Annotated in this window: 59 protein-coding genes, 5 tRNA genes and 1 riboswitch (2 of these 65 running past the window's edge); of the genes, 12 read left to right on the top strand and 52 right to left on the bottom strand. The window is 44.0% G+C overall.

The features are described 5' to 3' along the window. The 12 genes from yhcZ to MHI44_RS16570 form a co-directional block, all read right to left on the bottom strand. A protein-coding gene (gene yhcZ / locus MHI44_RS16625) for a two-component system response regulator YhcZ (RefSeq protein ID WP_015252479.1) crosses the window boundary here: on the bottom strand, positions 1-613 show its 5' portion. Its footprint begins 35 nt before the window's first position; the window shows 613 of its 648 coding nt (coding positions 1-613); the start codon lies at positions 611-613; its stop codon lies off the left edge, out of view. After that, positions 610-1,749 carry a two-component system sensor histidine kinase YhcY gene (yhcY, locus tag MHI44_RS16620; RefSeq protein WP_032721229.1) on the bottom strand — a complete coding sequence of 380 codons (1,140 nt, stop codon included), beginning with the start codon at positions 1,747-1,749 and terminating at the stop codon, positions 610-612. The genes yhcZ and yhcY overlap by 4 nt, the downstream gene beginning before the upstream one ends. A gap of 148 nt (positions 1,750-1,897) precedes the next feature. After that, positions 1,898-3,643 carry a phosphoglucomutase gene (gene pgcA, locus MHI44_RS16615; protein WP_339202453.1) on the bottom strand — a complete coding sequence of 582 codons (1,746 nt, stop codon included), beginning with the start codon at positions 3,641-3,643 and terminating at the stop codon, positions 1,898-1,900. A 129-nt stretch (positions 3,644-3,772) separates the two neighbouring features. After that, positions 3,773-5,440 (bottom strand): glycerol-3-phosphate dehydrogenase, encoded by a 1,668-nt coding sequence (gene glpD / locus MHI44_RS16610; protein WP_339202451.1) that lies wholly within the window; start codon positions 5,438-5,440, stop codon positions 3,773-3,775. Positions 5,441-5,580: 140 nt separating this feature from the next. Beyond that, positions 5,581-7,071 (bottom strand): glycerol kinase GlpK, encoded by a 1,491-nt coding sequence (gene glpK, locus MHI44_RS16605; protein ID WP_077670555.1) that lies wholly within the window; start codon positions 7,069-7,071, stop codon positions 5,581-5,583. 18 nt (positions 7,072-7,089) lie between these two features. Next, positions 7,090-7,914, bottom strand: coding sequence for a glycerol uptake facilitator protein GlpF (gene glpF, locus MHI44_RS16600; protein WP_003233386.1), 825 nt, complete (start codon positions 7,912-7,914; stop codon positions 7,090-7,092). A gap of 178 nt (positions 7,915-8,092) precedes the next feature. Continuing rightward, positions 8,093-8,671, bottom strand: a complete 579-nt coding sequence (gene glpP, locus MHI44_RS16595) for a glycerol uptake operon antiterminator GlpP (protein ID WP_003233388.1) — start codon at positions 8,669-8,671, stop codon at positions 8,093-8,095. Between the two features lie 27 nt (positions 8,672-8,698). Further along, complete coding sequence (locus MHI44_RS16590; protein WP_339202449.1) at positions 8,699-10,051, bottom strand: aspartate aminotransferase family protein; 1,353 nt, start codon at positions 10,049-10,051, stop codon at positions 8,699-8,701. 417 nt (positions 10,052-10,468) lie between these two features. Beyond that, complete coding sequence (locus MHI44_RS16585; protein WP_015383195.1) at positions 10,469-12,010, bottom strand: bifunctional GNAT family N-acetyltransferase/carbon-nitrogen hydrolase family protein; 1,542 nt, start codon at positions 12,008-12,010, stop codon at positions 10,469-10,471. Positions 12,011-12,025: 15 nt separating this feature from the next. Next, positions 12,026-12,688 (bottom strand): HAD family hydrolase, encoded by a 663-nt coding sequence (locus tag MHI44_RS16580; protein WP_339202448.1) that lies wholly within the window; start codon positions 12,686-12,688, stop codon positions 12,026-12,028. Between the two features lie 127 nt (positions 12,689-12,815). Further along, a complete protein-coding gene (locus MHI44_RS16575) occupies positions 12,816-13,238 on the bottom strand; it encodes a CBS domain-containing protein (RefSeq protein WP_003245462.1) in 423 nt (140 codons plus the stop codon). A gap of 136 nt (positions 13,239-13,374) precedes the next feature. Continuing rightward, on the bottom strand, positions 13,375-13,770 hold the full coding sequence (locus tag MHI44_RS16570) for a YhcU family protein (protein WP_317679989.1): 396 nt from the start codon (positions 13,768-13,770) through the stop codon (positions 13,375-13,377). 110 nt (positions 13,771-13,880) lie between these two features. Between MHI44_RS16570 and MHI44_RS16565 the strand changes: the two genes are divergently transcribed. Then, entirely contained in the window at positions 13,881-14,789 is a 909-nt protein-coding gene (locus tag MHI44_RS16565) for an RluA family pseudouridine synthase (RefSeq protein WP_339202445.1), read from the top strand. A gap of 29 nt (positions 14,790-14,818) precedes the next feature. Here the strand turns inward: MHI44_RS16565 and srtA are convergent, their stop codons facing one another. Continuing rightward, positions 14,819-15,418, bottom strand: a complete 600-nt coding sequence (gene srtA / locus MHI44_RS16560; RefSeq protein ID WP_131227256.1) for a sortase SrtA — start codon at positions 15,416-15,418, stop codon at positions 14,819-14,821. After that, positions 15,415-19,068, bottom strand: coding sequence for an endonuclease YhcR (yhcR, locus tag MHI44_RS16555; RefSeq protein ID WP_339203569.1), 3,654 nt, complete (start codon positions 19,066-19,068; stop codon positions 15,415-15,417). Before yhcR ends, srtA begins: the two co-directional genes overlap by 4 nt. An 82-nt stretch (positions 19,069-19,150) precedes the next feature. On the opposite strand from yhcR, the gene MHI44_RS16550 reads away from it, so the two are divergent. Next, the gene (locus MHI44_RS16550; RefSeq protein WP_009966881.1) at positions 19,151-19,804 is read left to right on the top strand and encodes a spore coat protein; all 654 of its coding nucleotides are present in this window, start codon (positions 19,151-19,153) and stop codon (positions 19,802-19,804) included. Here MHI44_RS16550 and MHI44_RS16545 read toward each other — a convergent pair. Together MHI44_RS16545 and MHI44_RS16540 are read right to left on the bottom strand one after the other, a co-directional pair. Beyond that, positions 19,736-20,704 (bottom strand): hypothetical protein, encoded by a 969-nt coding sequence (locus tag MHI44_RS16545; protein ID WP_003245770.1) that lies wholly within the window; start codon positions 20,702-20,704, stop codon positions 19,736-19,738. The genes MHI44_RS16550 and MHI44_RS16545 overlap by 69 nt on opposite strands. 120 nt (positions 20,705-20,824) lie before the next feature. Further along, a complete protein-coding gene (locus MHI44_RS16540; protein WP_015252489.1) occupies positions 20,825-21,394 on the bottom strand; it encodes a YhcN/YlaJ family sporulation lipoprotein in 570 nt (189 codons plus the stop codon). Positions 21,395-21,543: 149 nt separating this feature from the next. Between MHI44_RS16540 and MHI44_RS16535 the strand changes: the two genes are divergently transcribed. Next, positions 21,544-21,990 carry a hypothetical protein gene (locus MHI44_RS16535; RefSeq protein WP_015252490.1) on the top strand — a complete coding sequence of 149 codons (447 nt, stop codon included), beginning with the start codon at positions 21,544-21,546 and terminating at the stop codon, positions 21,988-21,990. Between the two features lie 39 nt (positions 21,991-22,029). Here the strand turns inward: MHI44_RS16535 and tcyP are convergent, their stop codons facing one another. After that, positions 22,030-23,421 (bottom strand): L-cystine transporter TcyP, encoded by a 1,392-nt coding sequence (tcyP, locus tag MHI44_RS16530; protein ID WP_003244685.1) that lies wholly within the window; start codon positions 23,419-23,421, stop codon positions 22,030-22,032. Positions 23,422-23,592: 171 nt separating this feature from the next. Here tcyP and dgcK point away from each other — a divergent pair, with 171 nt between their 5' ends. Next, positions 23,593-24,672 carry a diguanylate cyclase DgcK gene (gene dgcK / locus MHI44_RS16525; RefSeq protein ID WP_015252491.1) on the top strand — a complete coding sequence of 360 codons (1,080 nt, stop codon included), beginning with the start codon at positions 23,593-23,595 and terminating at the stop codon, positions 24,670-24,672. 2 nt (positions 24,673-24,674) lie between these two features. Here the strand turns inward: dgcK and MHI44_RS16520 are convergent, their stop codons facing one another. Further along, positions 24,675-25,505 (bottom strand): MetQ/NlpA family ABC transporter substrate-binding protein, encoded by an 831-nt coding sequence (locus tag MHI44_RS16520; protein WP_339202442.1) that lies wholly within the window; start codon positions 25,503-25,505, stop codon positions 24,675-24,677. A gap of 435 nt (positions 25,506-25,940) precedes the next feature. Between MHI44_RS16520 and cspB the strand changes: the two genes are divergently transcribed. Beyond that, complete coding sequence (gene cspB / locus MHI44_RS16515; RefSeq protein ID WP_003224086.1) at positions 25,941-26,144, top strand: cold shock-like protein CspB; 204 nt, start codon at positions 25,941-25,943, stop codon at positions 26,142-26,144. A 91-nt stretch (positions 26,145-26,235) separates the two neighbouring features. Here the strand turns inward: cspB and MHI44_RS16510 are convergent, their stop codons facing one another. The 19 genes from MHI44_RS16510 to queG form a co-directional block, all read right to left on the bottom strand. Next, positions 26,236-27,177 (bottom strand): ABC transporter permease, encoded by a 942-nt coding sequence (locus MHI44_RS16510; protein ID WP_003233421.1) that lies wholly within the window; start codon positions 27,175-27,177, stop codon positions 26,236-26,238. After that, positions 27,170-28,087: an ABC transporter ATP-binding protein gene (locus MHI44_RS16505; RefSeq protein WP_144482651.1), complete on the bottom strand. Its 918-nt coding sequence runs from the start codon at positions 28,085-28,087 to the stop codon at positions 27,170-27,172. Before MHI44_RS16505 ends, MHI44_RS16510 begins: the two co-directional genes overlap by 8 nt. 16 nt (positions 28,088-28,103) lie before the next feature. Then, positions 28,104-28,802, bottom strand: a complete 699-nt coding sequence (locus MHI44_RS16500; RefSeq protein ID WP_144482640.1) for an ABC transporter ATP-binding protein — start codon at positions 28,800-28,802, stop codon at positions 28,104-28,106. A gap of 1 nt (position 28,803) precedes the next feature. Continuing rightward, positions 28,804-29,169, bottom strand: coding sequence for a GntR family transcriptional regulator (locus MHI44_RS16495; RefSeq protein WP_003233424.1), 366 nt, complete (start codon positions 29,167-29,169; stop codon positions 28,804-28,806). A 2-nt stretch (positions 29,170-29,171) separates the two neighbouring features. Next, positions 29,172-29,933, bottom strand: a complete 762-nt coding sequence (locus MHI44_RS16490; protein WP_003245465.1) for a hypothetical protein — start codon at positions 29,931-29,933, stop codon at positions 29,172-29,174. A 4-nt stretch (positions 29,934-29,937) separates the two neighbouring features. Beyond that, positions 29,938-30,093, bottom strand: a complete 156-nt coding sequence (locus MHI44_RS16485; protein ID WP_003233426.1) for a hypothetical protein — start codon at positions 30,091-30,093, stop codon at positions 29,938-29,940. Further along, complete coding sequence (locus MHI44_RS16480) at positions 30,093-30,467, bottom strand: hypothetical protein (protein WP_003233427.1); 375 nt, start codon at positions 30,465-30,467, stop codon at positions 30,093-30,095. The genes MHI44_RS16485 and MHI44_RS16480 overlap by 1 nt, the downstream gene beginning before the upstream one ends. A gap of 12 nt (positions 30,468-30,479) precedes the next feature. Next, a complete protein-coding gene (locus MHI44_RS16475; RefSeq protein ID WP_015252498.1) occupies positions 30,480-31,010 on the bottom strand; it encodes an NAD(P)H-dependent oxidoreductase in 531 nt (176 codons plus the stop codon). Between the two features lie 22 nt (positions 31,011-31,032). After that, positions 31,033-32,631 carry an MFS transporter gene (locus MHI44_RS16470; protein ID WP_003233429.1) on the bottom strand — a complete coding sequence of 533 codons (1,599 nt, stop codon included), beginning with the start codon at positions 32,629-32,631 and terminating at the stop codon, positions 31,033-31,035. 40 nt (positions 32,632-32,671) lie between these two features. Beyond that, entirely contained in the window at positions 32,672-33,337 is a 666-nt protein-coding gene (locus tag MHI44_RS16465) for an HlyD family efflux transporter periplasmic adaptor subunit (RefSeq protein WP_014476241.1), read from the bottom strand. A 35-nt stretch (positions 33,338-33,372) separates the two neighbouring features. Beyond that, entirely contained in the window at positions 33,373-33,837 is a 465-nt protein-coding gene (locus MHI44_RS16460) for a MarR family transcriptional regulator (protein ID WP_003233431.1), read from the bottom strand. Between the two features lie 159 nt (positions 33,838-33,996). Next, positions 33,997-35,175 carry a sporulation protein YhbH gene (gene yhbH / locus MHI44_RS16455; protein ID WP_003233432.1) on the bottom strand — a complete coding sequence of 393 codons (1,179 nt, stop codon included), beginning with the start codon at positions 35,173-35,175 and terminating at the stop codon, positions 33,997-33,999. Positions 35,176-35,354: 179 nt separating this feature from the next. Then, a complete protein-coding gene (prkA, locus tag MHI44_RS16450) occupies positions 35,355-37,250 on the bottom strand; it encodes a serine/threonine protein kinase PrkA (RefSeq protein ID WP_003233433.1) in 1,896 nt (631 codons plus the stop codon). Between the two features lie 349 nt (positions 37,251-37,599). Continuing rightward, the gene (locus MHI44_RS16445) at positions 37,600-38,307 is read right to left on the bottom strand and encodes a polymer-forming cytoskeletal protein (RefSeq protein ID WP_041851047.1); all 708 of its coding nucleotides are present in this window, start codon (positions 38,305-38,307) and stop codon (positions 37,600-37,602) included. Between the two features lie 11 nt (positions 38,308-38,318). Further along, entirely contained in the window at positions 38,319-39,032 is a 714-nt protein-coding gene (locus MHI44_RS16440; protein WP_339202439.1) for a polymer-forming cytoskeletal protein, read from the bottom strand. Continuing rightward, positions 39,023-39,664, bottom strand: a complete 642-nt coding sequence (locus tag MHI44_RS16435) for a YhbD family protein (protein WP_033883013.1) — start codon at positions 39,662-39,664, stop codon at positions 39,023-39,025. The genes MHI44_RS16440 and MHI44_RS16435 overlap by 10 nt, the downstream gene beginning before the upstream one ends. A 125-nt stretch (positions 39,665-39,789) precedes the next feature. Beyond that, positions 39,790-40,272: a tRNA (uridine(34)/cytosine(34)/5-carboxymethylaminomethyluridine(34)-2'-O)-methyltransferase TrmL gene (gene trmL / locus MHI44_RS16430; RefSeq protein ID WP_010886453.1), complete on the bottom strand. Its 483-nt coding sequence runs from the start codon at positions 40,270-40,272 to the stop codon at positions 39,790-39,792. A gap of 37 nt (positions 40,273-40,309) precedes the next feature. Next, a complete protein-coding gene (locus MHI44_RS16425; RefSeq protein WP_339202438.1) occupies positions 40,310-41,245 on the bottom strand; it encodes an amidase domain-containing protein in 936 nt (311 codons plus the stop codon). A gap of 66 nt (positions 41,246-41,311) precedes the next feature. Then, on the bottom strand, positions 41,312-42,472 hold the full coding sequence (gene queG, locus MHI44_RS16420; protein ID WP_046160365.1) for a tRNA epoxyqueuosine(34) reductase QueG: 1,161 nt from the start codon (positions 42,470-42,472) through the stop codon (positions 41,312-41,314). An 82-nt stretch (positions 42,473-42,554) separates the two neighbouring features. Between queG and MHI44_RS16415 the strand changes: the two genes are divergently transcribed. Further along, positions 42,555-43,178: a B3/4 domain-containing protein gene (locus MHI44_RS16415; protein ID WP_052720005.1), complete on the top strand. Its 624-nt coding sequence runs from the start codon at positions 42,555-42,557 to the stop codon at positions 43,176-43,178. Positions 43,179-43,268: 90 nt separating this feature from the next. On the opposite strand, the gene MHI44_RS16410 is transcribed toward MHI44_RS16415, so the two are convergent. After that, positions 43,269-43,342 (bottom strand) — tRNA-Gly (locus MHI44_RS16410). A 193-nt stretch (positions 43,343-43,535) separates the two neighbouring features. Here MHI44_RS16410 and MHI44_RS16405 point away from each other — a divergent pair. Together MHI44_RS16405 and MHI44_RS16400 are read left to right on the top strand one after the other, a co-directional pair. After that, positions 43,536-43,736 carry a helix-turn-helix transcriptional regulator gene (locus MHI44_RS16405; RefSeq protein ID WP_009966860.1) on the top strand — a complete coding sequence of 67 codons (201 nt, stop codon included), beginning with the start codon at positions 43,536-43,538 and terminating at the stop codon, positions 43,734-43,736. A 1-nt stretch (position 43,737) separates the two neighbouring features. After that, entirely contained in the window at positions 43,738-44,211 is a 474-nt protein-coding gene (locus MHI44_RS16400; protein ID WP_339202436.1) for a hypothetical protein, read from the top strand. 17 nt (positions 44,212-44,228) lie between these two features. Here MHI44_RS16400 and rpsN read toward each other — a convergent pair whose 3' ends face one another. The 6 genes from rpsN to MHI44_RS16370 all read right to left on the bottom strand — a co-directional run bounded on the left by rpsN (position 44,229) and on the right by MHI44_RS16370 (position 49,013). Then, entirely contained in the window at positions 44,229-44,498 is a 270-nt protein-coding gene (rpsN, locus tag MHI44_RS16395; RefSeq protein WP_003233455.1) for a 30S ribosomal protein S14, read from the bottom strand. Positions 44,499-44,609: 111 nt separating this feature from the next. Next, positions 44,610-45,146 carry a hypothetical protein gene (locus MHI44_RS16390; RefSeq protein WP_339202435.1) on the bottom strand — a complete coding sequence of 179 codons (537 nt, stop codon included), beginning with the start codon at positions 45,144-45,146 and terminating at the stop codon, positions 44,610-44,612. Positions 45,147-45,249: 103 nt separating this feature from the next. Continuing rightward, a complete protein-coding gene (gene ssuD, locus MHI44_RS16385; RefSeq protein WP_003245787.1) occupies positions 45,250-46,380 on the bottom strand; it encodes an FMNH2-dependent alkanesulfonate monooxygenase in 1,131 nt (376 codons plus the stop codon). A gap of 22 nt (positions 46,381-46,402) precedes the next feature. Beyond that, positions 46,403-47,233, bottom strand: coding sequence for an ABC transporter permease (locus tag MHI44_RS16380; protein ID WP_010886451.1), 831 nt, complete (start codon positions 47,231-47,233; stop codon positions 46,403-46,405). Further along, positions 47,230-48,228 carry an aliphatic sulfonate ABC transporter substrate-binding protein gene (locus MHI44_RS16375; protein WP_003245431.1) on the bottom strand — a complete coding sequence of 333 codons (999 nt, stop codon included), beginning with the start codon at positions 48,226-48,228 and terminating at the stop codon, positions 47,230-47,232. The genes MHI44_RS16380 and MHI44_RS16375 overlap by 4 nt, the downstream gene beginning before the upstream one ends. Before the next feature lie 17 nt (positions 48,229-48,245). Further along, positions 48,246-49,013, bottom strand: coding sequence for an ABC transporter ATP-binding protein (locus tag MHI44_RS16370; protein ID WP_076457945.1), 768 nt, complete (start codon positions 49,011-49,013; stop codon positions 48,246-48,248). 406 nt (positions 49,014-49,419) lie between these two features. Here MHI44_RS16370 and katA point away from each other — a divergent pair, with 406 nt between their 5' ends. Continuing rightward, positions 49,420-50,871, top strand: a complete 1,452-nt coding sequence (gene katA, locus MHI44_RS16365; protein WP_014476225.1) for a catalase KatA — start codon at positions 49,420-49,422, stop codon at positions 50,869-50,871. A gap of 26 nt (positions 50,872-50,897) precedes the next feature. On the opposite strand, the gene senS is transcribed toward katA, so the two are convergent. Continuing rightward, positions 50,898-51,095 (bottom strand): transcriptional regulator SenS, encoded by a 198-nt coding sequence (gene senS / locus MHI44_RS16360; protein ID WP_003245192.1) that lies wholly within the window; start codon positions 51,093-51,095, stop codon positions 50,898-50,900. 250 nt (positions 51,096-51,345) lie between these two features. Between senS and MHI44_RS16355 the strand changes: the two genes are divergently transcribed. Continuing rightward, a complete protein-coding gene (locus MHI44_RS16355) occupies positions 51,346-52,701 on the top strand; it encodes an FAD-binding oxidoreductase (protein WP_339202433.1) in 1,356 nt (451 codons plus the stop codon). Between the two features lie 37 nt (positions 52,702-52,738). On the opposite strand, the gene thiC is transcribed toward MHI44_RS16355, so the two are convergent. Both thiC and MHI44_RS16345 read right to left on the bottom strand, forming a co-directional pair. Continuing rightward, positions 52,739-54,511, bottom strand: a complete 1,773-nt coding sequence (gene thiC, locus MHI44_RS16350) for a phosphomethylpyrimidine synthase ThiC (protein WP_003233473.1) — start codon at positions 54,509-54,511, stop codon at positions 52,739-52,741. Positions 54,512-54,643: 132 nt separating this feature from the next. Further along, a riboswitch (TPP riboswitch) is annotated at positions 54,644-54,751 on the bottom strand. Between the two features lie 69 nt (positions 54,752-54,820). Further along, a complete protein-coding gene (locus MHI44_RS16345; RefSeq protein ID WP_015715544.1) occupies positions 54,821-55,513 on the bottom strand; it encodes a Type 1 glutamine amidotransferase-like domain-containing protein in 693 nt (230 codons plus the stop codon). Between the two features lie 41 nt (positions 55,514-55,554). Here MHI44_RS16345 and MHI44_RS16340 point away from each other — a divergent pair, with 41 nt between their 5' ends. Next, on the top strand, positions 55,555-55,827 hold the full coding sequence (locus MHI44_RS16340; protein WP_010886449.1) for a spore coat protein: 273 nt from the start codon (positions 55,555-55,557) through the stop codon (positions 55,825-55,827). An 84-nt stretch (positions 55,828-55,911) separates the two neighbouring features. Here MHI44_RS16340 and MHI44_RS16335 read toward each other — a convergent pair whose 3' ends face one another. Further along, positions 55,912-56,115: a hypothetical protein gene (locus MHI44_RS16335; RefSeq protein ID WP_003233478.1), complete on the bottom strand. Its 204-nt coding sequence runs from the start codon at positions 56,113-56,115 to the stop codon at positions 55,912-55,914. Between the two features lie 141 nt (positions 56,116-56,256). Here MHI44_RS16335 and spo0M point away from each other — a divergent pair, with 141 nt between their 5' ends. After that, positions 56,257-57,033 (top strand): sporulation control protein Spo0M, encoded by a 777-nt coding sequence (gene spo0M / locus MHI44_RS16330; RefSeq protein ID WP_003233481.1) that lies wholly within the window; start codon positions 56,257-56,259, stop codon positions 57,031-57,033. A 78-nt stretch (positions 57,034-57,111) separates the two neighbouring features. Here spo0M and MHI44_RS16325 read toward each other — a convergent pair. From MHI44_RS16325 to MHI44_RS16310, 4 genes are all read right to left on the bottom strand, one after another. Beyond that, positions 57,112-57,193, bottom strand: a tRNA-Leu gene (locus MHI44_RS16325). Positions 57,194-57,458: 265 nt separating this feature from the next. Then, a tRNA-Leu gene (locus MHI44_RS16320) sits at positions 57,459-57,547 on the bottom strand. 7 nt (positions 57,548-57,554) lie between these two features. Then, positions 57,555-57,625 (bottom strand) — tRNA-Cys (locus MHI44_RS16315). A 5-nt stretch (positions 57,626-57,630) separates the two neighbouring features. Further along, positions 57,631-57,671 (bottom strand) — tRNA-Gly (locus MHI44_RS16310); it runs 34 nt beyond the window's last position.

Raw genomic sequence — 57,671 nt, 5'->3', positions numbered from 1 at the left:
CTGCGAAAAGCGCTGCTTGCGTGCGGTCGGCCACTTCAAGTTTTGCTAAAAGATTCGATACATGGGTTTTTACTGTTTTTTCTGAAATAAACAAGGCTGCTGCGATTTCTTTATTGCTTTTCCCGTTTGCTATTTCAGTCAGAACGTCTTTTTCCCTTCTTGTTAATTGATAGTATTTTTCTTTTTCCGGGTCGTGCTGATTTTTCATATGTGTCAGCACATGGGGCATAATAGCTGTAGAAAGCTTGTATTCGCCAGCATGCACTTGTCTTAGTGTTTTCACCAATTCCTCGGGCTCCGTATCCTTTAATTGATACGCCTTCGCGCCTGCCTGAAGCGCGGGGATGACGTGCTCCTGATCAGAGTAGCTCGTCAGCACAATGATATTCGTATCCGGAAATTGCTGTATTGCTTTTTTAATGGCTTGAATGCCGTCCATCTCGGGCATAGACAAATCCATTAGCACAAGATCCGGCTTTGTCTCTTCGATGACACGGAGAGCTTCTAATCCAGTTGCAGCTTCTCCGACGACTTCAATATCATCCTGGGTGGCAAAGAAAAAACGCAGACCCTTTCTGACAACATGATGATCATCAGCAATGACAATTTTCATACCGCCCCTCCTTTTCGGCTTGTTAGCGGAAGCCTGATGGACAGCTTTGTTCCTGTTCCAAGCGCTGACTCAATCCAAAACTTAGCTCCGGCTTTTTCCGCTCGTTCTTTCATACCCTTGATGCCAAGTGAAGGCAGATCGGCATGCGCTTCATAGCGAAATCCTGCCCCATGATCGATGATATCCAGCTCCGCATGGCACAAAGAAGCAGTCAGACTAACATACGCCGTATCCGTTCCGGCATGCTTTTTGCAGTTATTTAAAGCTTCCTGTACGACACGCCATAGCATATGCTCCTGCTCATCAGTCAGAACAGGACAGCCTTTTTGTGTAAAAATGATCTTCAATCCAATGAGCGCACCATAGCTTTTAATGGCTTCAGCCAGCCCTTTTTCCAATCCTCCGGGGCGAAGCTGCCAAATTAACGCTTTCATTTCTGCGAGCGCGTCCTGTGATAGGTTTTGGATGAAATCAATCATCTGCTGTAAATTTTCATCTTTTGTTAGTGTCTTCGCAGCTTTGGCAGTTAAACTGACGGAAAATAGCATTTGATTGACTGAATCGTGAAGCTCCTGAGCGAGGCGGTTACGCTCCATTAAAAGAGCATTTTTTTGTTGATATTCAGAAAGCCTCATACGCTGGATTGCCGTTCCGATCTGAAAGGCGACAGACTCGAGTAAATGCAGCTCTTCCTCATCAAACATGGTTTTTCCGGCCGCCGCTACATTTAACAATCCGAATCTTCTGTCCCCGTCTTCTAAAGGCACAGTTGCATGATGCGTAATCCCTTCTGTGTCAAAACAATGCAGGTTTTCTGCTGATTCGATGCGTTTGCAGTTCATGATATTTGCAGCCTTTCTAAGCCCTCCGTTATTGAATTTCGTCAGGCAGTAACACTCCCCTTCGCACATCAGCACTTTTTCCTTGCGGCTTAAAGCCGGGGGCAGATAAGCGTCGGCCGCTAACGTATAAGACCCATCTTCTTCGATCAGAAAAATCCATCCGGATTGAAGATTTGTCAGACTCAGCAACTCTTTTAAAACCTCATCCAGTGTTGCTTTGATATCGTGCCCTTGATTTAAGGTTTCCGCAATCGTTTTCAGCGTTTTTAATTTTTCCATCCTCGTTTTGCTCACGTTTCTCACTCCGGCATTGATCTTGTATTTAAGATTATACCAGTTTTTTGTATTTCATTACTTCACTTGTAGGATGATTTTCTTTCAGACTTTTGGATGAGAAAGAGAAAAAGCCGGATCATTTACAATGACCCAGCTCATACTTGAATTATTTTGCTGTTGACTCAACAATTTCATCCACCGTCTTCATTACACCTTCAGAAAGGGAGGCAAGACGCTGTTCACTGTCTTCCAAAGATGACCCTTTTACGGCGAAATAAAATTTCACCTTCGGCTCAGTTCCTGAAGGACGAAGACAGAACCAAGACCCGTCTTCCAGGAAGTATTTCAATACATTTGATTTTGGCAAGTCGATGGCTTCTTCTTTGCTTTCAGTCAGAAGCGTCCGTTTGCTTACAGCGTAATCTTCTGCTGTGACAACCTGTTTGCCCGCCATTTTCTGCGGCGGATTTTGTCTGAAGGAAGCAAGAATCGCTTCAATTTGCTCTGCTCCTTGTTTGCCTTTCAGCGTCAGGGATTTCAGCCCTTCACGATAAAAACCATACTCGTTAAAGAGATTGATGAGCGCCTCATACAAAGACATTCCCTGTTTTTTATAGAACGCGCAAACTTCAACTGCCAAAAGCGCAGCCTGAATGGCGTCCTTATCGCGGGCAAAATCCCCGATTAAATAACCGTAGCTCTCTTCATAACCGAATTGGAAGGTATACTGGCCTGATGCTTCGTATTCCTTGATCTTTTCACCGATAAACTTAAAGCCTGTCAGCGTATCAATCGTATCAAGGCCGAATGAAGAAGCTACAGCACGGCCGATTTCGCTTGTGACGATCGTTTTGAGAACAACACCGTTATCAGGCAGGATGCCTTGTTTTTTCTTTTCAGAAAGCAGGTAATGAAGCAGCAGCGCTCCGGTTTGGTTTCCTGTCAGCACTGTATATTTGCCTTGATCGTTTTTCACCGCGATGCCGAGGCGGTCAGCATCAGGATCTGTCGCGATGAGAATATCTGCATTCTGCTCCTCCCCAAGCTTAATGGCATATTCGAATGCCGCATGCTCTTCCGGGTTTGGCGATGTAACAGTGGAGAAGTTTGAATCCGGCAGTTCCTGTTCTTTGACAACCGTTACATTTTTGTAGCCGAGTGCTTCAAGTCCGCGTCTGACCGGTTTATTTGCAGTTCCATGCAGCGGTGTGAAAACAACCTTTACATCTACTTCTTCTGATAATTCAGGATGTACAGAAATGGACGCCAGTTTTTCTGTATAAACTTTATCAATATCTTCACCGATGATTTTGATTAAGCCTTTTTCTTTTAACTTATTTTCTTCGTCCACTGTGATCGTCAGCTCATTTTCAATCGCGTTTACCTGCTCAATGACGATGTCCGCTTCCTTTGGAGGCAGCTGGCCGCCATCATCCCCGTATACTTTGTAGCCGTTATATTCAGGCGGGTTATGGCTTGCCGTTACCACAATTCCCCCATAAGCGTTCAGCTGTCTGACAGCGAATGACAGCTCTGGCGTCGGGCGAAGCTCATCAAACACGTATGTTTGGATGCCTTGTGTCGCAAGTGTTTTTGCCGCTTCCATCGCGAACTCCGGAGATTTATGGCGGGAATCATAAGCAATGACAACGCCCCGTTTTTTCGCTTCCTCACCTTGCTTCGAGATGTATGCCGCAAACCCGGCCGATGCTTTGCGCACAGTGTAAATATTCATCCGATTTGTCCCGGCGCCGATTTCCCCGCGCATTCCGCCGGTACCGAATTCAAGGTCTTTATAGAAACAGTCCTCAAGGGCCTGTTCATCTCCCTCTAATTCAATAAGGCGCTCTTTTAATTCCGGATCTAAATGTTCTGTCTGTTTCCAGCGTTCATAGCTCTTTCTCCAAGTCATATTCGTCCTCCTATGTATCAGCTTATGCCATTATTTTATATGAAGCGGGTGCCTCTGTCACTTGATAACCTGAGATCTGGCCCTTTCCACGTAAAAAGAAATAACGGGCTGCAGACAGCCCGTTATGATTTATTGCTCAAGCGGTACGACCGCATCGTGTAAAAGCTTGTTGAGGTTTTCTGTATGTTTGTTTTTCGCCTGCTCATCCCATTGGAATCGCTCGCTCATAAAATCAATAACGGCATCTTTATATGTTCTTACCCAATTGATATCAAAAAATAAACGTCCCGTTCTGCGGACAAAGAAGTCAGCAGGAGTTGCAGTCATCTCTTCTTCTATACTGTATTCTGCCTCAGCAAGAATATGAACCGGAATGTTGCGTTTCGCGGCCTCATCTTTCAGCGCTTCTACCCGGTCAAAGACGCGATCTACGTTAGAGCCGTATCTGATCGCCAGCTGTTTTGCGTCTTTTTCTGATAAACCGGCTGCAATTCCTTCTTTTGTTTTCGCGGTAACGAAGGACATAAGATTTTTCGAACCGCCGACGTGCCCGCCAGAGATTGGCATGTTTTTCGTTTTACATGGTCCAAAATTCTTTTCGCCCTCTTCTTTTAAGCGATCACGGACAAGATCAACGATGTGCTCCGCCATTTTTCTGTATCCAGTCAGTTTTCCGCCGGCAATGGTGATCAGGCCTGAGTCAGATGTCCAAATCTCGTCTTTCCGTGAAATTTCAGAAGGATCTTTGCCTTCTTCATGAATCAGCGGACGCAGCCCCGCCCAGCTGGATTCGATGTCATTCGCAGTGATATTCAGTTCCGGGAACATGTAATTGATTGATTTGATGACATAATCACGATCCTCCGTTGTCATCCGCGGATGCTCCAGCGCCTCTTTGTAAACAGTGTCTGTTGTTCCCACGTATGTTTTGCCTTCACGAGGAATCGCAAATACCATCCGGCCATCAGGTGTATCGAAATATACAGCCTGTTTCAGCGGAAAGACAGACTGGTCAAATACAAGGTGAATGCCTTTTGTATGCTGCAAATGCTTTCCGTTTTTCGAATGGTCTTTTTCTCTGAGCTGATCGACCCAAGGGCCTGTAGCATTGACAATTTTTTTCGCATACACTTTATATTCTTTCTTTGTCAGCACATCTTCAATTAATACGCCGACGGCTTTGCCTTTTTCGTAAAGAAGCTCCTTCACTTTGGAGTAATTCACAGGCTCTGCCCCGAATTTCACCGCTTCCTTCATGACTTCGATGGTCAGTCTCGCATCGTCAGTGCGGTATTCCACATAGTACCCGCCGCCTTTTAAGCCGTCTTTTTTTACCAAAGGTTCTTTTTGCAGCGTTTCTTTTGCTGAAAGCATGCTTCTTCGTTCTGACTTTTTCACACCTGCAAGGAAGTCATAAACCCTTAACCCGATTGATGTTGTAAATGAACCGAATGTGCCGCCTTTATGAAACGGAAGCAGCATCCATTCCGGTGTAGTGACATGCGGGCCGTTTTCATACACAATCGCCCGCTCTTTTCCTACCTCAGCGACCATTTTCACTTCAAATTGTTTTAAATAGCGCAAGCCGCCATGTACCAGCTTCGTTGATCGGCTTGATGTTCCCGCCGCAAAGTCCTGCATTTCGCTTAGTGCGACCTTCATTCCCCTTGATGCCGCGTCAAGAGCTGTTCCGGCTCCTGTAATTCCTCCTCCGATAATAAATAGGTCATATGTTTTTTTCGTCATGTCTGTCAGCATGCGATCTCTTTCAAGACTTGAAAATTGATGTTTCATCATTACGTCTCCTCCTTGTTGTCACGGTAAATAGAAAAAGAGACCACAACAGCCAAAGTGCATGCTTACACTTTGGTGCTGTGGTCTCTCCTCATCTCAGGACCGTTCTTATTAACTTGTAACCATTATACCATAGTATTACTTTATTTAAAAGCCATAGCTGCTTTCACGGCTTTTTGCCAGCCTTTATACAGCTCATTTCGTTTTTCTTCTTCTAATTCAGGCTCAAACCGTTTATCCAGATTCCACTGGTTCGCGATTTCAGAACGGTCCTTCCAGAATCCCACAGCGATACCCGCCAAATAAGCCGCGCCAAGTGCAGTCGTTTCATTAATTTCCGGGCGCTCCACAGGAACATTCAACAGGTCTCCTTGGAACTGCATTAGGAAATTGTTTTTCACAGCTCCTCCGTCTACACGAAGCGTCTTTAATGAAATGTTTGAATCTGCTTCCATTGCGTCAAGCACATCTTTGGTCTGATAAGCCAATGACTCCAGTGTCGCACGGATAAAGTGCTCTTTTGTTGTCCCTCTTGTCAGGCCGAAAACCGAACCGCGCACATCGCTGTCCCAGTAAGGCGTTCCCAGTCCGACAAAGGCCGGAACGACATATACGCCGTCAGTTGAATCCACTTTCTCTGCATAAGCTTCGCTAAGCGAAGAGTCCTGGAACATTCTCAATCCGTCTCTAAGCCACTGGATGGCAGAGCCTGCGACAAAAATGCTTCCTTCTAACGCATAGTTCACTTTTCCGTCAATGCCCCAAGCGATTGTTGTCAAAAGCCCATGTTCGGACTTAATTGCTTTTTCCCCGGTATTCATCAGCATGAAACATCCTGTGCCGTATGTGTTTTTCCCCATGCCTTCTTCAAAGCATGCCTGGCCGAACAATGCGGACTGCTGGTCGCCTGCCGCTCCAGCAATCGGGATATTTTTTCCGAAGAAGTGATAATCAACAGTCTCCGCATACACATGAGAGGACGGCTTCACTTCAGGGAGCATGGATTTCGGTACGCCTAGAATGTCGAGCAGTTCATCGTCCCATTTTAAATCGTAAATATTAAACATCAGTGTTCTTGAGGCATTGGAGTAATCGGTCACATGCGCTTTTCCGCCTGACATTTTCCAAATGAGCCACGTATCAATCGTTCCAAACAGCAGCTCGCCTTTTTCCGCTTTTTCTCTCGCGCCTTCCACATTGTCTAAAATCCACTTCACCTTCGTGCCGGAGAAGTATGGATCGATTAAAAGCCCAGTTTTTTCTCTGAATTTATCATTATATCCTTTTTCACGAAGTTCCTCACAAATGCCGGACGTCTGTCTGGACTGCCAAACGATTGCATTATAGACAGGACTTCCTGTATCTTTATCCCACACAACCGTCGTCTCGCGCTGGTTCGTGATGCCGATGCCGGCAATTTGAGAAGCGCTGATTCCTGATTCAGAGATGACTGAGGCGATAACCGCGAGGACAGAGCCCCAAATTTCATTGGCATTATGCTCAACCCAGCCAGGATGCGGGAAGTATTGTGTAAATTCCTTTTGAGCAGAGTGGACAATTTTGCCTTCTTTATTAAACAGAATCGCTCTTGAACTTGTCGTCCCCTGATCTAAGGATAAAATGTACGTTTCCATAAGATGTCTCCCCTTTGATTAAATATATTTAGAATTTGATAATGTTTTAGCAGAATGTGATTTCGTATAAACATAGAGTCCTAACAATACCACAACCAATATAACGCTTACAATCCAGAAGCTGCTTGTGATGTGCCCTTTAAATGCAGCGTTGTAAAATACACCGCCGAATGATCCGCCTAAAATCGGGCCGACTACCGGAACCCATGCGTATTTCCAGTTTGATGAGCCCTTCCCCGGAATCGGAAGAAAAGCGTGGGCTATCCGCGGACCTAAGTCACGTGCAGGATTGATAGCATAGCCGGTGGTGCCTCCCAGAGAAATACCGATTGCTACAATGAGGAAACCGACGATTAAAGGATTAAGTCCTTCTGTAAATTGATTTGCCCCAATAGCCAAGATTCCAAGCACAAGGACAAATGTCCCAATCACTTCGCTTAAAACGTTTGCAAATGTATGCGGAATGCTGGGCCCTGTTGAGAAAACACCCAGCTTGGCAGCGGGATCATCCGTTGACTTCCAGTGCGGGAGGTAATGCAGATAAATAATCACCGCACCGATGATCGCTCCGATCATTTGCGCCGCAATATAAACCGGAACCTCTTTCCAAGGAAAATCTCCTACAAATGCAAGCGCTATCGTTAGCGCCGGATTCAAATGGGCACCGCTGATGCCGCCAACCGCGTATGCCGCCATCGCAACACCCAATCCCCATCCAAATACAACAACAATCCAGCCAGACTGGAATGAAAGCGATTTCTTTAAATTGACACCTGCACAAACACCTGCACCAAAAATGATAAGCAGCATCGTACCGATGACTTCTCCCCAAAATGCTGTCATAGCACATTCCTCCTAAAGTCACGATTAAAAAGCATGATAGAGAAGAAGAGAATAAAAAAACCACAACAAACCGCTTTACGGGTGCATAAACATTTGCCGTAAAGAGCTGCTGTGGTCTCCGAGTTCTCCATCACAATGTATTAACCTAGTGCAATTGTATCAGTGCATGAAAGCGGTGTCAATCACTTTCCGTCAAAAAGTTTTCATATTTTTTCCACAATTTGGTATTAGATGTTGTGACAGCTACAGCCCCCGCTTTCAATGCCTGCTCTACATCCTCTTCCGTACGGATGAACCCCCCGGCAAAGATGGGAATCCCTGTTTTCTCTTTTATTTCCTGAATGAGTGACGGAACGATGCCGGGAAGCACTTCGATGAAGTCAGGCTTATGCTTGCCGATAAACTCCATGCTTTTCTCCATCGCGCTTGTATCAAGCAAAAACAGGCGCTGAATGGCATAAATTTTCTTCTGCTTCGCTTTGGCAATCACGTTCGATCTTGTGGAAATAATCCCAGCGGGCTTGATATCCTGACATATAAATTCCGCACCGTATTCGTCATGCTTAATCCCTTGAATGAGATCGACGTGCACCATCATGTTCTTTCCGTGCTTTTGCGCTTCTTTGATCACGCCCTTCAGCTGGCCGAGATGAATATCAAGAATAACACCGTAAGAGAACGAACTGTTCAAAAACTCATCAAATTGCTTCATATTGCGAATAGCCGGTAAAATCGGCTGGTTGTGAAAACTCATCATGTGCTCCTTTAATAAATCACTTTTATATTATATCGTTTGAAAGCTTTCTTTCACCGTTTTCACGATAAAGGAAAGGTCCTCTTCTGTCAGGCAAAATGGCGGCGCAAGCTGGATGACGTTGTTGTAGCCGGCAACTGTATCGCCGTTTTTGCCGATGATCAGCCCTTTTTCTTTGCACGCCGCAACCACTTGGTTTACTTTGGCGGCATCAGCCGGCTCTTTAGTCAATTTATCTTTGACGAGTTCGATTCCGATCAGCAGCCCTTTTCCTCTAACATCCCCGACTGCCGGGTGTTCTCTCAGAGCTTGAAGCTCACCTAAAAGCTTTGCTCCAAGATCGCGGGATCGCTGAATCAGCTGTTCGTCCTCCATAATTTGCAGGTTTTTTAACGCCAAGGCACAGGCAGCCGGGCTTCCGCCGAACGTGTTCACGTGGCGGAAACGGTCATAAGTAGCTTCCCCCTGATACGCTTCGAAAATGTCCCGTTTCACAGCAGTCGCTGACAATGGCAGATACGCGCTTGTGATTCCCTTTGCCATCGTAATGATATCAGGCTTCACACCGTAGTGCATAAACCCGAACGGCTCACCTGTTCGTCCAAACCCGCAGATCACTTCATCGCAAATCAAAAGGGCTCCGTGGCGCCGGCAAATGTCCTCCACCTTTTTCATATATCCGTCCGGCGGCATTAGGATGCCCCCGCCTGTAATGATGGGCTCCATAATGACCCCGGCAATCGTTTCGCTTAATTCCCATGTCATGATGCGGTCGATTTCATTTGCGCTTTCAAGCGTGTCTGCATCATCAGGATTCCGGTATATATCTGGCGGAGCTGCATGCAGAAATCCTTGGCTCAAAGGCTCGTATTTATATTTCCGCTGCGCCTGTCCGGTAGCTGAGAGCGCTCCCAATGTATTGCCGTGGTATGCCCGATATCTTGAGATGAATTTATAACGGCTGTGGTCGCCGTTTTGCAGATGGTACTGGCGGGCAATTTTAAAAGCAGTTTCGTTTGCTTCCGATCCGCTGTTGGAAAAAAAAATAACATAATCGCCGCCAAGCCATTCATTCAGCTTTTCCGCCAGTTGAATTGCGGGTGCGTGACTTTGCGTTAACGGGTAGTAAGGCAGCTCCTTTAGTTGCTCATAGGCAGCCTCCGCAAGCTCCTTTCTGCCGTAACCAATGTTGACGCACCACAAACCGGACATCGCATCCAAATAGCGGCGTCCGTCTGTGTCGGTTACCCAGGCCCCCTCGGCCTTCTGGGCTATCAGGCTGTCCGCTTGATGCGCTCCCTTCATGGCATGCCACACAAATTGCTCATCTTTTTGCTTTAATCCCTTATTTTGCTGAATGTTTTCCATCCCCATCATCTCCATTTCATTAGCGTTCTCTATAATGCCAATTCAATTGAAACAGACCTTCTCTTTATGTGATGTCTTGGTGATGATTTCCCTGCCTTCAATATAAAGCCAGACCGGGTCAGAGTCAATAAACCGCGTAAATAATAAAACATCCCCTTTCTCAAGAAGAAAGAGGATGCAGCTTCCAAAGCAAAACAGGCAAAGTGACAATGCTCAGCATCGTACTGATAAAGGTCGCACTCAAAACAACTTGGACAGCCATTGCAATAGCAATGTGAAGCCTAGCCGTTTTCTGTATGATATAGGAAATGGCGAAAATACAGAAACTCTATAAGGCACCTCCACTATACCTACTTTTATTTTAAAGATAGCACCTAAACAATTCCGCTTTTGTTTTAAAAAACCCGCCAATTCAGGCAGGTTTTTTGGGAATTATTTTTTATATTGAATATGATAAATATCACGCCGTCTGTCTTTTAGCTGGCGCACTGTACCGTTTTGGCGCTGTCTTCTGAGAATTTCCAGGTCAACATCGCCGATGACGACCATTTCAATATTCGGGTTTGTTTCGCCGACAATGCCGTCACGAGCGAATTCAAAATCAGACGGGGCAAAGATGCCTGACTGGGCGTATTGGATATCCATGTTTTCCGTTTGCGGAAGGTTTCCGACCGTTCCAGAGATAACCGTATAAATTTGATTTTCAACCGCTCTAGCCTGCGAACAGTATCTGACACGCAGATAGCCTTGACGATCTTCTGTACAAAATGGCGTAAAGATGATTTTGGCTCCTTTATCAGCCGCAATCCGGGCAAGCTCAGGAAATTCAATGTCATAACAGATCTGGATCGCGATTTTCCCGCAGTCCGTATCAAACACGCGAACCTGGTCTCCTGCGCTGATCCCCCACCATTTGCGTTCATTCGGCGTAATATGGAGTTTGTATTGCTTCTCGATCGTTCCGTCCCGTCTGAACAGGTAAGCGATATTATAGATCTTGCCTTCCTCTTCGACGAAATGAGATCCGCCGATAATGTTGACGTTATACTTCACAGCCAAGTCAGTAAACAGGCTGATGTAATCTTCTGTATACTCGGTAATTCTCTGCACCGCCAAGCTCGGTGACCGTTCCTCAAGGAAGGACATCAGCTGGGTTGTGAAAATTTCCGGGAACACCGCAAAATCAGATCTTGCGTCGGAAGCAACATCGACATAGTATTCTACTTGATTCGCAAATTCCTCAAAGGAATAAATTTTCTTCATTTCGTATTGGATCACACAAATTCTAACAGGGAACGCCGATTTATAATAGCGTTTTGTCTGCTGCGGTAGATAATCCACATTATTCCATTCCATCAGCGTCGCATACTTGATCGAAGCTGTATCATCCGGGAGATAGTTCGGGTTAATTCGCATAAGGGTAAAGCCGTTCATCAGCTGAAAAGAAAGAACCGGATCGTAAATTTGGTGGCGTGTCACCTGTTCAACATACTCTCTCGCTGTCATTTCCTCTGCATATTTGTGATAGTTTGGAATCCGTCCGCCTATGATGATGCTTTTCAGGTTTAAGCGTCTGGCTAAGTCCTTTCTCGCCTCGTACAAACGGTGGCCGATCTTCATTCGTCTGTATTTCGGGTGCACCATCACTTCAATTCCGTACATATTCAAGCCGTCAGGATTATGGTTGGTGATATAACCGTCATCTGTAATGTCCTGCCACGTATGGCGGTCATCATATTCATCAAAGTTAATCAGGAGACTTGAGCACGAACCGATAATTTCACCCTCGAATTCTGCACAAAACTGCCCATCTGGAAAATGCTCCAAATGGCTGATTAAATGCTCCCGCTTCCAAGGCTCCATCCCCGGAAAGCAGTCCTTTTGAAGATCGATAATCTTGTCGATGTCTTTCTCTTCGATATTGCGGATAACCATTTTCTTTTCAAACCGGGTCAAATCTAATTTCTCAGACAACCTACTCGCTCCTTTCTAGTTTTGTGAGTTCAGATGATCAAGCAATAGGGCGAGCTCCATCTCCGCCATTGATTCAAGCCTGTGATCATAGTCTTCAAACATCAAGGTGCCCGTTACTTTATTCGGGACAATGACACACTTCATTCCTGCGCGTTTCGCAGCAATCGAACCATTGACAGAATCCTCAAACGCGAGACATTCTGCTGGCGATACCCCGAGGTTCTTTGCCGCCAATAAATAGAGCTCAGGATTCGGCTTCACCTCTTCCACATCATCAGCCGTTTGAATAACTTCAAAATCATCAAACAGGCCGATTTGCTTCAAATAGCCGGAAACCCATTTATAATCAGAGCTGGAGGCAAGGCCTATTTTTAAGCCTAAATCCTTTGCCGCATTCAAATACGCTTCGACACCAGGTCTCGCTTTTTCTGTTTCCATGCGTTTGGCGAACCGCTCTCTTCTCAATTTTGTGAGCTCTTCATGGTTCAGCTTTTTCCCGATCTGCTCTTCTAAATAGTCAAAAGGCCGGAAACCCGCAGCAGTTCCGATGACCTTTCCCCAGACAGATAGCGGCAGCACTGAGCCGTGCTCTTCAAATATTTCCTGAAGAACCTCATATTCGTGTGTTTCTGTATCTAGAATAAGCCCGTCAAAATCAAAAATTAACGCTTTAATCACTGGGTACAACTCCTTTAGTACGAATTGAGACATATGTATACACTCAACTATACCCCGAAACAAGTCTGCTTTCAAAAAGTAAGGTTTTATGTGAAGAAAGAGCCTGCACACTGCAAGCTCTTTCTTATTAATGAATGTTTTGGTGAGAAATGTTTGTCAGCGCTGATCCCGCAGACTCGTTCGACATCTGATTGACTGCCAGGTCTCCAAGCGCAACGATCCCGACTAGATTGTTTTGATCTACAATAGGAAGGCGGCGGATTTGGTGCTGGGCCATCAGCTGCGACGCGTCTTCCAGACTCATATTAGGGTTTCCTGATACGAGTTCTGTTGACATCACTTCTGAAACGGGTGTCTGGCCATCACGGCCCTGAGCTGTAGTTCTTAATGCAATGTCACGGTCAGTCAGCATTCCTTTTAAAACACCTTGCTCTACAACGGGGATCGCCCCGACGTTATGCTGTTTCATTAGAGAAGCCGCTTCCTGAATCGTTTGATTCGGAGAAACGGTTGCCACCTGCGTTGTCATTGTATCTTTAACTGAACTCATTGTCAGCACCCCTTTCAATCATTAGTATGTTCAGACACGAGCCGTTTAAAAAGGGAGTTAGAGGAAAGGTTTTATGATATGATTTCTCTGATACAAAAAGAGCTTTTCTAAAAATAGAAAAGCCCTTGCCGCATGATTATATCAGCCTTCTTTGACCGAAAAAGGCTTTGTTAGTCTTCTTTTGAAAGTCAGAAAAAGCAAACGGAAAATAAATCCCAAAATCATTCAGCATCTTGCTGTTTTTTTCAAAAATCGCCTGATCACTCAAATCAGAGTGCGGCGAAGGCTTGGTCAGGATAATATGTATCATTTGCAGACAAGCCATAATTTGAAATGCTTCTTTTAATGTTCCTTGGTAATAATGGTTATTTAAAGACAGAATACCTTTCTTTTTAAAGCGCTGAATGTCCAGTTCGGAGAAATAAAGAGGAAATACATCATGGATCAACTCCATAGACAGCTCCTTGATAAAGCTCTCCTGTTCTGCAGTTGCTGCGTTCACAATTCTCACGTCAATCACCTTTCTTGCCATCGAATATCCTAAGTCTTACTCAAGAATAGCACAGAAAAAAACGCGAAAGCTAAGGTAAGTGTTTCCTATGAGAAACAGCAGCCTTCCGCTTCGAAAAGGAGCCATTTAACATGAACCAAAAAGGCAGAGGGCTTGAGATCCTCATCAATGAAAAACAGGACGGCCAATGGCTGTTTTCCGTACTCAAAACAGCGCTCAAAGCTTCTAAACCAGTGATACAAGACTGGATGTCCCATCAACAGATAAAGGTCAATCACGAATCCGTCTTAAACAATATGATTGTAAAAAAGGGAGACCGTGTGTTCATTGATCTTCAGGAAATTGAAGCATCTTCGGTCATTCCGGAGTATGGCGAGCTTGATATTTTATATGAGGACAATCACATGCTCATCGTCAATAAACCCGCTGGCATAGCGACGCATCCGAATGAGGATGGGCAAACCGGCACACTGGCTAATTTGATCGCGTATCATTATCAGATAAATGGCGAAACATGTAAGGTGCGCCACGTCCATCGTCTTGATCAGGATACATCTGGCGCTATCGTTTTTGCCAAGCATCGTTTGGCACACGCCATCTTAGACCAGCAGTTAGAGAAAAAGACGCTGAAGCGTACGTATACCGCCATCGCTGAAGGTAAGCTACGGACGAAAAAAGGGACAATTAATTCACCAATCGGCAGAGACCGCTCACACCCGACAAGACGCCGGGTTTCACCAGGCGGGCAAACTGCCGTCACTCATTTCAAGGTAATGGCCAGCAATGCGAAAGAACGGCTGTCGCTCGTTGAATTAGAGCTGGAAACAGGCAGAACACACCAAATCCGTGTTCATCTGGCGAGCCTCGGCCATCCGTTGACAGGAGACTCGCTTTACGGAGGCGGGAGCAAGCTGCTAAACAGGCAGGCACTGCACGCCAATAAAGTACAAGCGGTTCACCCGATAACAGACGAGCTCATAGTTGCTGAAGCCCCTTTCCCTGCTGATATGAAAAACCTTTGCCGCACATATTTTTTATGAAGAAAAGCCGCAGGCACCGCCTCGGCTTTTTAAGTCACTCGTTTTCCATATATAATATAGCGCTTCGGGGCATTTCCGACATATGAAAACGGATAACAGGTCGTCAGAATAAGCTCTTCCTTTTCATGCTGGAGCGTGATAATAGATGTGTCATCCTTATCGACAATTTTTGTTTTTACAATTTCATATGTGAATTCTCCATATGACAGGAGAATGCGGAGCCGATCCCCCTTTTCCAGCTCTCCCGTCCGGCGAAACACGGTATCCCGATGCCCCGACAGCACAATTTGTCCGTTTTCATCAGGATAATAGCTGTCCTTGTAATGCCCGACACCTTTTTCTAAATCATCAGCATCGGTGCCCTCCACGATCGGAAGCTCTGCATTGATTTTCGGTATTTCCAAAATGCCGCTCGCTTGGCCGGTCTCAGGCTTAAATGATGCTTTGTTCTTTGCTTGATCTGTGCTATTTTTCGTCCCCAAAGGTTCCTGCGGCGGCTTTTTAGCCGCCAGTTTTGCTTCTTTTAGTGTCTGTTCCGTTTTCATATTCGTATCAATCAATTTAAAGCCTCCATAGCCTGCGATCACTAGGCCGGCAGCAATGATGAATAGTGGAATAACTTTTTTCACGTTCTGGAGGCGCTCCTTTTTCTTCTGACATATAGATAAGTTCCTGACAATGTCACCGCCGCACCGATTACCATAAAGTTATAGTAGCCCGCTGACGTATCCGGAAGCTGATGATCAGACCCGCTTTCCGCAGTCTCGGTTTGTAACGGCAATGTGCTGATGCTATTAGCAGTATCAGCGGTTTTTGTGTTGTTGATTGGTATTTCATTGAATCTCGAAATGGCTGAAGGCGGAAGCTGATGAACCGGTGCTGTTCCCGGAGTTTCTTTTATATCAGGCAAATCTTCATCTGGCCTTGGATCCTCTTTAATCGGATCCTCCGTCCCCGGATCATCTCCAGGCTCTTCCGTAATCGGGTCTTCTGTTACAGGGTCTTCAATATCACTGGCTTCAGCAAGCTTAATTCTTCCCTCTTTTGTATACGCAATTGGCTCATCAAAACTCTTCACGTACTCAACTGTCGCTTCCAAATCCTCAGGCCCAGTCACCGGATTTTTTCCCAGCAGTCCGATTGGCTGATATTTGGTTCCTGTCGCCGTCGCCATAAAGTTGTTGACAGTCAATGTATATGTGGCATCGGGCTGGATCTCGGTGCCATCTGCCATTTTCATATCAACTGCTTTTCCGGTTTCTTTATCCCACGTATACGTAAACCCGCTGATGCTGTAGTCAGGCCCAAAAACCGGCGAGATTTGAGCATTGATAATCTCTCTTAAATCTTTTCCTTTAATCTCAAGCTTCGTTAACACATTTCCAAATGGCTGAATATTGTAAAGATCTCCCCACGTAATCGGGCCCTTCTTCAGCGCTTCACGTATGCCGCCGCCATTCATAAGGGCAAAATCCGTTTTCATGGCAGCTCTCATACCATCCGCAATCAGGTTTCCAAGAGGTGTATCGCCGTCATTTGAATACCCCCCTTCCATATCAACATCGGCTTCGCCGATTACCTCGCTGATAATCGGTTCCGCAATTGTTTCGTATTTCTTTAAAATGGCTGACGCGCTGACATCCGGTTCAATTTTACTTTGATCAACATATACGATTTCCGCGGACTTTTTGGCAATGTCTTTTGTCGTTTTATCGATCTCTACATCAACGACACCTATCGCTTTTCCATATTCAAACGCTTGAACAATCAGTTTTCCATTCACTTCACCGTTAACAACCTGATGATTATGCGCGGCAAAAATCACGTCAATTTCAGAATCTGTTTTGTTTGCAAGATCAGCAGACTCACCGGTAATGGCGTTGCCGTTTTGTTCAGCTGACATATGTGCGAGAACCGCGATGGCCTTCACGCCTTTTTTCTTCAGCTCTTTGGCCGCCTTATTCACCGCTGTTGCTTCATCTGTAAACTCGATATTTTTTATTCCTTCAGGCATAACCATGCCAGCTGCCGACTGTGTGACAACCCCGATAAAAGCAACGGGTACGCCCTCCACATTTATGATGTCATAAGCCGGCAAAAAGGGCTCTCCAGTTGATTTCATTTTACAATTGGCACATACAAGGGGAAAGTTCTGTCCATCATATCCGCTTGTGCCTTTCGGATGATCACCGCCATTTAAGATCCTCAGAAGTTCATCCGTGCCTTCATCAAATTCATGGTTTCCCACGGTTCCGACATCAAATCCGATGTCCTCCATCAGTTCTACAGTCGGTTCATCTTGAAGAAGAGAGGAAACTGGAGAGCTTCCGCCGATCATATCTCCCGCGTGCACAATCAGCGAGTTTTTCTTTTCAGCCTTTTTTTCTTTTAAATATGCGGCGGCATAATCCATGCGTCCAAACGTGCCGTCTGCAATTCCATTTCCATCAAGATCAAGCTCATATTGCTGATCGATTTTGCCATGCAAATCATTCATGCTGAGAATTCTAAGCGGCACATGTTCTTGAGGTGCCGTTTGCCTTTTTTTATATCCCGCGCTCTCCGCTTCACTTGCTGAAGCGAAGAAAATTCTGTTTTCCACAGCTACCTTCTTCCAGTCAGCTGGCTGCACATATGTTTTATTCGACGAGTCCCCCACATATCTTGTTAGGCCTTTCCCTTGCTCTCTGGCTCTGAATTCAAACGGCATTTCCATGAGCGGATCGTTTTCATTCCAAATTCCTTTTTGGTCTTTTTTTGCAGCGGCTACTGCGGCCTGAAACTGCTGATAATCCTCTTCATTGTCAACCGGCCAAATAAAATACGTCGGAGCATAGCCATTTTTTACAAGCTCTAAGTTTACGTTGGAACCTGATTCGGTTATGACTTGTCCGAGCAATCTGCCATAGCTGTCCTTGGCTTCACTCCCAACCTTGACAGTAATTTTATCACCCGGGGACAGAACCGTTTTTAGATAGTCAGATGCTTTTTTGCCAAATCTTAATTGATTTTCATCTGCGTCATTTTTTGGTGTGTGATATGTTTCGGGTGTATCTACATTTACAAACCGGATTTTTGTCGTTCCATGCACCGGAGATTTGAGATGAATGGTATCGCCGTCAACTACCCGGTCAACAATCCCTTCATATTCTCCCTCCGCAGACGGAGGTGCAGGCTGCTCTTCAAGCAGCTTCAGGTCAGCCGATTTTCGCGGAAGCAGCTGAAAGGTTTGGTATCTGCTTAACACACCGGTAAATTCATACCATTTGCCCTCATCAAGCTCGTCTATCACCCCTGTTTCATTCATAACCCGGAGCGTCATTGCATGATGGTCGTCATCAATCATTGTTACATTGTAACCGCCGCCGGCAGGAGAACTTGGAATTGAGGAAACAAAAGCGGTTAGTTTCACAAGGCGTCCTTCATACTGATCACCTAGGCTGCCGTTAATAAGTTCATTGATTGTTAAGTGTTTGGGGGCGGGGAGGGATTGATTTGACTGGTTGATTTTGATGCCTGATGAGCTTGGAACGATTTCTTTCAGCCCCTGGTAAGACATGATTTTCCCTGTCACCGTGACATCCATACCCTCTTTTAATTCGGGAAATTGTTCAGGGGATGGCGAATAAATGTTAATGCCTCCGGTTTCATCTTGCAAAAAGGTCGACAGCTTCCCGCCTCCGATTGCGTTTTGATCAGCTGTAATGATCCCTTTTATCGTTACTTCTTCATTCAGCCTTCCCCGTGCTTCATTTATGGTCACTTGCTGTTCAGCCGGCGGAGTTTTCGTGTCATCGGTTACGTTCATCGACTGAACGTTTTTAAGTCCTGTCGTGTTAAAGTAATTTTCAAGCTTTCCTTGAACCGTTATCTTTTTCCCAAGAAGAAGCGGATTGGTTTGCAGCCCAAATTGGCTTCTGAAGGCGGAGGGGATTTGCACAGGAAGGATGTGTTCGGGCGATGTCTCGTTTTTACGGTCTGCCAGCGCAACATTATAATCATTTGAAAAAGGGCTTGTCAGCTTATAATGCTGTGGGGAAACAGCCTGGCCGACTGCATATCCTTCGACAAGCGCCTGTCCTTCTTTTTGCTGTATTGCCTTCTCAATCGATATAGGCTGTTGCGGTTCAGCTGCCTTTACAGCTTCGAACGTGTACATTACATTTAAGAACATCAATGCCGTGATCAACACAATATGCAGAATACGCCTCATCATATTTCCTCCCTTATACACATAATGACAACGATTTTGTCTGCTTATCATTTCGACAGACAGCATATAAATCCTTTCAGGCTTCTGCATAATACACGGCAGACTGACACAAAATACAGCTGATCTGAAAAAAAAGGAGGAATTCGGTTTGGATCAGTTCAATCAGCAGCAACAATCCCAAATGAACAAAGGTATTCCTGGCAAACCGCATAAAAACCACGGCGGACATGAAATGTTTGATATGCATGAGGTGCTTTCCGGAACACTTACTGTGCTAGATCAGTTTATGATGCTGAGACAATTCTGTAAGGATCAAGAATTACTAAACATCCTTGATCGTCAACATCAATTCATTACATCTCAATACAATATAACTGCAGAATGCTTCAAAACAGGAAGCGAACCTTCACAAAAAACAGCAACTTATATGATGAAGGAGGACAACCAGACTGTTTACGGCATGCAGCCGTCACAGCCTAAAAAACCTGTTCAATCCATGAATGATATTGATGACAGCATCATCAGCCGACAAATGCTTTGCGCGATTAAAGCACAAGCTTCTATGCTGACGATGGCGTCTCTGGAAATGACAAATCCGGCCGTAAGACGCGTACTGTCTGCGCAAATTCAGGAGTATGTTGAAATGGCATTTGAAATTTTCCTATACCAAAACAAACACGGCTATTACCAGGTTCCTCAGCTTGATGCGCAGGATATGGAACAGCTGAGAAATTCATTCGCCCCTGCCCAAGGACAAATGCCTCCGACACAAGGCGGAATGGGTCAGCAAGGACTTCACTAATAACAAAGGCATTGGATAGATACTATCCAATGCCGCACTGTTTTTTTCGAATTTTTTCTTAAAATCTTTTTCAAATTGATCAAGACTTTCCTTTGTTGCTGATTTAAACCCTTTTTCAAAGTCCCCTTTTTTTGCTGTTTCCTTAATCATTTCTGAAATAATGTCTTTCCCATATTTGTCCGTCAGCTCATCGATCATATAAAAGCTTTGCAAATAGACATCAGTATCATATTCGGCTCTGGCTTCCTGCCAGTCTCGATCAGTCTGCAAACGGTCAAAGGGCACGACAGAAAACGTGATCGGATCTATGAGCAATTCATAGTTCGCAATCCACTCGCTTAACCCTTCATGAAACCATAACGGAAACTCATCGGGATCCGTCTCAAGCTCCTTCAATTTCTGGTGAAACGCATGGTGCGAGTATTCATGAATCAACAATCTCTGGTACAAATAAACCGCTACCTCGTCCCCTTCTAACAGTTTCTTTTTCTCTTCAGGCAACAATCCGATCAGCTGCTCCCGTTCAGAATAAAAACCAACTACATCCAATAAACCGGAGTAAGCCTCCATCTGTTTTTCATTAGGAAAAAAAATAATGTCAATAGGCTTTTGATTCGAATATCCAATCATAATCTGATTAATACTGACCGCATATTCAAGCGTTTCTTTCGTCAATGGCAGTAAGGACTTTTCCTTAGAAGTGTAATAAATATCGGCCTGTTTGAATGACTCTTTCTTCATGTGCTTCGTCACTTGTTCTTTTGTTATTCCAGATGCCTGACCTGGAAAAGACAGGATATACATCGCGCTTGATACGATGGCTGAGCTTACAGCCAGCATCACAAGGACTCCGCACAGGAATAGAGCGGATGCCGCACGCTTTCCTATGCCATCCCGCAAACGTCTCCCTCCCTGAGCCGGTCCGTCTTGTACCTTTTTATTTTTACTCTATGCAGCCTGAGTTCGCAGTGTGTCATTAACGCAAAGAAAAAGCCGCACAAATTGTGCGGCTTTTTTTATTTATTCAGCGTTAGGGAATACGCGCTGTACAGTTTGTGTAAATTCATCAAATAATCCGGCGATTGGGTCACCATTTTGAATACGTTTTCCATATCCTTGCATACGCTCTACAAAATCAGGGTTAGCTGAAACGTAAACATTATCAATGTTTTTGTCAGTAGATCTTACCTTTTTGGCTATTTTTTTCTTCAGATTGTTTTCTACTGCACCTTTATTTCCATTGGTTAAAACGACTGCAACGTAGGCTTGATTTCCAGCCACAATGATATCGGCATGCTTTACTTCTTTTAGGTCTGTTACTTTATCAGCTGCTTCATCAGCAACCTCAAGTTTTCGGTCGTTTTTATTATCGTCATTTACACGATTGTTATTGACATTATCATTAACATTATTGTCAACGTTATCCCGATTGTTTACATTCCGCATATCGTCATTGGCCGGATTTCGATAATTTACGTTTCTTACATCATTATTATCACGTCTGCCCTCACCTTGGTCGGCTACACCGCAGCCAGTCATAAGCAAAGGGATAAGAAGCATAGACGCAAGGACTTGTTTTTTTCCAAACATGTGAATTCCTCCTTTATCACTTTACTTATAGGTTTTTCTAACTGGGTTTAATTATGCATGCAAATCTGGAGGAAATGCTTTCCCGGGAAATATAACGGTTAATTTGTCTAACGAGGGGGAAAATATGAATACACTGCAAAGGAGGGATCATGTTGTTCAACCAGCGAAGAGGAATCAGCCCCGCAGCATTGATCATAGGATCAACTATGCTTATTGCTGCATTATCACCTCAGATCCGCCAAAGAATCAGCGGGTTTATCACAGGACAAATGAACAGACGAAATTCAGAAAATAACACGTTTGATGCTTCTAATGTAGGAAACATGGTCAAACAAGCATTTAGCAGAAGCAGCGGTGATAACCAAGACCGTTCGCAACATCAAAGCCAGCGGCAAAATGGCCGTCAGCACCAGCACGCAGGACAGCAGCAACCACAGCATCAGCATACACAGTCTCAAACTAGGCAAACTGAGACACCCGCGAAAAAAAGACAGCCGCATTATGCTGAACCCATTCATTTTGAACAAAGCGCAATGAATGTCATGGACGACAACACGATGATGGAAATGCTGGAGGACTTAGAACCCGGCCGTTAAAAAAACGTGTAATCCTGTTGGATTACACGTTTTCATATGTTACGCTTCTTCAGCTTCAATCACTCTGGATTGATCATGAAATGCCCCTTGATCAATTTCCTTTGTGACCTTACTTGTAATAAGACCGGATGTCATGCTTCCGCTGACATTCAAAGCAGTACGCCCCATGTCGATTAACGGTTCAATTGAGATTAACAAACCGGCGAGCGCGACAGGCATGTTTAATGATGATAAAACAAGAAGCGCCGCGAATGTCGCTCCGCCGCCGACTCCGGCAACCCCGAAGGAGCTGATGGCAACGACTGCGATAACAGTGATAATAAACACCGGGTCAAATGGATTTTGGCCGACAGTCGGAGCAATCATCATCGCCAGCATCGCAGGATAAATGCCGGCACATCCATTTTGGCCGATCGAAAGACCGAACGAACCGGCAAAGTTTGCGATTCCCTCCGGTACACCCATGCTTCTCTGTGTTTTAATATTCAGCGGTAAAGCACCTGCGCTAGACCTTGACGTAAATGCAAATACAAGTACAGGCACCGCTTTTTTCAAATAAATCACCGGATTCAAGCCGCTGAACGTCAGCAGCAGCAAATGAATGATAAACATAGTGATTAACGCGGCATATGATGCAATCACGAACATGCCCAGTTTTAGAATGCTGTCAAGATCACTCGTTGCAATTGTTTTTGTCATGATGGCCAGCACCCCATAAGGCGTCAGTCTCAAAATGAGTGTGACAACACGCATGACAATGGCATAAACGGCATCAACCAGTTTTTTAAATGTTTCTGCCTGTTCCGGCTGTTTGTGTTTTACGCCGAGGAATGCCACTCCAAGGAAAGCGGCAAAAATAACGACAGCGATCGTTGAAGTCGGTCTAGCTCCCGTAAAATCTAAAAACGGGTTTCCAGGCAGCAGTTCAACAATCTGCTGCGGCAGCGTTTTCGCTGTCATATCCTCTGATTTCTGCTGAAGCTCCTGTCCCCGTGAAAGCTCTGTACTTCCTTGGTCAACCTGAATCGCCTGCAGATCAAATGAAAGCGCGGACGCGATACCGACAGCTGCAGCAACTGCTGTTGTTGCTACTAAAATCCCGATAATCAAACCGCTGATTTTCCCAAGATTTTTTGTCAGCTTCAGCTTTGTAAATGCGCCGAGAATCGAAATAAAGACGAGCGGCATGACAACCATCTGAAGCAATTTGACATATCCGCCCCCGGCAATATTAAACCAGTCGGCTGTTTGAATGACTATATTTGAAGTCGGGCCGTAAATCAGCTGAAGCGCAAATCCGAATACAATTCCCAGCCCCAGCGCAGTAAATACACGTTTAGAGAAGGAAACATGTTTTTTCTGCATAACAAAGAGCCCTAAGATAAGTAAAAATAAAATAAATACATGTAATACAACCAGTAAAGTCTCCAAAGCAGGTAAACTCTCCCTTCAAATTTTCTCATTTACTATATTACACTAATTCCGATGGGTCAAGTGCGAATTATTTTAACTTATCAATTCAAGTAAAAAAACCTTATATAATGCCTTTTTTGTTCTTTTCTTTCCCTTCCATCTTTAGTACCTTATATAAGGGTGATAATATTGCTGAAAGAACTGTTTGTAAATTTGACCATTTTAATCACATTTAATTATCTCTTCACCCACCTGTTTAAAGAAAGGCTAGTACATAAAAAAGACAGCATATCCTTTCAAGCTGTTAAGGGACTGGCCTGCGGTTTACTCGGGGTTATTCTGATGGTTTTTGGATTTACCTATCAGCATTCAATTATTGATCTTCGAAATATCCCTATTATGATTGCCGCTCTTTATGGAGGCTGGGTTTCAACGGCAACGGCCCTGGCCATGATCACTGCAGGCCGCTTGCTGATTACAATGAACACATCTGCACTATACTCGGTTATTATCATTTGTATCGCTGCCATCCCGTCACTCATTGTTTCTAGAAGAAAAAAAGTTCAACTAAAACATGCTTTCTATCTTTTAATAATCACAAATAGCTTGATCTCCTTTTCCTTTTATTTTCTTATAGATTTACATTCATACGAACTTCATTTGTATTTTTGGATCATATCAATAGCGGGCGGCATGCTCAGTTTATATATTATTGATCATGAAACAAATGCACATCTTCTTTTTAAACAATATAAGTTTCAGGCGCACTTTGACTTTTTAACAGGCGTGTATAACCGAAGAAAGTTTGAAGAAACCACAAAAGCTCTGTATCAGCAGGCGGCCGATACCCCGCATTTTCAATTTGCACTGATTTATATGGATATCGATCATTTTAAGACCATCAATGACCAATATGGCCATCATGAAGGAGATCAGGTGCTCAAAGAGCTGGGGTTACGTCTGAAGCAGAGCATCCGAAATACTGATCCTGCCGCTCGGATCGGCGGTGAAGAATTTGCCGTGCTCCTGCCGAACTGTTCTCTTGATAAAGCAGCCCGGATCGCTGAACGGATCAGGAGCACTGTAAGTGATGCACCGATTGTATTAACAAACGGCGACGAGCTTTCAGTTACGATATCACTAGGGGCCGCTCATTACCCCAATAATACGGAACAGCCAGGATCCTTGCCCATTCTTGCCGATCAAATGCTTTACAAAGCGAAAGAAACGGGACGGAACAGAGTGTGTTTTTCAGAAAAAAAAGAATGAATTCAATGTTCGAATTCATTCTTCCAATCTGAAAGACGTTTCAAAGGCAGAAAAGCCGGGACAAGATCTCCCTGATATTCTTTTTCTATAAATGCCGCTGTATCATCTGCTTGATAAAGCTCAAGAATAGTTTGCAGCGCTTCCCGATCTTGATCCTCCGCTCTGACAACAATCAAATTCATCTCTTCCTCAGACATGAGTCCGCCGCTCTTTAGGGTATGCTTTTTCGGGTTCAGGCCCGCTTTATTTGCTTCTGATGGTTTCATGACAAACACGTCGGCACCGCTCACTGCACCCTGTTGCCGGACAGCTTTTAATTTCAGGTGTCTCGGATTATCTTTAATCATATCAACTGAACCTGTTCCGTTAAATCCGTTTTTCAGCGTTAGCAAACCCGCTTCCTGGAGCACTGTAAGCGCCCCGCCAAAATCGAACGCTTTATCCGGAACAGAAACGACAGCTCCTCGCGGTATATCTTGGATTCGGTCATATCGTTTTGAATAAATGCCCATGGGCGTTATGTATGTCGTCCCGAGCGGCGTCAAATTAAGTTTGTATTTTTGGGTGAACGACTGAAAATATGAAATGGTTTGAAAGGCGTTGGCATCAATTTCTTTGTTAGCAAGTGCGATATCAGACTCCGCATAATCAGAAAAAGGGATCAGCTGAATATCCAGCCCTGCCTCTTCAGCCTTTTGAGCAATATAGTTCCATATTGCCCCGTCAGACTCAGCAATCCCGATTTTTATCGATTCATGTTCTGCAGACGGTGAACATGCAGTAAATGAATCGAGAAGAACAAGGACGAAACTGCATATAAGCCACTTTTTCATTGTGACCATACTCCTATCTATGTATTAGAGCATGCAAGCAATATCAGACATAAAAATCATACGCTCTCTTAGTTGATAAACGTTGTCATTTGTAATATTGATTAACTTTTACCTTACTCATATCCAATAAGGTTGTCAATTCCTATTACTTATCTTCCCAAAATGAAAGAATACTAAGGCAAACGTATGATCACATATCGAGAAAGCAGATGAATTTCCGCAAATAAATATCAAATTGAAAAATAAATATGGTATTTTCCGAAAAAAATTTCAATAAGCAGTTGTTTTTTCCGAAGATTACTGGTAGAGTAAAGGTAATTATTTTTGTTCGAACTATCTTTAAGAAGAAAGTTTTGTAAGAGTTTTCGTCTTGAAAGTTTGTTAAGAGCAAGAATAGTGAATTTAAGCGTTATGATCGCTTTAGGAGGAAATTTCATGTTAGAAGGTAAAGTAAAATGGTTCAACTCTGAAAAAGGTTTCGGATTCATCGAAGTAGAAGGTCAAGACGATGTATTCGTTCATTTCTCTGCTATTCAAGGCGAAGGCTTCAAAACTTTAGAAGAAGGCCAAGCTGTTTCTTTTGAAATCGTTGAAGGAAACCGCGGACCACAAGCTGCTAACGTTACTAAAGAAGCGTAAGCATAAATTGATATGAAAAACTGCAGGTGCAAACCTGCAGTTTTTATTTTGACAAAAAAGCTGTTTTGCATAAGCAAAACAGCTTTCTTTATTAGTTTGCAATATCCCGCTTCATGAAGATTCCGAAAGCAAGCAACAGGAAGATGATAAAGTAGATCGCTAGCATGACGAGAGAAAACGTCATAGTCATCCCTTTTATTAACGGTGTGCCATCCACATACTGAGTCAAGTCGACATTAGCAAACAATATATATTTTGCCCAGTCAAATTTCGCTGCAATAAATGCAGTTGCAGTCGTACCGGCAACCAACAAGAAGATGGAAAAACCAACCGCAAGAGAGCTGTTTCTGAATACCGCAGACAGCATAAACGCCATCGTCGCCACCATTAAAGCCGAGACGGATTCAGAAAGATACGTTGTGGCCAAATGCCCCATCATGTTTTGCTCAATGACATGGCCATCCTTATAGATTAAATGAATGTTCGCGGCGGTTTCACCACCCGTCCCGAAGAAGATTAACCCTAATAAAGTAGAACCGATAAATAAAATCAACAGCAATAGGAGCCCAAACAGGAGAACTGTAATATATTTGGACATCAAAATTTGAAAACGGCTGAGCGGCCGAATCATTAATAGCTTAATCGTTCCCCAATTAAATTCGTTCGCGACAATTCCGGCCGCGATGATAATAGTAAACAGACCGGTAAGGATGGTAAAGTTTGCCGAATCCGTTACATAAGACCATACCGTATAGCCCGTGTCACTAGGGATATTATGCTCGATGCGATAGTCGTTGAGTGTGATTGTTTCTTTATACCCATCTTTCAGTGAAGGATCTTCTTTGATTTCTTTCTTTAATTCGGCGTTTTGTGCTTGAAGTTCTTGTTTCCAATGGGAATTTGATTCACCAGCAGAAAAATGATTCGCCAAAAATGCAAATCCAACCATTGTCAGCCCCAGAATTCCGATCATCACCCATGTTCCGGCACGGCTGAAAATTTTGAGCCACTCATTATAAATCAAATTAAGCATGCTGAACCTCCTCTTTTGTTTCACCTGTCATTTCTAAGAAACGGTCCTCTAAAGATTTTGTTATGACCTTGACCTCATAAATACGGATTTGCTGCATCACCAGCAATTCAATAACCGCAGGGACTTCCTCTTTAGCCAGTTTGATTTCTACACCATTTGTCTTACTCAGCAAATCGTACTGATTTAAAACAGCAGCGGCTTCATTCGGCTGCTCAACCTGGAAGAAATATGTATCGTTCTCATCAATGTTTTCATCTTTTACATTTTGAATATCGATCAGCTTTCCTTTTTGCAGAATCGCAATTCGATCACACATCAGTTCCATTTCTGACAGCAGGTGGCTTGAAACGATGACAGCCATTCCTCTTTCTCGGGTCAGCTTCTTTAAATGATCTCTGATTTCTCTGATCCCCGCCGGATCAAGGCCGTTTGTCGGTTCATCCAGAATTAGCACTTTCGGATCATGCAAAAGGCATTGTGCCAAGCCAAGACGCTGTCTCATCCCCAGAGAATATGTTTTCACCTTGTCGTGGATTCTGTCTGTTAAACCGACCAGTTCAACAACTTCATCAATTTTTTCCTTCGTGACACCCTTGACCATCCTTGCGTATTGCTGGAGATTTTTATATCCGCTCAAAAATTTATACAGCTCGGGATTCTCAACGATCGCTCCGATATGCTTAATCGCCTTGGCATATTCTTTCGTAATTGATTGGCCGCAAATGAGGACATCACCTTTCGACAGCTTCATTAACCCCACTATCATCCGGATGGTTGTCGTTTTCCCAGCTCCATTTGGTCCCAAAAAACCGAATACCTCGCCTTCACGAATCGTAAAACTGAGATCATCAATGATCGTTCGGCCTCTGATGTTTTTAGTCACGTTTTTCAATTCCAACACTGTTTTCATCATATTCCTCCTCTTTCTAGCAAACTTCCATTTTTGATTTAAACCATTGCAAAACAGACATGCCTTCCTGTTCACGAATATCTTCTACTTCACGCTGCGCAACTTTTTCTCCATTGGCGAGGATGATTACTTCGTCTAACAAAGTCTCAATTTCATCAATTTCATGTGTCGCGATCACGACAATCTGCTGCTCAAAATCAATGTACGACACAAGGCTGTTTACGATGGAATCCCTGACCATCGGATCAAGCCCGGAAAAAGGTTCATCAAGCAAGATGACGTCTGCCCGTCTCGCTAAAGCAAGAACGATTTTCAGCCGGCCCCGATTTCCTTTTGATAGCTTTTTGATCTTTTTTTCCGGATTCAGCTGCATCTCATTCAATAGCTTATAAGCCTGTTCTGTTTGAAAATCCGGAAACTGCGACTGATAAAAATTCACCATATCTTTAACAGTGAAATGCGGATAAAACATATCAAGCTCAGTAAGATAAGCCGTTTGACGCACCATTTCTCTCGTAACCTGCTCTTCATCAACTTTCACAAATCCTGAAGTCGGAAACAGAAGGCCAGCCATCATTTTCAGGGTCGTTGACTTGCCGCTGCCGTTCGGTCCGATCAGGCCATAAATCCGTCCGGATGATAGGGTGATTGACACATCATTGACGGCCGTATGGCGGCCGTATTTTTTTGATACATGTTCTAGCTTGATTTTCATTTTAGCCTCCCTCTGTGAATGTTTTAATCCCTTCTAACATTTCCTCTTTCGTTAGCCCCAGCTCTTTCATTTGCTTGACAAAGCCTTCCAGCACCTCTCGTGTCAGCTTGTCTTTCAGCTCGTCTACGATTTCTGCTTTTTCCGCAATAAACGTCCCTTGACCTCTTCTTGTCTCCACAATACCCAGCCTTTCCATCTCACTGTAAGTTCTTTGAATTGTATTGGGATTTACTTTAGTTTGAATCGCCATTTCTCTTACTGAAGGAAGCTTGTCTCCTGGGAGCAGCTCCTTCCTGACCAGCCTATAAAAGATCTGATCAGCGATCTGCAGATAAATCGGTTTCGAGGATTGGAATTGATTGTCCATATTTACACCTCTACTTTACGATCAAGCAGTTTTGAAGCCATGATGAGCAGCAAGAATGTGATGACTATAGCAATAGGAAACCCTAGCACAGACAGATGGATAGGTTTTAGTTCCAATCTCCAAACATTGTGGAAGTGGAAATCAAAATTGCAATAGACTGTTACAGGCCAGAAATGCTTTTGAGATTCAACCAAAGGGCTTATGATGTATTCATCGAAGAATAACCACATTGCGACCAACAGAACCATCGCAGCCCACCGCATTCCGCGCCAATTTCTGAGAGAGTGAAAAACAGTCCAAAACACAATGACTGTTACTGACATATCTAACGAAGAAATAAGCCCATACATATTCAGCAAAGCCACTGTACTCGTTATATCAACTTGATGCTCCAGCAGATTTTTTACAGAGAGCATATGATACATCCATATGCCATAGGCTGTTAATGCCAACTGAATCACAAATTGATAGAGCAAAGATGCTGCCAATTTAGAAGAAAACAGCCATAAGCCGCCATTTGGATTGTACAGCCAAAGCTGTGATTTCCCTTCCTTGCGAAGGTGATAAAAAACAAAAACAGGAGATAAGAAAAGCAGAAAAAAAGCAACTGCAACAAAAAAACCAAAAATGACTAGAGGTTCTTTCGTGCGAGAAGCTATAATATGGCCTGTTCCCAATAAGAAAATGATTCCGCATATCCATACTAGCAGCCACATTCTTGAAAGCTTGATATCTTTCTTTAATAAACCTAAAAAAGAATTCATGTCTTTACCTCCCGGAAAAAATCCTCGGTGTATGAGTAACATAGTACACTAGATCAAGGTGGAATACAACATATTCCATGGATTTATTTGATAAAAACATAATTGATGGAAACAGCAAAAAAGGCAAACCCGCATGAGTAAACGGATTTGCCTTTTTCATTACTTTTTCTTATTTTTCATAGAGAGCAGCGCATCACGATAGCTGCGGTCCTGCATTTTGTCACTTTCCTCAGTGACCTCTTCTTCTGCATGAACTTCATCAGAATGCTTAAACTTTTGCAGCGCCTGCCTGTAAATATCATCACCCATTGTGTCACGCTTCTCTTTTGGAGAATCGTTTTTGACAACGGATGGCGTATGCTCGGCAGCCCTTGCTTCAGCAGGGTAATGCGCTTCGTTTTTCTCCTCTTCTGGAGGTGCGATTCTATCGGTTGCTTCTTGCTTCTCAGGTCCAGGTGAGGCGTTGCGGACGTTAAATGTAATAAGGGCCGCAATGACAATGACAGCAGCAATTATTGCTATAATAATGGCCATTTCAACCTCTCCTTACTGTCCTGCTGTTAGGTTTCCTGTGACTTGGCTGACACGTCTTCCCAACGCGCGTCCAAGCTGAATACCTTCCTCAGACATTAACTCATCACTGTCTACCGGACAAGTGACACCTGCTCCGTAATAAGAGCCATAAAGTGCGTTTTCAGGCACGTTGCCAGGCAGTCCGACAACGATCATGCCTTGGTGGAACATCGGCGTGATTAAATTGTGCATTGTCATTTCCAAGCCGCCGTGTGTCGTTGCCGTTGTGCAGAAGACAGCACCGACTTTGTTGATCAGCTCGCCTTCAGCCCACAAGTAGCCAAGTCTGTCGATCCAAGTTTTAAGACCGGAGCTGATTGTTCCGAAATGCCCTGGGCATCCCCAAATAATCGCATCCATATCTTTAAGCTTGCGGATATCAGCCTGATCTACATGGTCGATGAACACTTCAGCCGTGTCGTTTTCTCTCGCGCCTTCAGCAATCGCTTCTGCAAGCACTTTAGTATGTTCGCCTTCACTATCATACACTACATAAATTTTCATTCAGGAAACCTCCCTTTACAGATTAAGATTCCTTAGCTTCTTTTGGAGCAGGAAGTAATGAAAGCTCCTCTTTTTTCTTCTTACGCAATTTATCTTTTCTGACGTCACGCAGGAAGATACTTAAAATCAAACCTGCTACACAGAATAAGGTTGCCCACATAAAGGCATCATTTATCCCCATGACATTGGAATCGAGTGATGCGTGTTTATAAATATGTGAGTACACATATGTTTTCGCCGTATCATAAGACACATTCATATTCACCATTAAATTCGAAACTGCATTTTGGAACGCATGGAGGAAGTTCGGGTCCGCCGTGCTTGTTTTATCTGCAATTTGTGAATAATGGAATGTCGTCCGGTTTGTATAAATCGTCGTAATTAAACTTGTTCCGATTGATCCGCTGATTTGGCGAAGCGTGTTGCTCATCGCCGTTCCGTGGCTGTTCAGACGGGCAGGAAGCTGGTTCATCCCGGCTGTCATGACTGGCATCATTAAGAGAGACATACCAAATGCACGAATTGAATAGATCAGCATGATGTGTGTATATGGTGTATCAATTGTCAATTGCGTGTATTGATACGTTGTTACCACTGTCACGAGAAGCCCGATAATCGCAAGCGGTCTCGGTCCGAATTTATCGAACAAAATACCTGAGATCGGTGACATAATCAGCATAACGATCGCACCCGGAAGCAGAAGCAGACCGGATTGAAGCGCCGTAAAGCCGACCAGGTTTTGCAGATAAATCGGTAAAAGGAACATACCAGTGTAAAGTGCCACTGTAATAATGATATTAATGACACTCGAGAGTGAGAAAATGTCATATTTAAACACTCTGAAATCAAGCATCGGATCATCATGACGCAATTGCTGAACCACAAAAGCAACAATTGCAATGGCTCCGATAATAACTGTAGACAATACAATCGGGTCGGTCCAGCCGTCAGATCCGGCTTCACTGACTCCGTATAATAAGGAAGCGAATCCGACAATCGAGAGGATTGCGCCAAGAGTATCGAGTTTGATTTTTTGCGGCTCCACCATATTTTTAAAGATGAAGAAAGCCACAATGATAACAATTGCGCCGATCGGCACAAGTCCGTAAAACATAATGCGCCATGTATAATGCTCAATAATCCACCCGGAAAGAGTCGGGCCGACCGCTGGAGCAAACATCATCGCTAGCCCGAAAATCCCCATTCCTTTCCCCCTGCTTTCAGGCGGGAAAATTAACAGAATGGTTGTCATAACGAGCGGCTGCAAGATACCTCCGCCCACGGCCTGAATCAAACGGCCGATCAGCATTGTAGAGAAGTTAGGTGCGATACCGCAGACTAACGTACCGAGCGTAAAACAAAACATCGCGACGAGAAAGAGACTCCGCTGGCCAAATCGTGTAATCAGGAAAGCAGATAACGGAATCAATACACCGTTAACAAGCATGTAACCTGTTGTCAGCCACTGAATCGTCGTTGCACTTACGCCAAATTCAGTCATTAAGTGCGGCATTGCAACATTAAGCAGTGTTTGGTTTAGGATTGCCAAAAATAAACCCGCCATTAGCACAATCAGCAATGACATAGGGTTTTTTGCATTTTTTTCTTTGCCTGTAGCCATCTAAGACAACCTCCTTTCATGGTTTGATGACTGATCTGTTTTACTCAGAAATTTTAACAGATGCATTCATTCCAGGAAGCACCTTATCAGATGGGTTTTTGATTGAAATTTTCACAGGAATTTTTTGTGTTACTTTTGTGTAGTTTCCGCTTGAATTTGTAGATGGAAGCATATCAAAAGTTGAGTTAGTCGCATAGCCAATTTCTTCTACAGTACCGTCAAATGTTGTATCAGGGTCTCCGTCAACTACTACGTCTACACTATTTCCTACTTCAATATCCGCAATATCTGTTTCTTTAATATTTGCTGTGATGTATAGGTTGTCCATGTCAATCGTTTGTGCAATTGTTGTACCAGCTTGTACGGTTTGTCCGTTTTTCACTTCGTTTTTCACAATTGTGCCATCCATAATGGATTTTACGTCAACAGTTTGTTCACCTTTGATTTTTGCAACTGTGTCGCCTTTTTTCACTGTTTTTCCTTCGTCCAGATCCCAGTCAGATACTTTACCTGCTGCTGGAGCAGTAATAGCAGCCATATCGCCCGCTACTTTTGCTTCATCTGTTTTTACGTAGTTTGTGCTTTGATAATAGTAGTAAGCACCTCCAGCTATAATTGCAAGAACAACAATCAAACCGATAATGTTGGTCAGAATTAAACGTCCTCTGTTCATTTTGTTTTCTCCTTTCGTTTCATCCTCTATCATTTTGCGGAAAGCTGGTGAAAATATGTGAGAAGTTTTTAATTACCGCTTTTTTCTGAACAGCCTTCAGCAAGCTTCGTTAAGCTTCCGGCTAGTTTGCGCAAATACTGCAGCTGGGAGGTATCAAGCTTTTGGTACAAGCCAGCACCCATTTTTGCATATTGCACAGCGGCTTTTTCTATCAGTTCTTCCCCCTCTTCGGTTAACTGAATCATGACGATACGGCGGTCATCCGGACTGTCATATCGATTCATCAATTGGCGCTTATACAGAATATCTGTCATCCGCGTCACAGAAGCAGGCTTAAGATCAAGCGACATTGCCAGCTTGCTTAGCGGGGTGCTTCCGCTTTGATGAATTTTAAACATCAGCAAATATTGAAGGACTGTAATATCAAAAGGCTCAAGCACAATCTCCAATATCTTCTTCTGTTTTTTATATATCGCCCGAGACGTATCGAAGAGCTGTTCAAAAGTGAGCAAAGCACGTTCTGATTCAGTCAACTCCTTTTCACCTCATTCCTCAATAATAGTTCACAAGATAAAATATTAATAAATGAAAGAAGATTTGTCAAAGGAAAAATTTCTTTTTCTCCCGTATTTTTTTCGCAAGCGTTTTCTTGCTTTTATTAAATAAAAAAAAGCCCTGAAATGGGCTTTTCATTACGAAAATTGATGGCTTACACCAGACTCTTCATTTCTGAAAAAGTTCTTTAGAGCCTGAAAAACATCAGATTTCTGTTTTAAAATATAGTACTTAAATTTCTCATCTTTTACATTTTTATATGCAGACATTAACGTTGAATGCCTGTTGTACTGATTGACCTCGCCGTAGCAAAACAGATTGGCCTTCTTCATAATATCATTGACCAGCTTCACACAGCGCGCGTTATCAGATGTCAGGTTGTCACCGTCAGAAAAATGAAACGGGTAAATGTTATAGCGGGCGGGATTGTACTTTTCATCAATAAGCTCAAGCGACTTCCGATATACGGAAGAACAAATTGTTCCGCCGCTTTCTCCCTTTGAGAAAAAATCCTCCTCCGAGACCACTCTTGCTTCTGTATGATGGGCAATAAATTCAATTTCCACAGTCTCGTATTTTGTCCGCAAAAAACGGGTCATCCAGAAAAAGAAGCTTCTGGCCATGTATTTTTCCCAAACCCCCATACTGCCGCTTGTATCCATCATTGCTAAAACGACGGCTTTTGATTCGGGCTTTGTGATGTCATTCCACGTCTTATATTTCAGGTCCTCCGGATATATTGGATAGAACGACGGTTTTCCTGACATTGCGTTTCGTTTAAAGGCTGACATCATCGTTCTTTTCTTATCAATATTACCGGTTAACCCTGTTTTACGGATATCATTAAACTCGATATCTGTATGAATGATATTGTCCCGCTCTTTTTGCTGGAGATTCGGAAGCTCTAATTCTTTAAAAAGCGCTTCTTCTAAATCCATTAATGAAACTTCCGCTTCATAATAATCCTCGCCTGCCTGATCACCGGCACCCTGCCCTTTTCCAGGCCCTTGTTTTTTGTCTGAACCATCCCGGGCCACAACATCTCCAACCTGGCTCTCGCCGTCTCCTTGCCCTACATGTTTATTTTTATCATAGTTATAACGGATTTTATACTCATCAAGTGAACGGATTGGGATCTTCACTACATCTTTTCCATTAGACATAATAATGCTTTCCTCAGTTACGAGGTCCGGAAGATTGTTTTTGATCGCTTCCTGCACTTTTTTCTGGTGGCGCTGCTGGTCATCGAAGCCTTTGCGATGGAGGGACCAGTTTTCCTCAGAAATCAAAAAATGGCCGCTGTCATTTTGGGACATGAATTCCCCTCCTTAACCATTTGTGGTCGTGATACATACGTATTCCGGCTTGTGCCAGATTATGAAACAAGTCTTTTGAAAAGATTTATATTCATCATATGCACATATGCATGTTTAATTGACAAACTATTTAGAAAATGGGACAAAATAACCCGCCCTATTCGGACGGGTCACGTTGCTTATCGGTTCAGCAGGCTGCCGACATATTTCAGCAGCTCATTGGCGCTCGTCGAGTTGTAGCCGTGCTCATCAATTAAACGGGCCACGACTTCATTTACCTTTTTCAGCTGCTGCTCATCCGGCGTTTTTGTTGAGGTCGTAATTTTAACGACATCCTTCAGATCAGCAAACAGCTTTTTCTGAATAGCTTCACGCAGTCTTTCATGGGAATTGTAATCAAACCGCTTGCCTTTTCTCGCATAGGCTGAGATGCGGATTAAAATTTCTTCGCGGAACGCTTTTTTGGCGTTTTCCGAAATGCCGATCTGCTCTTCGATGGATCTCATCAGCTTTTCGTCAGGGTTCATTTCCTCTCCTGTCAAAGGATCACGAAGCTTGTTTTTATTGCAATAGGCCTCTACGTTATCGAGGTAATTGTCCATAAGTGTTTTTGCTGATTCTTCATATGAATACACAAACGCTTTTTGAACTTCCTTTTTCGCAATGTCGTCATATTCCTTGCGGGCGGCAGAAATAAAATTCAAATACCGCTCCCTGTCCTCGCTTGAAATTGATGGGTGCTGATCAAGACCTTCTTTTAAGGAGCGAAGGACATCGAGAGAATTAATCGATTCCATATTTTTTCTGATAATCGTTGAAGAAATCCGGTTGATCACGTACCGCGGATCAATGCCGCTCATGCCTTCATCATTATATTCTTTTTTCATATCCTCAACGTCGACAGAATTATATCCTTCCACACTTTCTCCATCATACAGTCTCATTTTCTTGACCAGATCAATATCCGACCGCTTCGGCTCTTTTAACCGGGTAAGGATTGAGAACATCGCGGCGACCTTCAACGTATGCGGGGCAATATGAACATCCGCCACATCGCTTTCTGCAATCATTTTTTCATAAATTCTCTCTTCCTCAGACACTTTTAAATTATAAGGAACCGGCATCACGATGATTCTTGAGTGCAGGGCTTCATTCTTTTTATTAGAAATAAATGAGCGATACTCCGTTTCATTCGTGTGAGCCACGATCAGCTCATCAGCAGAAATTAACGCAAACCGCCCAGCTTTAAAATTCCCTTCCTGTGTCAAGGAAAGCAAATGCCAGAGAAATTTCTCATCACATTTCAGCATCTCCTGAAACTCCATCATCCCGCGGTTCGCTTTATTCAGCTCTCCGTCAAACCGGTAAGCACGCGGATCTGATTCTGAACCGTACTCGGCGATTGTTGAGAAATCAATACTCCCCGTCAAATCGGCAATATCCTGAGATTTCGGATCAGAGGGACTGAATGTTCCAATTCCCGTACGCTTATCTTCTGAAAAGAAGATGCGCTCCACCTTCACATCCTCAATTCTTCCTCCGTACTCTTCCTCCAGCCTCATGACATTTAAAGGAGAAAGACTTCCTTCTATTCTAATGCCGTATTCCCTGTAAAAGTCATCGCGTAAATGATGGGGGATTAAATGTAGAGGGTCCTCGTGCATCGGGCAGCCTTTAATCGCATATACAGCGCCATTATCTGTCAGCGTGTACGCTTCGAGACCTTTTTTAAGCATTGTGACCAGCGTGGATTTACCGCCGCTCACAGGCCCCATCAGCAATAGAATCCGCTTTCTGACATCTAGACGTTTGGCAGCCGGATGAAAATACTCTTCCACAAGACGCTCCAGAGATTCTTCAAGCCCGAACAGCTCGCGGTCAAAAAAACTGTACTTCTTGCGTCCGTCAATCTCCTCTATCCCGCTGTCTTTTATCATATTAAAAACTCGAGAATGAGCAGATTGCGCGACCATCGGATTTTCTTTAATAATCTCCAAATAATCGGCGAAAGTTCCTTCCCATTTCAGCCGCTGCTCTTCCTCTCTGTACTTTTCAATTTTCTTTAATATATCCATAAGGACCTCCTCTATCATGTTTGATACACTATGCAAATAAGGTACTTTGATACAATCTATGCCGCCATCCCGTGATACATGCTTTGGTTTCTTAAAAATAAAGATACTTATACATCGTTGACAAGGCAGACCGCGACCGTTCATAATAAAGAAAAATACAGAATCATCCAGACTCGGACAGCACGGAAAAATTGAAGAGGGGGAGAGACGGTGAAAACAATCATCATGATGGGTGTCATTGTCACTTTTTTAGTATCAATTTTTACCGCAGGATACGAAAGCAAGCCTGGAAAAGAATAAAAAAGGGTGCTCCTGAAAGAGCACCCTTTTTGTATAACAGAACAATGTTTTACAGTTTTGTTTTTTCTTTAATCTGTGAATGCGGATCGCATTCATATTTGTTTTCGTACTCAATTGTTCCGATACTGCATCCCGGCCCGATGATCACTTCTTTTCCCCTGACGACTGCCGCTTCGGTATTCTCCAAATAAACCCGATCGCCTTCTATGACATCGGCGATCAGCTTCACTTTCTTCCGATAAAAAAAACTCGCGCGTCTTTTCACTGTAATTGTTGTTCCGCCGATTTCCTGCACATGGCTTATATCATGGCTCAATCCCAGCTTGATCTCACCCGAATTTAATAACCCCGATACATCAACACAGCCTGTGACATGGAACATTTCTGTTTCACAATCACCTTTTACGCTAAGCTTCCCTTTCACATCGCAGGATTCTCCAGTCATATTCCCGCCAATTTCAGTCTGGCCTTTCAGATTGAATCGATCAAATTGAAGTGAGCCGCTGACTTTCATTGTCCCATATATATTGATTTTGCCGGCTGTCAGATCGCCTTTACATTCACTTTCTCCGAGCACACGCAGCCGCTCAGTCTCTGCTTTTCCGAGAAAAAGGCCCGTTCCGTATATGCGGCAGCCTACAGCAGACAGCCCTTCTCCAACTACACCTTCTCCTTTGATGCTGACATTGTGATACGCGCCTCCTGCGGCATGCCCAGCGCCATATAATTTTAAATTTCCCAGTTTTGTTGTCTCCATTACGATCCTCCTTACAACTTTGTGGATGTTTCAACCGATGCGCTTGGATCACAGGTATAGTCCCCGCTGTATTCGACGGTTTCAATCTGGCAATCCGGGCCGATGACCACTTTATTTCCGCGCACGGTTTTCGCCTTTGTATTTGTCAATTCAATCACGTCACCTTCGATCAGCTCTGCTGTTAGAACAGGCTGCGGCATCAATCTGAGCAATGTCAGCATTCCTTTTCTGCAGGTCACTTGAAGATGGCGGCAGCCGATCTCCCGCGCATAGCTTTCCCCTGCAGAAAGCTTAATGATCACCTGGTCTGCATTTAAAAGCCCGCTGATTTTGCATTTCCCTTCTGATTGAAAGGTTTCCGTTTCACAATCTGCTTCCATGACAGCTTTTCCGCTAATGTCAATGCCATCAGCCTTGACAGTGCCGCCAAATGTTGATGATCCAGCGATTTTCAATTGTTTTGCAGATACCTCTCCTTGGATAAAACCAGTGCCATTAATCCAGATAGATTCTGCTTCAACGTCTCCATGTATCTTTCCTGAACCGCTGATGGTTACCGCTTTCGCTTTAACGCTGCCGTCAGCTTTTCCGTTTCCATTAAAAGAAAAAGTATCACACTCCACGTCCCCGGTCACTGTCCCGCTGCCATTAATCTCAACAGATTGAAATGTTCCTCCCTTTGAACTTCCTGATCCGTTTATCACCAGCTTTTCCACTACATCCATCGATGGCCCTCCTGCATAAATGTTGTTTTTAATTCCTCTGAAGCTTTTAATAAATCTACCCGTTCCACAACCTTTACGGATGATTCAAACAAAATGCTGTCCGCCGCAGCCGCTATAAAACAAGTTGTGACACCGAGCTTGCGGAGCACAATCAGCTCCGTCTGTTTTTCAATCTCTTCATTATCATGCTTCTTTAATACCTCTGCAGCCATTTTTGCTTCTGCAAGGCTGACATTTCCAGACTGCAGCAGTCCCTCAAGCACATATAGCGAAAGCAAATCGCTGGATGAAAAAACCGGACTTCCTCCGTCTTCTGAATAGGCTTCAAGAGCAGGCCTTGAAACCAAACCTTTATGAAGCAATTCATCAGCGGTCATGCTGACATCCTTCATTTTCGGCGACAGCATTTCCCTCATTTCATCCAAAGACAAATTTTCTTTCATCTTTTGAATCATTGATATACGTTTTAAAATCTCCTCTCTCGGAAAAAACGTCTCTTGCCCTGTAAATGTGGATTTACGAATAAACCATTCCTCAGGTATTAAGTTTTTCCGCTTCCATCGATACAGCTGACCGTATGAAATCGATGTTCTTTCAAGTAATTCTTTTTTAGAGATTAATTGTTCTTCCATAAGTCCAGCTCCTTTGATGGGTACATTGTAACATAACACTGTTACGTTGTTAAGCCCAAAAACGAAACAAAGCATTTCAACATCCGCAAAAAAACCCGCCCATCATCGATGAGCGGGTTTTTTCACTATTTTAAATCACGGTAATTTTGCTGGCGCAGCGCTTCATAAACAAGAATTGCGGCAGTATTGGACAGATTTAACGATCTGACGTGCTCTGTCATCGGAAGACGCAGGCAGCGGTCCATATTATTTTGAATTAAATCCTTTGGCAAACCGCTTGTTTCTCTTCCGAACACGAAGAAATAATCCTCGTCAAGATCAGTGTAATCAAATGATGTATGAGGCTGCTGGCCAAATTTTGTAATAAAGAAAAACTTGCCTTTTTTATATGCCTCAAACAATTCTTCTAACGAATCATGATACACAACGTTAACAAACTCCCAATAATCGAGTCCGGCACGCTTCAGCATTTTATCATCCGTTGAAAAGCCGAGCGGACGAATCAGGTGTAGCGTTGTATTGGTTGCTGCACAAGTACGTGCAATATTCCCTGTGTTAGCGGGAATTTCTGGTTGATATAAAACGACATGTAATGCCACAATGTTCACCTCTGTTTTTCTTATCCGCCCATCATTATAACATTAATTACTCTTTTGTCGTATCATCAACGATATGAAAAAAGGCATATCGTATTGACGGCGTGTATGCCGCAGAATCCTCATATGACCAATACCTCATCCTGCTATCATAAGTCTGGGCGTTGACAAGCGGCATATTGCCTTTGTCCTTTGCCACGACAATCGTTGTATGATTAAACCGGCCGTCTCCTTCGAAGTCATAGCAAATCACATCGCCCGGCATCAGTTCTTCCGCTGATTTCACCCGCACCGCACGCAGTCCGGCCTTTGAATTCGACAAATACATTTTCATAGAGTGAGCCACCGTCCAGCTGTAGCTCCATGAGCTTTGTTTCATCCACCAGCCTGATCCCCTGTTCGGATGACCGCGCATCGGCGCGCCTCCTGCATGAAGACACTGAGAAATAAAATTTGTACAGTTATCGCTGAAATTTTTATAAGCAGGATTGCGCTTGTTCCAAAATTTCTCGGCATATTGGACAGCGCCGAGACGATCGTATTGAAAAGCCCTGCCAAACGCTTCTCTTTCCTCTTCAGCTTCAGAATAGTCAATAATACTGGTCCCTTCATGAAATCCAGCCGGCTTTTTCGCAATTTCCTGATCACTAATCAAAATGTGATCATACAGGAAAGCTATTCGCTCCTCTATGTGCTCTTCTATATACAAGCTGTCATCTTGTTCCTTACACACGTATTCGTAATGGATGGTATACGAAAGGCAGGTCGTTCCGTCATCCTCAACCCGCACATGATTAATCACGGCCTTTGCTTTCGCTTTTATGATGTCAACTTTACGTTTTTCCAGAAGCTTTTTCTTACGCTCCATGACTTTAAGGTCTCCGACTTGAGACTCCTGTCTCATAGCATGCCCGTTAACCAGAAAGCCCAGCCGCTCCTCCGCTAATTGTTCTAAAATGTGCTTCAAGCTCACCCCACCCGCCATACTTTTTTATAGAGAAAAAACACTTGGATGATCTCAAGTGTTTTTTCCTTCTGCTCTATACGTATGTCAGGACAAGCCTTGTTTAGTCATGCCTGAAGCTTTTAGCAAATCAATTCCTTTTTCAATTTCCAGCTTTGCCTCTTCATCCTTCTCTTTTTCCAGCGCTTTTTCAAGCTCTTCCGCGTATGCGGGGTCTCCGATTTTTCCGATTGCCCATGCGGCTGTCCCCCTGATGACAGGACGCGGATCCTTGTGCATCAGTTCCGCCAATTCAGGCAGTGCGGAAGCATCCTTAAAATGCGCAAGCGCGAGAATGGCGTTTCGCTGAATCGGTTTTTTTCCGCGCCAAGAACCTGAGACATGCCCGAATTTCTCCTTAAATTCCCGATTGCTGATGGTCAAAAGCGGCTTCAATAACGGTTTGGCAATCTCAGGATCAGGCTCCATTTCCGGATGAAGATGAAAATCCTTCCCTTTATTGAGAGGGCATACCGTTTGGCACGTATCGCACCCGTACAGGCGGTTTCCGATTTTTGTCCGGAATTCATCAGGCAAAAATCCTTTTGTCTGGGTCAGAAAAGAGATGCAGCGCTGCGCATTAAGCTGCCCGGGATTAACCAGGGCTCCCGTCGGACAGGCATCCAAGCATTTCGTGCAGGACCCGCACATATCTTCAATCGGCACATCAGGCTCAAAAGGGATATTTGTGATCATTTCCGCCAAATACACATAAGAGCCATACTCGGGTGTTGTGATCATACAGTTTTTCGCACTGAATCCGATGCCGGCACGTTCTGCAACGGCGCGATCAGACAATTCACCTGTATCAACCATTGACTTCGTTCTGATATCCTCATGCTTGCTTTTTAGAAAATCCTCCAGCAGATCAAGCTTTTCCCTCAGCACATCATGATAGTCTTTTCCCCAGGAGGCTCTGCAAAAAATGCCCCTGCGCTCAGTTCTCGTGCTTCTCGGCGCATCCTTCATTCTGGAAGGATATGCGAGAGCAATTGCCACTATTGATTTCGCTTTCGGCAAAAGAAGCTTCGGCGTCACCCTTTTTTCGATATCCGGCTCTTCAAAGCCGGAGAGATAGCCGAGTGATTCTTGAAGAATCAAACGGTCTTTTAAACTGTCAAAAGTATCAGCGGTCGTAAAACCAATCTTGTCCACGCCAATGCTTTTCGCGTATTCAATTAATTCTTCTTTGAGCTGATAAACGTTCATGTTTTGCACAGCCTCCTTTCTTTGTGATAAAACGATACAGCGTTTATAATAGGTTGATATCACGTAACTGGAGTGAATGCTAGTGAATATCAAACTTGATTCTGTTATTACTGAACGTGCGGCCGGCTTACATGCAGCTGCTGTCATTTATGAGAATATCGAAGTCGGCTCCTCACCGCAAATGCTGAAAGGCAGACTCCGCCTGTTTCAAGAATCCTTGTTTTTCGACTATGCGGACGGCGGTATATCCGATGAATCCTTCGTCAAGGAATGGCAGAAACTCTTTAAACAGCTTAACCCTTCATTTGAGGGAGAAACAACCCCAATGGAGGACATGCTGCTCCCGATATCCAAGGAACAATTCATGGAAAGTAAGGACTCGGCCCATGACACAATCGATTTTTTCGCATTAAAATATTCTCTGCCTATTATGATTTATGATGCCGGAAAGCTTCATGAGCCGGTCCGGATCTCATTGGGAGAAAAAGAAAACATACTGCTTTTCTCTGATGAAAACGGCATTTTTGGCGATTTCAAAAACAGCGTCAACCACTATCCCGTTTCAAACGAGACTAAGAATATGCTGCAAATCATTTTTTTCCCGCCATCTATTGAGAAAAGCAGCGCTGTTAACCTCTTATCATCATTAACGAAAATGTTTGAACAAATTCACGGCGGCACCCATACAGTACATTGGCTTACGTAAAAGAACACGAATGTCGTGTTCTTTTTTACATAAAAAAACGCAATACTTCGTTTATCTGAGAAACGAAACACTGCGTTAATAACGTATGTATGGAGCGGGTGATGAGAATCGAACTCACGACATCAGCTTGGAAGGCTGAGGTTTTACCACTAAACTACACCCGCATTTGTGGTTGTCAGTAACAGTACCGCTCTGACTTTTTTTATATTACATGTTTATTTATTTTTCGTCAAGGGAATATAAAAATTTTGTCGAAAAAAAGTTATCTTTTTGTAAAGTTGTTAAGTTCCATTTACATAATGTTAAGTATACTATACAATATAATAAATCGAGAAAGTGAAGGGGACAGACGTCATGATGAAAAATAAAGTAAAAGAGCTGAGGGCACGCTTCGGCTATTCTCAGGAAAAACTCGGAGAAACGGTCGGCGTCACAAGACAGACTGTGGCAGCGATTGAAAAAGGCGATTATGTTCCCTCACTGCTGTTAGCACTGAAAATCTGCAAAGCCTTCTCCATGAAAATGGAGGATGTCTTTTGGTTAGAGGAGGAAAACTAAGATGAGCATGAAAACAAAAGCAGCTTTTCACCTTGTATTATTTGGCCTTGCATGCTGGACGCTGATTTCATACTTTGAAGCCTCAGCAGGCATAGCATCTTTTTTCGGCACAAAGAGCGGCGGGATGGTATTTGAATTAAACCTCACCCCCTTTATTCTGTTTGTTGCGGCGTCTGCGGTTTATTTGTACTTACAGAAAAAAAGCCGCCCTGCCAGAAAGCAGCTACTTCTGCCTGATGAGTTTGAAGAGCAGGATGAAAGAGAGCAGATGATGACGGCAAAAGCATGTCGCGCGTCATATATCGCTGTCTACTTCTCGCTGCCTGCCGCAGCGGTTCTTCTCATTTTTTATCCGCTATTTCAATCGCGCATTCCGTTTTTCCCTATTATTATTGTGTTTATCATCATGATCATCCAGCACCTTTCCTACGTCATCTCTTTCAAGAAAAACGAAAAAAACTCCGGCGCGCTGTAATCGGCCGGAGTTTTTTCTTACCAGCTTGCTTTTTTCACACCGGGAATCTGGCCTTTATGGGCCAGCTCCCTGAAAGCGATTCTGGACATTTTAAACTTCCTCATATATGCTCTCGGGCGCCCCGTTACCATGCAGCGGTTGTGAAGCCTTCCCGGTGCTGAATCTCTTGGCAGCTTGCTGAGTGCCTCGTAATCTCCTTTTTCCTTCAACTCGCGTCTAATACCAGCGTATTGCTCAACAAGCTGTTGGCGTTTTAACTCTTTTGCCACTTTTGATTTTTTAGCCAAGTCACATAGCCTCCCTTTAAATCGAAATTGTTACGATTTAAAATGTATCATGCACCATTCAAAAAAGCAAGCATACCGCTTTGTAAAACAGACGGCCTGAAGCCGCCCATTCTAATGATGCAATTCCACATAATACAGTAACGCATCTTGATGCTTAATGAGCTCTTTTTTATGTTCAGAGGTGTGCATTGTCTCGTCAGTCCCTCTAATACTGCTGCCGATCAAAGCAGGCTTCTCGAAAGTAATCGGTTCCGGCGATGAAATATTCTGAGTCATTTCCTGTGTTGTGCTATCGTCGCGTTTCACCGATGAATCAGCCGCTATAGTTCCCTGTTTATCCACAATGCCAAAATGAATGGTGGTATGTTTATTCTTTCCTTCCCCCTCTTCATTCTCAAAATAAACAAATTGTATGGTATCAGTTTTTTCCTCTGAATAATCTGCACTAGCCGGTCCAAACCTCTCAACAAGCTTTCCCTTTTGATAATGTTCGATGTACATGTCAGCTGAAGAAATACCTTCACCGATATTGACGGCTTCGGCAGTGAATGCCTGTGAAGCTGCGACATCCATTCTGTTTTTTTCAAGATCTGATATGTCCGCCGCTTTGATTTCCATCTGTTTTGAATGTCCGCATGCTGACAGCATAGCTATGAGGCAAATGACTGCCGCGCTTCTCAATGTTTTCAGAAAAAAAGCCCCCTTTTTTTGAATATCATACCATGTTCGGGGGGCTGTATTTTAGTTAAACTCATGCATTTTTCTCTTTGACAAAATAAGTGTTTCCTACCGCTTCTCCCCTTTTGTTCTGAAGCTTTCTCGTCCGATCATTTTCAAACGGCAAAAGCGGAAATACAAGCTCTGCAAAATAATACGCTTCTTCTAAATGCGGATAGCCGGAGAATATAAACGATTCTATGCCGAGTGCCTGGTACTCCGCTATCCGGTCGGCAATCGTCTGCGGATCACCGACAAGAGCTGTTCCTGCCCCTCCTCTGACCAGGCCGATCCCCGCCCACAGATTCGGGCTGATTTCAAGCTTCGTCCGATCGCCTTGATGAAGGACGGCCATCCGCTGCTGGCCTGAAGAGTCGTAACGGCTCAAAGCTGCCTGCGCTTTGGCAATGGTGTCATCATCCAAGTGGCTGATCAAGCGCTCTGCCGCTTCCCATGCCTCTTGTTCAGTTTCACGGGCAATGACATGCAGCCTAATGCCAAATCGAACGGATCTCCCTTCTTTTGCCGCTTGCTTTTTGACTCTTTCTATCTTTTCTTTTACTTGTTCAGGCGGCTCACCCCATGTCAAGTACACGTCTGTATGCTTTGCGGCAGCTTCAATTCCAGCCTGTGACGAACCACCGAAATAGATGGGCGGATGCGGCTCTTGCTGCGGCGGGAAAAGCAGATTGCTGTTTTCCACTTTTATATGCTTTCCTTCATAGGAAACCGTTTCTCCCTGCAAAAGTCTCCGCCAAACGGTTAAAAATTCGTCTGTTGCCTCGTAGCGCTCATCATGGCTGATAAACAGGCCATCGCCTGCCAGCTCATACGGATCGCCCCCTGCCACAACGTTGATCAGCAGCCGGCCGTCTGAAATGCGGTCTAGGGTGGATGTCATTCTGGCTGCCAGAGAAGGCTGCATTAAACCAGGTCTTACCGCGACTAAAAACTTTAAGTCCTTTGTTTCTCCTGCCAGTGCCGACGCTGTAAGCCACGGGTCCTCGCACGATCTTCCCGTTGGCAGAAGAACTCCTGTATATCCCAGCCTGTCTGCCGCCTGCGCGACTTGTTTAAAGTAAAGATGATCCGCAGTCCGTCCATCACTTTCAGATCCTAAATATCTCGCGTCTCCATGAGTCGGTATAAACCAAAGAATTTCCATATTCATCTCCCCTTTATATCTTTTATCCTTCGTAGCTGTTTCTCCACTTTAACAGCTTTCGTTCAAGCAGCCTGACGAAGGAATCCGTCAGCTTTCCAACCACTGCAAAAATGATAATCCCTGCAAAGACTTTATTCGTTTGTGAAAACTGTCTCGCATCCATGATCATATAGCCGACTCCCGAGCTTGAGCCCATCAGCTCTGCCACAACGAGCCCGAGCCATGCAATGCCGAGCGATAAGCGAATGCCTAGCAATATATTGGGCAGGGCTGCCGGCAATATCACTTTGGATATCTGCTGATGCCATTTAAATTCAAGCACCCGGGCGACTTCAAACAGCTTCGCGTCAACCCCGCGGATGCCGTTAAACGTATTGATATAGACAGGAAAGAAGGCACCGAGCGCAATCAGCAAAATTTTAGATACTTCGTCAAATCCGAACCATAAAATAAACAGCGGCGTGACGGCCAGATGAGGTACGGTTCTAAGCATTTGCAACGACGGATCAAGATACAGCTCCGTCCGTTTGGAAAATCCGGCCAAAATCCCGATCATCAATCCAAGCCCCGCGCCAAGCAAAAAACCAAGTGCCGCCCGATAAATGCTGATTTGCAGATGGCCGAACAGTTCGCCGGACAAAATAAGCTCCTTAAAGGTCAGAACAATCGTAACAGGTGTAGGCAGCACTGTAGCGGACACAACCCCCAGCCCGCCGATGACCTGCCAGATGGCAATGATGACAGCGGGCAGTAAAAGCCCCTTCATCCAGCCGTATCTCTTCCTTCCGGGCTTTTTTCGCACCGCTTCCGCATTCGTTTTGGGCAGCGAGCCCGCAGCCTCTGCTTTCATCATTGATCACCTCCTGAGGAATGCTCCTCTAATGCTTTTTTGATAAAAGTGTTATCGACAACATCCTTCACATCAATCTTCTTATCTATCGCCTTTGTTCGAAATTGAAAATCTGCTGTTTCCTGCTGTGCTTTCACAATGTCGTCACTGATGATCTCATTAAGTGGCTCAGTATTTTTCAGCACATTTTCGACGACCTTTTTATCGAGATCTTTAATGTCAGAATATAAGTCCGCTGCTTCATCCAGATGTTCCTTTTGCCATACAACGGCTTTATTAAACACCTTCAGAAAACGGACCACTTCGTCTGGATGCTCTTCTGAAAACTTTGTTCTTACTAAAGTAAAACCCGGTGAATATAAATCTGTGCTTTCTCCGTTCACAAGGATTTTTGCTCCGTGTTTCATTGTTTCTAAGGACAAGTACGGCTCCCAAATGGACCAGGCATCAACAGATCCGTTTTCAAATGCGGAAGCTGCTTCATCAGGCTGAAGCTGAATAATTGTCACATCGTTAGCTGACAACCCCACTTGATCAAGCGCTTTATACAAAAAATCAAACCCGCTGCTGCCTTTGGCGACTGCAATTTTCTTCCCCTTTAAGCCCTTAACGTCTTGAATGCCGCTGTTTTGATTGACAAGGATGCCGTTTGCTTTCAAGCCGTCCTGAGACAAACCGATTTCTTTAAAGTCAATGCCTGCCGCCTGTCCAGCGATCACAGGCGAATTACCGACTTGAGAAAAATCAAGTTTGTCTGCCGCAAGGCCTTCAAATTGGGGCGGACCGCTTTGAAACTCCACCCATTTCACTTTGATGCCTTCTTTTTCAAATGCATCTTCGAACCAGCCTTTTTCTTTTGCGATCAAAAGGGGGCTTAAGCTTTGCTGAATACCAATACGAATTTCCTTCAATTGTTTGTGGTCACCGCTGGCTCCATTTGCTCCACAGCCTGCGAGCAGAAAAATAACGGCTACCAATACAATGAGTCCTTTTTTCATTTCCGCTTCCGCCCTTTCTATATCCCTGATCCTTCTGCGTACTCCAAATCTTCTGTTTTCTCGAATTCCGACAGCACTCTCTGTCTGATCGCCTGGAAATCCGCAGTCGTCCGGTTTCGCGGATACGCCAGCTGAATGGGCATCAGCTTATGGATTTTCCCCGGTTTGGCCTTAAGGATCGCAAGCTCATTTCCTAAATAAACAGATTCATCTATATCATGAGTCACGAGAATCATCGTTGTTTTTCTCCTCCTCCATATATCCAGCAGCACGTCCTGCAGGTGTTTTCTTGTAAAAGCGTCGAGTGCACCAAACGGTTCATCTAAAAGCAGCACCTCAGGCTCCCGCAGCAGGGCCCGGGCGATGGCTACTCTTTGTGACATGCCGCCTGACAGCTCGCGCGGATATGCTTTTTCCGATCCTTTCAATCTGACAATCTCGATCAGTTCATCCACCTTTTGTTTGACTTTTGGGTCCTTCAAATTCAAGTCGGCTGCAATATTCTGCTCAACAGTCAGCCAAGGAAAGAGGCGGTGTTCCTGAAAAATAAATCCTTGCTGAATACCCGGAGCTGTTACGCTGCGGCCGTTAATTTCAACACTCCCGTCATATTCAGAATCAAGCCCTGCAATAATCTTTAACAGGGTGCTTTTTCCGCACCCGCTCGGTCCGATAAGCGTTAGAAATTCGCCTGGTGCGATTGATAATTCTATGTTCTCTAAGACCGTGTTTTTGCGGCCCTCTTGAACAAATGCCTTTTCTTTGATGCTGATGGTCACAGCCACTTTTATCCCTCTCTTTCTGCCAACCCCGCCTTCAAAAAAACAAAAAGGCCCCCATCTCTGTTCTTGTAGAGATGAGAGCCTTCGGCGGTCCGATCAGCTGCCCAATTGTTTTTTTGTTTGAATAACATGTTAATTCAAATTATTCCGATATGTCAACTATTTTTTAAATACGATTTTTGATATCCTTGTTTATCACTTACTCTGCTTGTTTCGCAAATAGAGAAGGAAAAATTATTTCTCCAAAAATTATTAAGTGTCATAAAAATCTGTTACAACAAGGTTTTTCAACACTTTCGATACTAGATATCGATTAATAGAGATAACTATTTTATAATAATTATAAAATAATATTGACTTTTTACTTAGAGATGATATTATGTTCTTATAAATTCCAAGAGGTGATAACATGAGTTCAAATAAACTGACAACTAGCTGGGGCGCTCCGGTTGGAGATAATCAAAACTCAATGACTGCCGGTTCTCGCGGACCAACTTTAATTCAAGATGTACATTTACTCGAAAAATTGGCCCATTTCAACCGAGAACGTGTTCCTGAACGTGTTGTTCACGCCAAAGGAGCAGGCGCACACGGATATTTTGAAGTGACAAACGACGTAACAAAATACACGAAAGCCGCTTTCCTTTCTGAAGTCGGCAAACGCACACCGTTGTTCATCCGTTTCTCAACAGTTGCCGGTGAACTTGGCTCTGCTGACACAGTTCGCGACCCGCGCGGATTTGCTGTTAAATTTTATACTGAAGAAGGAAACTACGACATCGTCGGCAACAATACGCCTGTATTCTTTATCCGCGATGCGATTAAGTTCCCTGATTTCATCCATACACAAAAAAGAGATCCAAAAACACACCTGAAAAACCCTACGGCTGTATGGGATTTCTGGTCACTTTCACCAGAGTCACTTCACCAAGTGACAATCCTGATGTCTGACCGCGGAATTCCTGCAACACTTCGCCACATGCACGGCTTCGGAAGCCATACATTCAAATGGACAAATGCCGAAGGCGAAGGCGTATGGATTAAATATCATTTTAAAACGGAACAAGGCGTGAAAAACCTTGATGTCAATACGGCAGCAAAAATTGCCGGTGAAAACCCTGATTACCATACAGAAGACCTTTTCAATGCAATCGAAAACGGTGATTATCCTGCATGGAAACTATATGTGCAAATCATGCCTTTAGAAGATGCAAACACGTACCGTTTCGATCCGTTTGATGTCACAAAAGTTTGGTCTCAAAAAGACTACCCGTTAATCGAGGTCGGACGCATGGTTCTAGACAGAAATCCGGAAAACTACTTTGCAGAGGTAGAACAAGCGACATTTTCACCTGGAACACTCGTGCCTGGTATTGATGTTTCACCGGATAAAATGCTTCAAGGCCGACTGTTTGCTTATCATGATGCACACCGCTACCGTGTCGGTGCAAACCATCAAGCGCTGCCAATCAACCGCGCACGCAACAAAGTAAACAATTATCAGCGTGATGGACAAATGCGCTTTGATGATAACGGCGGCGGATCTGTGTATTACGAGCCTAACAGCTTCGGCGGTCCAAAAGAGTCACCTGAGGATAAGCAAGCAGCATATCCGGTACAAGGCATCGCTGACAGCGTAAGCTACGATCACAACGATCACTACACTCAAGCCGGTGATCTGTATCGTTTAATGAGTGAAGATGAACGTACCCGCCTTGTTGAAAATATCGTTAATGCTATGAAGCCGGTAGAAAAAGAAGAAATCAAGCTGCGCCAAATCGAGCACTTCTACAAAGCGGATCCTGAATACGGAAAACGCGTGGCAGAAGGCCTTGGATTGCCGATTAAAAAAGATGCTTAATGTAGAAATGCAAAAACCCGCTGTAGTCAGCGGGTTTTTTTATATTTAGTTACACATTGCGTATGCTTCTCATCAATCTTCATATAAATTTCTTCCATGAGCTCCGCGCTGTTTATAATCTCTCGTTTGTTTTTTTCAATCAGCAGCTCAAGCGGCAAAATCTGATTCCCGTAGGTTTTTCGCTTCCTGAATCGTTTTCTCCCCTTTTCTTTTTTGACTCCCATCAATAATCCCTCCTTTTTCATACAAAAAAGGCCCTTATCTAAACGATAAGAGCCTTCGGTGTTCCGATCAGCGCGATAAATTTGAAAAATTTGTACTGACCATGTTAATTCATACAATACCGACCTGTCAACTATTTTTTAAGGGAGTTGACACTGTATCAGATTGCATCCCCGCTTTTTCCTTATACACTCTTTTCCCTTGACGCATAAGCTAGAGAAACTAGAATACGAGAGAAAGAGATGTGGGAGTGTGGAAAAGACAAAATTGACCGGACGTATCGTGACACGGGATGATCCGGACTATAACGAAGCAAGAACCAATATTAACCTAAGCTTAGAAAGGTATCCTGACATCATTGTGTTTTGCCAAAACAAACAGGATGCACTCAATGCGCTGAAATGGGCGCGTGAAAACCGTGTGCCTTTCCGTATTAGAGGCGGCAGACACAGCTATGAGAACTTTTCCCTTTTAAATAACGGTCTTGTTATTGATTTAAGCGAGATGAAAAAAATAACTGTGAATCAGGATAAAAAGCTGGCCTATATTGAAGCGGGGGCTGAATTGGGAGAAGTCTATCGGACACTCTGGCAATACGGCCTGACGCTTCCAGCAGGCACCATTGCTAATGTAGGGCTCACAGGTTTAACTCTCGGAGGGGGAATTGGACTTTTAACAAGGGCTGCCGGTCTTACTTGTGACAGCCTCGTGCAGCTTGAGATGATCGTAGCAGACGAAAAAGAGGGCGCTGATCTGATTACAGTCAGCTGTTCAAATCATCCAGACTTATTTTGGGCGTCTCAGGGAGGCGGAGGAGGCAATTTCGGCATAGTCACCACCATGACATTTAAAGCAGTGCCCATCTCTCAAGTGTCGATTTTTTCTATTACATGGGGATGGGATGATTTTGAGGAAGTATTTAACACGTGGCAGCACTGGGCCCCGTATACAGATGACCGGCTTACATCATCAATAGAGTTTTGGCCTAAAGAAGTAAACCGCATAGAAGCCCTCGGCCAATTTGTCGGGCCAAAAACAGAGTTAAAAAAACTGTTAAAGCCTTTATTGAAAGCAGGAAGTCCGACAAGCGGAATGGTAAAAACAACGCCATTCATTGAAGCGGTAACCTTTTTTAACAGCCCGGGAGGCAATCAGCCTCAAAAAATGAAACGCTCCGGCTCTTTCATTGAAAAGCCAGTATCAGAACGTGCGATCTCAACAATAAAACACTTTTTAGAGCACGCTCCGAATCAAAACGCCAGTATCTGGCAGCAAGCACTCGGCGGGGCAGCCGGACGGATCGCTCCCGACCAAACGGCATTTTATTATCGTGACGCAATCATTGCCCAGGAATACTTAACAAACTGGACATCCCCTGGAGAAAAAAGACAAAACGTCCGCTGGATTGAGGGGCTGAGAACGTCCCTTTCGAGAGAAACGATGGGAGACTACGTAAATTGGCCAGATATCGAAATCAGAAACTGGCCAAGAACATATTACGGCGAAAACGTTGAACGACTCCGCCGTGTCAAAACGAAATATGATCCAGAAAATGTTTTCCGCTTTGAACAGAGTATTCCTCCGCTTCGACGCTCTCTGTTTTTCTAAAAAAATGAAGATGGAGCATTCTCCATCTTCATCTTTTTTATTGATATAAATTGCTTCCCGTATCGACAAACTCTTTTGCTTTTTCTTTTAATCCTTTATTTATGGCTTCTGCTTCACTGAGATCGTTTTTCTTCGCATAATCCCGAATATCCTGTGAAATTCTCATGCTGCAAAACTTCGGACCGCACATGGAACAAAAGTGAGCGGTTTTTGCTCCTTCAGCAGGCAGGGTTTCATCATGGTATTCAAGGGCTCTCTCCGGATCAAGAGATAAATTAAACTGATCCCGCCAGCGGAATTCAAAACGGGCTTTCGATAACGCATCATCCCGGATTTGTGCTCCGGGATGCCCTTTTGCAAGATCCGCAGCGTGCGCAGCGATCTTATATGTAATGACTCCTTCACGAACATCATCACGGTTTGGCAGCCCTAAATGCTCCTTCGGCGTTACATAACAAAGCATTGCTGTCCCGTACCAACCGATCATCGCCGCTCCGATCGCTGAAGTAATATGGTCATATCCCGGAGCAATATCCGTTGTCAACGGCCCCAATGTGTAAAAAGGCGCTTCTTTACAAATGTCCATTTGTTTATCGACATTCTCTTTGATTTTATGCATCGGAACATGGCCAGGACCCTCAATCATCACCTGAACATCATGCTTCCAGGCAATTTGCGTCAGCTCTCCAAGCGTCTCTAATTCAGCAAACTGCGCTTCGTCATTGGCATCAGCAATTGATCCGGGACGCAAACCATCCCCAAGAGAGAAAGCAATATCATACATTTTCATAATCTCACATATTTCTTCAAAATGTGTGTATAAAAAGCTTTCTTGATGATGAGCCAGACACCACTGCGCCATAATCGCTCCCCCGCGTGACACGATACCAGTTGTCCGTTTGGCAGTCAGCGGTACATACCTAAGCAAAACACCCGCGTGAATCGTAAAATAATCCACTCCCTGCTCTGCCTGCTCGATTAGCGTATCACGATAAATCTCCCACGTTAAATCCTCAGCTACGCCGTTTACTTTTTCAAGCGCCTGATAAATCGGAACAGTTCCCACAGGCACGGGGCAATTGCGGATAATCCATTCACGCGTCGTATGAATATCTTTTCCGGTAGAGAGATCCATCATCGTATCCGCTCCCCAGCGGATGGCCCACGTCATTTTTTCCACTTCTTCTTCAATGGATGACGTAACCGCTGAATTCCCGATATTTGCATTAATCTTCACATGAAAATTCCGGCCGATAATCATTGGCTCACTTTCAGGGTGATTAATGTTTGAGGGAATAATCGCCCGGCCGCTGGCTACCTCGTCTCTGACGAATTCAGGAGACACATGCTCACGAATGGCGATAAATTCCATCTCAGGTGTAATGATCCCCTTTTTTGCATAGTGCATTTGTGTGACATTTTGACCTGCCTTCGCCCTCAGCGGTTTCCGCTTTAATCCTGGATAGCTTACGTTTGGTTTTGCTTTTTTATAACCGTTATCTTCTGGTTTTATAGCCCGACCTTCATACTCTTCCACGTCACCGCGCTCTGTGATCCATTTTTGGCGGAGCGGCTTTAATCCTTCTTGAATATTAATGGTTACTTCAGGGTCCGTATACGGTCCGCTTGTATCATAGACACGCACAGGCGCGTTTTCCTCTTCGCCGAACGATCCCGTCGTCGGACTCAATGCAATCTCCCTCATCGGCACTTGGATGTCCGAAGAAGAACCCTCCACGTATACCTTCTTGCTGCCTGAAAAACTTGACATAATGGAAATGTTGGCTTGCTGCACTGAATTGTTTTGCATTACTTTTCCTTCCCCTTTCTAAGTTTGAAAGGACAAAATCAAGCCCATAACCAGCACAAAAAACCGGATTCATATAAATGAACCCGGTTACAGTCAGAAAGAAACATATTATTGCCCAGCAAGACAATAACAAAAACAATTCCTCTACTTCCCCACGCTGGTACGAACCAGATCAGGTCCAAAGGGTTAAGAAGCTTGCCTTCTCTCTCAGCCCGAAAGCGGGCACCCCCAGTAACTATTGATTTCGCACTCATCTTATCATAAAATCAATCTGAAAAAAAGAGGAATATAGATAATATTCAGCCAATTTCACCCTAAATATTTGACCGGCAACGGGATTTCAGCTATTTCATGTTCAGCCATCATCACCCGATATGCCTTTGCACCCGACCTTGAACTCACAGTCTGAAACAGCTGATCATTTATGAAATGGAGAGCAGCCCCATCATCCGCTGCATAGCCACTGCATAAGAACTTGTTAGATATCAGCTGGTGGTATGCCGGTCTCCGATCCTTTTCCCCGTCATAATGGGGACAAAAGCTCCCTTGCAAAAAACCTAAACTTTTCAAACTTGTCAGCGGTCCGGCTGAATCTGTCACCCCTTCCTCAAACCAGCAGATCGCACCGGCACTTATTCCAGCTACAACCACACCGTTCTTCCATGCTTCCCTGAGAATATGGTCCAGCCCCCACTCTTTCCATAACACAAGTAAATTCCGCGTATTTCCCCCGCCAACATAAATCACGTCCATTTCCATAACAAAAGAAGCTAAATCTGATGATGGCGGCTTAAACAAAGATAAATGAGACGGCACGCAATCCAATGTTTGAAATGCATGATAAAACCGCTGAATATAGTTTTGGGAATCTCCGCTCGCCGTCGGCAAAAAACAAATACGAGGCTGCTCTCGTTTTGATTGATTGAGGATATATTGATCGAGGGACAAATTATCCGGCTCCATCGAAAAACCCCCGCCCCCCATCGCAATAATCTGCTTCATCATCACACCCCCCAACAAAATTTGTTGCTTATTATAGCATTTTGTATAGAAGCAAGAAACAAAGTCAAATACTTTCTTATCAGGAGCTGCTAAAAAAACAAAGGAGGTGGTTTCCCATTGAACAAAGTCTTTGTCCCAAAGATATTCTTGATTTGTTAACAACAATAAAAACCAGCATTAACAAATACACTGTCGCAACAACAGCAACCGAAAATCCCCACATCAGAAGAGCATTGCATGATCAATTAGATACAGCTGTTTATCTCCATGATGAACTGTCAGATCTTCTGTTAGAAAAGGGGTGGCTCGGGTGAGCAATTCCAAATCGATTCGCTTTTATCTTACAGCAAAGACCACAAAAAGAGACGGGATCTCAAAGATGAGATGCCGTCTCTTTTTTATTGCTCCACTCTTCTTAAAGCCTCATTTACCGTTTCTTTTATAAACACGTCTTCACCGCTTAATCGGTCTAAACTGAGATCGCCGTTTCTCAGCCTTTCGGAAATATTGTTTATATCCTCCTCTACTGTGATTTGCAGCTCACCAGCCAAAAACATTCTGTGTAATTCATCTGCAACCAAACTTTCTTTATTCACTTCCATCCACTCCTTTATTTTCAATATTATTCTTAGTCTGTCCCTAGGCCGAGACGAATAATAGGAAAAAAGTATGAATCAAACGAATCTTTTTTCCTCCTTCTTACGTATATCTGTTGAGAAAAAAGAAAAAGGGGAAGATCTAACATGTCATTTTTTAAGAAGCTTGCGGCAAGTGCCGGAATTGGAGCTGCAAAAGTAGATACAATTTTAGAAAAAGACGCATATTTTCCAGGAGAAGAAGTACAGGGAACGGTACATGTCAAAGGCGGAAAAATCGCTCAGGACATCCGTTATATCGATTTACAGCTTAGCACACGGTATGTCATTGTAAAAGACGATGAAGAGCACCGGAAATACGCTACAATTCATTCTTTCCGGGTCACTGGTTCATTTACCATACAGCCTGGTGAAGAGCATCAATTTCCGTTCACATTCACTCTGCCTCTAGATACGCCGATCACTGTAGGGAAAGTAGAGGTTGCCGTGGTGACAGACCTTGACATTCAAGGCGGTATCGATAAATCCGATCATGACCGCATTTTCGTTGAAGCGCACCCTTGGATTGAAAATGTGCTTGAAGCAATCGAAAACCTGGGCTTCCGTCTTAACGAAGCAGACTGCGAACAAGCGCCCTACTTCCAGCGTCGTCTTCCGTTCGTTCAAGAATTCGAATTCGTTCCGACTTCCGGATATTATCGTCAGATGCTTGATGAATTAGAGCTCATTTTCCTTTTAGACGAAGACGGTTTGGAAATCATTTTCGAAGTCGACCGCAGAGCAAGAGGACTCCGAGGGTGGTTGGAAGAGATGTATAATGACGGAGAACAGCTTGTACGCGTCCGTTTCAGCCAATCAGAGCTTGAAGATACAGAAGAGCTAGAAGAGGTGCTAGAAGAGATCCTAGACCAATACGCTGAGTAAGTATAAAAAGGAGCCTCGGTTCCTTTTCTTTAATAAAAAATAAAAACCCGTTTCTGTTAAGAAACGGGTTTTTCAGTATACCGGTGGTCGGGGTCGAACCGACACTCCAGAAGGAACACGATTTTGAGTCGTGCGCGTCTGCCAATTCCGCCACACCGGCAAGTTTTACGTCGTATCTAACCGACGAATATAAATATATCATGGATCTCATAAAGTGTCAACGTATTTCAAAAAAGTTTTTATGGAAATATAAAATAAAAGTGTTGAAAGACTAGCTATACAGCCGCTTTATACTAGGCCTCGGAACTTAACTTGTTATGATAAATCAAAGCATTAAAAAAATGATCTACTTATGTAGATCATTAATATGATTAGTTATAATGATAAAACACAAACACCAATTCAACTTACCATGTAAGTAAAATTGGTGCCGAGGGCCGGACTTGAACCGGCACGGTAGTCACCTACCGCAGGATTTTAAGTCCTGTGTGTCTGCCAATTCCACCACCCCGGCAATAAGAAGGCGACACCCGGATTCGAACCGGGGATAAAGGTTTTGCAGACCTCTGCCTTACCACTTGGCTATGCCGCCGTAATTGGAGCGGAAGACGGGATTCGAACCCGCGACCCCCACCTTG

Source organism: Bacillus sp. FSL K6-1366 (genome assembly GCF_037976695.1).
In the GTDB taxonomy this organism is placed as follows: domain Bacteria; phylum Bacillota; class Bacilli; order Bacillales; family Bacillaceae; genus Bacillus; species Bacillus subtilis.
This window is presented reverse-complemented; position numbering and strand designations above follow the sequence as displayed.

What these genes read in the sequence shown, in the direction of transcription:
- pgcA (WP_339202453.1), bottom strand. Translation starts at nt 3,643, where the DNA reads ATGACTTGGAGAAAGAGCTATGAACGCTGGAAACAGACAGAACATTTA.
- glpD (WP_339202451.1), bottom strand. Translation starts at nt 5,440, where the DNA reads ATGATGAAACATCAATTTTCAAGTCTTGAAAGAGATCGCATGCTGACA.
- glpK (WP_077670555.1), bottom strand. Translation starts at nt 7,071, where the DNA reads ATGGAAACGTACATTTTATCCTTAGATCAGGGGACGACAAGTTCAAGA.
- glpF (WP_003233386.1), bottom strand. Translation starts at nt 7,914, where the DNA reads ATGACAGCATTTTGGGGAGAAGTCATCGGTACGATGCTGCTTATCATT.
- glpP (WP_003233388.1), bottom strand. Translation starts at nt 8,671, where the DNA reads ATGATGAGTTTTCACAACCAGCCGATTTTACCGGCTATTCGCAATATG.
- MHI44_RS16590 (WP_339202449.1), bottom strand. Translation starts at nt 10,051, where the DNA reads ATGGAGATGATGGGGATGGAAAACATTCAGCAAAATAAGGGATTAAAG.
- MHI44_RS16575 (WP_003245462.1), bottom strand. Translation starts at nt 13,238, where the DNA reads ATGAGTTCAGTTAAAGATACAATGACAACGCAGGTGGCAACCGTTTCT.
- MHI44_RS16570 (WP_317679989.1), bottom strand. Translation starts at nt 13,770, where the DNA reads ATGGCAAGAAAGGTGATTGACGTGAGAATTGTGAACGCAGCAACTGCA.
- MHI44_RS16565 (WP_339202445.1), top strand. Translation starts at nt 13,881, where the DNA reads ATGAACCAAAAAGGCAGAGGGCTTGAGATCCTCATCAATGAAAAACAG.
- yhcR (WP_339203569.1), bottom strand. Translation starts at nt 19,068, where the DNA reads ATGCTGTCTGTCGAAATGATAAGCAGACAAAATCGTTGTCATTATGTG.
- MHI44_RS16540 (WP_015252489.1), bottom strand. Translation starts at nt 21,394, where the DNA reads ATGTTTGGAAAAAAACAAGTCCTTGCGTCTATGCTTCTTATCCCTTTG.
- MHI44_RS16535 (WP_015252490.1), top strand. Translation starts at nt 21,544, where the DNA reads ATGTTGTTCAACCAGCGAAGAGGAATCAGCCCCGCAGCATTGATCATA.
- MHI44_RS16520 (WP_339202442.1), bottom strand. Translation starts at nt 25,505, where the DNA reads ATGAAAAAGTGGCTTATATGCAGTTTCGTCCTTGTTCTTCTCGATTCA.
- cspB (WP_003224086.1), top strand. Translation starts at nt 25,941, where the DNA reads ATGTTAGAAGGTAAAGTAAAATGGTTCAACTCTGAAAAAGGTTTCGGA.
- MHI44_RS16510 (WP_003233421.1), bottom strand. Translation starts at nt 27,177, where the DNA reads ATGCTTAATTTGATTTATAATGAGTGGCTCAAAATTTTCAGCCGTGCC.
- MHI44_RS16505 (WP_144482651.1), bottom strand. Translation starts at nt 28,087, where the DNA reads ATGAAAACAGTGTTGGAATTGAAAAACGTGACTAAAAACATCAGAGGC.
- MHI44_RS16500 (WP_144482640.1), bottom strand. Translation starts at nt 28,802, where the DNA reads ATGAAAATCAAGCTAGAACATGTATCAAAAAAATACGGCCGCCATACG.
- MHI44_RS16495 (WP_003233424.1), bottom strand. Translation starts at nt 29,169, where the DNA reads ATGGACAATCAATTCCAATCCTCGAAACCGATTTATCTGCAGATCGCT.
- MHI44_RS16490 (WP_003245465.1), bottom strand. Translation starts at nt 29,933, where the DNA reads ATGAATTCTTTTTTAGGTTTATTAAAGAAAGATATCAAGCTTTCAAGA.
- MHI44_RS16485 (WP_003233426.1), bottom strand. Translation starts at nt 30,093, where the DNA reads ATGAAAAAGGCAAATCCGTTTACTCATGCGGGTTTGCCTTTTTTGCTG.
- MHI44_RS16480 (WP_003233427.1), bottom strand. Translation starts at nt 30,467, where the DNA reads ATGGCCATTATTATAGCAATAATTGCTGCTGTCATTGTCATTGCGGCC.
- MHI44_RS16475 (WP_015252498.1), bottom strand. Translation starts at nt 31,010, where the DNA reads ATGAAAATTTATGTAGTGTATGATAGTGAAGGCGAACATACTAAAGTG.
- MHI44_RS16470 (WP_003233429.1), bottom strand. Translation starts at nt 32,631, where the DNA reads ATGGCTACAGGCAAAGAAAAAAATGCAAAAAACCCTATGTCATTGCTG.
- MHI44_RS16465 (WP_014476241.1), bottom strand. Translation starts at nt 33,337, where the DNA reads ATGATAGAGGATGAAACGAAAGGAGAAAACAAAATGAACAGAGGACGT.
- yhbH (WP_003233432.1), bottom strand. Translation starts at nt 35,175, where the DNA reads ATGTCCCAAAATGACAGCGGCCATTTTTTGATTTCTGAGGAAAACTGG.
- prkA (WP_003233433.1), bottom strand. Translation starts at nt 37,250, where the DNA reads ATGGATATATTAAAGAAAATTGAAAAGTACAGAGAGGAAGAGCAGCGG.
- MHI44_RS16445 (WP_041851047.1), bottom strand. Translation starts at nt 38,307, where the DNA reads ATGGAGACAACAAAACTGGGAAATTTAAAATTATATGGCGCTGGGCAT.
- MHI44_RS16440 (WP_339202439.1), bottom strand. Translation starts at nt 39,032, where the DNA reads ATGGATGTAGTGGAAAAGCTGGTGATAAACGGATCAGGAAGTTCAAAG.
- MHI44_RS16435 (WP_033883013.1), bottom strand. Translation starts at nt 39,664, where the DNA reads ATGGAAGAACAATTAATCTCTAAAAAAGAATTACTTGAAAGAACATCG.
- MHI44_RS16425 (WP_339202438.1), bottom strand. Translation starts at nt 41,245, where the DNA reads ATGGCGGGTGGGGTGAGCTTGAAGCACATTTTAGAACAATTAGCGGAG.
- queG (WP_046160365.1), bottom strand. Translation starts at nt 42,472, where the DNA reads ATGAACGTTTATCAGCTCAAAGAAGAATTAATTGAATACGCGAAAAGC.
- MHI44_RS16405 (WP_009966860.1), top strand. Translation starts at nt 43,536, where the DNA reads ATGAAAAATAAAGTAAAAGAGCTGAGGGCACGCTTCGGCTATTCTCAG.
- MHI44_RS16400 (WP_339202436.1), top strand. Translation starts at nt 43,738, where the DNA reads ATGAGCATGAAAACAAAAGCAGCTTTTCACCTTGTATTATTTGGCCTT.
- MHI44_RS16390 (WP_339202435.1), bottom strand. Translation starts at nt 45,146, where the DNA reads ATGCTGTCAGCATGCGGACATTCAAAACAGATGGAAATCAAAGCGGCG.
- ssuD (WP_003245787.1), bottom strand. Translation starts at nt 46,380, where the DNA reads ATGGAAATTCTTTGGTTTATACCGACTCATGGAGACGCGAGATATTTA.
- MHI44_RS16380 (WP_010886451.1), bottom strand. Translation starts at nt 47,233, where the DNA reads ATGATGAAAGCAGAGGCTGCGGGCTCGCTGCCCAAAACGAATGCGGAA.
- MHI44_RS16375 (WP_003245431.1), bottom strand. Translation starts at nt 48,228, where the DNA reads ATGAAAAAAGGACTCATTGTATTGGTAGCCGTTATTTTTCTGCTCGCA.
- katA (WP_014476225.1), top strand. Translation starts at nt 49,420, where the DNA reads ATGAGTTCAAATAAACTGACAACTAGCTGGGGCGCTCCGGTTGGAGAT.
- senS (WP_003245192.1), bottom strand. Translation starts at nt 51,095, where the DNA reads ATGGGAGTCAAAAAAGAAAAGGGGAGAAAACGATTCAGGAAGCGAAAA.
- thiC (WP_003233473.1), bottom strand. Translation starts at nt 54,511, where the DNA reads ATGCAAAACAATTCAGTGCAGCAAGCCAACATTTCCATTATGTCAAGT.
- MHI44_RS16345 (WP_015715544.1), bottom strand. Translation starts at nt 55,513, where the DNA reads ATGAAGCAGATTATTGCGATGGGGGGCGGGGGTTTTTCGATGGAGCCG.
- MHI44_RS16335 (WP_003233478.1), bottom strand. Translation starts at nt 56,115, where the DNA reads ATGGAAGTGAATAAAGAAAGTTTGGTTGCAGATGAATTACACAGAATG.
- spo0M (WP_003233481.1), top strand. Translation starts at nt 56,257, where the DNA reads ATGTCATTTTTTAAGAAGCTTGCGGCAAGTGCCGGAATTGGAGCTGCA.